At 45.7% G+C, this 57671-nt stretch carries 46 protein-coding genes, 8 tRNA genes and 1 pseudogene; 37 read left to right on the top strand and 18 right to left on the bottom strand.

The genetic code is table 11. The features are described from left to right. Window positions 1-174 (bottom strand): transposase (locus tag L5M10_RS09475; RefSeq protein WP_263148818.1); only part of this gene is annotated, 174 nt, incomplete at its 3' end. Between the two features lie 260 nt (window positions 175-434). Between L5M10_RS09475 and L5M10_RS09480 the strand changes: the two genes are divergently transcribed. From L5M10_RS09480 to L5M10_RS09500, 5 genes and pseudogenes are all read left to right on the top strand, one after another. Continuing rightward, window positions 435-854, top strand: coding sequence for a tetratricopeptide repeat protein (locus L5M10_RS09480; protein WP_011919768.1), 420 nt, complete (start codon window positions 435-437; stop codon window positions 852-854). A gap of 134 nt (window positions 855-988) precedes the next feature. Further along, a pseudogene (locus L5M10_RS09485) lies at window positions 989-1201 on the top strand (IS6 family transposase); the annotation flags it as partial. A gap of 53 nt (window positions 1202-1254) precedes the next feature. Further along, entirely contained in the window at window positions 1255-1947 is a 693-nt protein-coding gene (locus L5M10_RS09490) for an IS6 family transposase (RefSeq protein ID WP_263148844.1), read from the top strand. 442 nt (window positions 1948-2389) lie between these two features. Beyond that, window positions 2390-3364 carry a DUF1852 domain-containing protein gene (locus L5M10_RS09495; protein WP_263148846.1) on the top strand — a complete coding sequence of 325 codons (975 nt, stop codon included), beginning with the start codon at window positions 2390-2392 and terminating at the stop codon, window positions 3362-3364. Between the two features lie 55 nt (window positions 3365-3419). After that, window positions 3420-4484, top strand: coding sequence for a methionine synthase (locus L5M10_RS09500; protein ID WP_263148847.1), 1065 nt, complete (start codon window positions 3420-3422; stop codon window positions 4482-4484). A gap of 169 nt (window positions 4485-4653) precedes the next feature. Here L5M10_RS09500 and L5M10_RS09505 read toward each other — a convergent pair whose 3' ends face one another. Further along, window positions 4654-6360 carry an amidase gene (locus L5M10_RS09505; RefSeq protein WP_263148849.1) on the bottom strand — a complete coding sequence of 569 codons (1707 nt, stop codon included), beginning with the start codon at window positions 6358-6360 and terminating at the stop codon, window positions 4654-4656. Between the two features lie 73 nt (window positions 6361-6433). After that, window positions 6434-7546, bottom strand: a complete 1113-nt coding sequence (gene aguA, locus L5M10_RS09510) for an agmatine deiminase (protein WP_263148850.1) — start codon at window positions 7544-7546, stop codon at window positions 6434-6436. 542 nt (window positions 7547-8088) lie between these two features. Here aguA and mazG point away from each other — a divergent pair. The 11 genes from mazG (at window position 8089) to rpoS (ending at window position 18563) form a co-directional block, all read left to right on the top strand. Then, window positions 8089-8985, top strand: coding sequence for a nucleoside triphosphate pyrophosphohydrolase (gene mazG / locus L5M10_RS09515; RefSeq protein ID WP_263148851.1), 897 nt, complete (start codon window positions 8089-8091; stop codon window positions 8983-8985). 116 nt (window positions 8986-9101) lie between these two features. Next, window positions 9102-10739 carry a CTP synthase gene (locus L5M10_RS09520; protein ID WP_012587102.1) on the top strand — a complete coding sequence of 546 codons (1638 nt, stop codon included), beginning with the start codon at window positions 9102-9104 and terminating at the stop codon, window positions 10737-10739. Between the two features lie 229 nt (window positions 10740-10968). Next, window positions 10969-12264, top strand: a complete 1296-nt coding sequence (gene eno, locus L5M10_RS09525) for a phosphopyruvate hydratase (RefSeq protein WP_105251763.1) — start codon at window positions 10969-10971, stop codon at window positions 12262-12264. 99 nt (window positions 12265-12363) lie between these two features. Next, on the top strand, window positions 12364-12663 hold the full coding sequence (ftsB, locus tag L5M10_RS09530; RefSeq protein ID WP_105253074.1) for a cell division protein FtsB: 300 nt from the start codon (window positions 12364-12366) through the stop codon (window positions 12661-12663). A 12-nt stretch (window positions 12664-12675) separates the two neighbouring features. Further along, window positions 12676-13467 (top strand): 2-C-methyl-D-erythritol 4-phosphate cytidylyltransferase, encoded by a 792-nt coding sequence (gene ispD / locus L5M10_RS09535; RefSeq protein WP_212601489.1) that lies wholly within the window; start codon window positions 12676-12678, stop codon window positions 13465-13467. Between the two features lie 37 nt (window positions 13468-13504). Then, a complete protein-coding gene (gene ispF, locus L5M10_RS09540; protein ID WP_263148852.1) occupies window positions 13505-13990 on the top strand; it encodes a 2-C-methyl-D-erythritol 2,4-cyclodiphosphate synthase in 486 nt (161 codons plus the stop codon). 20 nt (window positions 13991-14010) lie between these two features. Continuing rightward, window positions 14011-15126, top strand: coding sequence for a tRNA pseudouridine(13) synthase TruD (gene truD / locus L5M10_RS09545; protein WP_263148853.1), 1116 nt, complete (start codon window positions 14011-14013; stop codon window positions 15124-15126). Then, the gene (gene surE, locus L5M10_RS09550; RefSeq protein ID WP_105251808.1) at window positions 15123-15872 is read left to right on the top strand and encodes a 5'/3'-nucleotidase SurE; all 750 of its coding nucleotides are present in this window, start codon (window positions 15123-15125) and stop codon (window positions 15870-15872) included. The genes truD and surE overlap by 4 nt, the downstream gene beginning before the upstream one ends. Further along, complete coding sequence (locus L5M10_RS09555; RefSeq protein WP_028761363.1) at window positions 15869-16504, top strand: protein-L-isoaspartate(D-aspartate) O-methyltransferase; 636 nt, start codon at window positions 15869-15871, stop codon at window positions 16502-16504. Before surE ends, L5M10_RS09555 begins: the two co-directional genes overlap by 4 nt. Window positions 16505-16604: 100 nt before the next feature. Continuing rightward, window positions 16605-17501 carry a peptidoglycan DD-metalloendopeptidase family protein gene (locus L5M10_RS09560; protein ID WP_263148854.1) on the top strand — a complete coding sequence of 299 codons (897 nt, stop codon included), beginning with the start codon at window positions 16605-16607 and terminating at the stop codon, window positions 17499-17501. Window positions 17502-17582: 81 nt separating this feature from the next. After that, complete coding sequence (gene rpoS / locus L5M10_RS09565; RefSeq protein WP_028761361.1) at window positions 17583-18563, top strand: RNA polymerase sigma factor RpoS; 981 nt, start codon at window positions 17583-17585, stop codon at window positions 18561-18563. 132 nt (window positions 18564-18695) lie between these two features. On the opposite strand, the gene mutS is transcribed toward rpoS, so the two are convergent. Next, window positions 18696-21266 carry a DNA mismatch repair protein MutS gene (mutS, locus tag L5M10_RS09570; RefSeq protein WP_263148855.1) on the bottom strand — a complete coding sequence of 857 codons (2571 nt, stop codon included), beginning with the start codon at window positions 21264-21266 and terminating at the stop codon, window positions 18696-18698. 402 nt (window positions 21267-21668) lie between these two features. Here mutS and recA point away from each other — a divergent pair, with 402 nt between their 5' ends. The 13 genes from recA (at window position 21669) to L5M10_RS09635 (ending at window position 28999) form a co-directional block, all read left to right on the top strand. Further along, a complete protein-coding gene (gene recA, locus L5M10_RS09575) occupies window positions 21669-22736 on the top strand; it encodes a recombinase RecA (RefSeq protein WP_105251812.1) in 1068 nt (355 codons plus the stop codon). Window positions 22737-22753: 17 nt separating this feature from the next. Beyond that, window positions 22754-23224 carry a regulatory protein RecX gene (locus tag L5M10_RS09580; RefSeq protein WP_375539965.1) on the top strand — a complete coding sequence of 157 codons (471 nt, stop codon included), beginning with the start codon at window positions 22754-22756 and terminating at the stop codon, window positions 23222-23224. 319 nt (window positions 23225-23543) lie between these two features. After that, a complete protein-coding gene (gene alaS / locus L5M10_RS09585; protein WP_263148857.1) occupies window positions 23544-26168 on the top strand; it encodes an alanine--tRNA ligase in 2625 nt (874 codons plus the stop codon). A 9-nt stretch (window positions 26169-26177) separates the two neighbouring features. Then, on the top strand, window positions 26178-27434 hold the full coding sequence (locus L5M10_RS09590) for an aspartate kinase (protein ID WP_168822957.1): 1257 nt from the start codon (window positions 26178-26180) through the stop codon (window positions 27432-27434). Between the two features lie 118 nt (window positions 27435-27552). Then, on the top strand, window positions 27553-27750 hold the full coding sequence (csrA, locus tag L5M10_RS09595) for a carbon storage regulator CsrA (protein ID WP_006082602.1): 198 nt from the start codon (window positions 27553-27555) through the stop codon (window positions 27748-27750). Between the two features lie 205 nt (window positions 27751-27955). Continuing rightward, window positions 27956-28047, top strand: a tRNA-Ser gene (locus tag L5M10_RS09600). Window positions 28048-28069: 22 nt separating this feature from the next. Then, window positions 28070-28146, top strand: a tRNA-Arg gene (locus tag L5M10_RS09605). A 44-nt stretch (window positions 28147-28190) separates the two neighbouring features. Beyond that, window positions 28191-28267, top strand: a tRNA-Arg gene (locus L5M10_RS09610). A gap of 86 nt (window positions 28268-28353) precedes the next feature. Next, window positions 28354-28430 (top strand) — tRNA-Arg (locus L5M10_RS09615). A gap of 49 nt (window positions 28431-28479) precedes the next feature. After that, window positions 28480-28556: transfer RNA gene (locus tag L5M10_RS09620), tRNA-Arg, on the top strand. A 49-nt stretch (window positions 28557-28605) separates the two neighbouring features. Then, window positions 28606-28682: transfer RNA gene (locus L5M10_RS09625), tRNA-Arg, on the top strand. A gap of 45 nt (window positions 28683-28727) precedes the next feature. Next, window positions 28728-28819: transfer RNA gene (locus L5M10_RS09630), tRNA-Ser, on the top strand. Window positions 28820-28922: 103 nt separating this feature from the next. Further along, window positions 28923-28999: transfer RNA gene (locus tag L5M10_RS09635), tRNA-Arg, on the top strand. 590 nt (window positions 29000-29589) lie between these two features. Here L5M10_RS09635 and L5M10_RS09640 read toward each other — a convergent pair. From L5M10_RS09640 to pepA, 3 genes are all read right to left on the bottom strand, one after another. Continuing rightward, on the bottom strand, window positions 29590-32466 hold the full coding sequence (locus tag L5M10_RS09640; protein ID WP_263255207.1) for a valine--tRNA ligase: 2877 nt from the start codon (window positions 32464-32466) through the stop codon (window positions 29590-29592). A gap of 20 nt (window positions 32467-32486) precedes the next feature. Then, a complete protein-coding gene (locus L5M10_RS09645) occupies window positions 32487-32990 on the bottom strand; it encodes a DNA polymerase III subunit chi (protein ID WP_263140268.1) in 504 nt (167 codons plus the stop codon). Between the two features lie 343 nt (window positions 32991-33333). Further along, window positions 33334-34842, bottom strand: a complete 1509-nt coding sequence (gene pepA / locus L5M10_RS09650; protein WP_006082597.1) for a leucyl aminopeptidase — start codon at window positions 34840-34842, stop codon at window positions 33334-33336. 243 nt (window positions 34843-35085) lie between these two features. On the opposite strand from pepA, the gene lptF reads away from it, so the two are divergent. Both lptF and lptG read left to right on the top strand, forming a co-directional pair. After that, window positions 35086-36198 (top strand): LPS export ABC transporter permease LptF, encoded by a 1113-nt coding sequence (lptF, locus tag L5M10_RS09655; RefSeq protein ID WP_113939369.1) that lies wholly within the window; start codon window positions 35086-35088, stop codon window positions 36196-36198. Then, window positions 36195-37253, top strand: a complete 1059-nt coding sequence (gene lptG, locus L5M10_RS09660) for an LPS export ABC transporter permease LptG (protein ID WP_263255208.1) — start codon at window positions 36195-36197, stop codon at window positions 37251-37253. Before lptF ends, lptG begins: the two co-directional genes overlap by 4 nt. Window positions 37254-37360: 107 nt before the next feature. On the opposite strand, the gene L5M10_RS09665 is transcribed toward lptG, so the two are convergent. The 5 genes from L5M10_RS09665 to L5M10_RS09685 all read right to left on the bottom strand — a co-directional run bounded on the left by L5M10_RS09665 (window position 37361) and on the right by L5M10_RS09685 (window position 40746). Beyond that, complete coding sequence (locus L5M10_RS09665; RefSeq protein WP_028761351.1) at window positions 37361-37870, bottom strand: RDD family protein; 510 nt, start codon at window positions 37868-37870, stop codon at window positions 37361-37363. Between the two features lie 59 nt (window positions 37871-37929). Next, window positions 37930-38187, bottom strand: coding sequence for a DUF2960 domain-containing protein (locus tag L5M10_RS09670; protein ID WP_006082593.1), 258 nt, complete (start codon window positions 38185-38187; stop codon window positions 37930-37932). Window positions 38188-38215: 28 nt separating this feature from the next. After that, window positions 38216-38566: a DMT family protein gene (locus L5M10_RS09675; protein ID WP_006082592.1), complete on the bottom strand. Its 351-nt coding sequence runs from the start codon at window positions 38564-38566 to the stop codon at window positions 38216-38218. Further along, a complete protein-coding gene (locus L5M10_RS09680) occupies window positions 38563-39060 on the bottom strand; it encodes a GNAT family N-acetyltransferase (protein WP_113939489.1) in 498 nt (165 codons plus the stop codon). Before L5M10_RS09680 ends, L5M10_RS09675 begins: the two co-directional genes overlap by 4 nt. Before the next feature lie 180 nt (window positions 39061-39240). Beyond that, complete coding sequence (locus L5M10_RS09685; protein WP_263255209.1) at window positions 39241-40746, bottom strand: carboxypeptidase M32; 1506 nt, start codon at window positions 40744-40746, stop codon at window positions 39241-39243. Between the two features lie 437 nt (window positions 40747-41183). Between L5M10_RS09685 and L5M10_RS09690 the strand changes: the two genes are divergently transcribed. Beyond that, a complete protein-coding gene (locus tag L5M10_RS09690; RefSeq protein ID WP_028761348.1) occupies window positions 41184-41819 on the top strand; it encodes a YqiJ family protein in 636 nt (211 codons plus the stop codon). Between the two features lie 36 nt (window positions 41820-41855). Then, on the top strand, window positions 41856-43634 hold the full coding sequence (locus L5M10_RS09695) for a flotillin family protein (protein ID WP_263148861.1): 1779 nt from the start codon (window positions 41856-41858) through the stop codon (window positions 43632-43634). Window positions 43635-43789: 155 nt separating this feature from the next. Here L5M10_RS09695 and L5M10_RS09700 read toward each other — a convergent pair whose 3' ends face one another. Beyond that, complete coding sequence (locus L5M10_RS09700; RefSeq protein ID WP_263255211.1) at window positions 43790-46159, bottom strand: OmcA/MtrC family decaheme c-type cytochrome; 2370 nt, start codon at window positions 46157-46159, stop codon at window positions 43790-43792. 356 nt (window positions 46160-46515) lie between these two features. On the opposite strand from L5M10_RS09700, the gene L5M10_RS09705 reads away from it, so the two are divergent. From L5M10_RS09705 to L5M10_RS09715, 3 genes are read left to right on the top strand one after another with little or no spacing between them, the layout of a single operon-like run. Beyond that, on the top strand, window positions 46516-47160 hold the full coding sequence (locus tag L5M10_RS09705; RefSeq protein ID WP_263197105.1) for a 4Fe-4S dicluster domain-containing protein: 645 nt from the start codon (window positions 46516-46518) through the stop codon (window positions 47158-47160). A gap of 16 nt (window positions 47161-47176) precedes the next feature. Then, window positions 47177-49300: an aldehyde ferredoxin oxidoreductase gene (locus L5M10_RS09710; RefSeq protein WP_263178123.1), complete on the top strand. Its 2124-nt coding sequence runs from the start codon at window positions 47177-47179 to the stop codon at window positions 49298-49300. An 18-nt stretch (window positions 49301-49318) separates the two neighbouring features. Further along, the gene (locus tag L5M10_RS09715) at window positions 49319-49840 is read left to right on the top strand and encodes a hypothetical protein (protein ID WP_028761343.1); all 522 of its coding nucleotides are present in this window, start codon (window positions 49319-49321) and stop codon (window positions 49838-49840) included. Between the two features lie 79 nt (window positions 49841-49919). Here the strand turns inward: L5M10_RS09715 and L5M10_RS09720 are convergent, their stop codons facing one another. The 3 genes from L5M10_RS09720 to L5M10_RS09730 all read right to left on the bottom strand — a co-directional run bounded on the left by L5M10_RS09720 (window position 49920) and on the right by L5M10_RS09730 (window position 52511). Next, window positions 49920-50672 carry a substrate-binding periplasmic protein gene (locus tag L5M10_RS09720; RefSeq protein WP_263255212.1) on the bottom strand — a complete coding sequence of 251 codons (753 nt, stop codon included), beginning with the start codon at window positions 50670-50672 and terminating at the stop codon, window positions 49920-49922. A gap of 423 nt (window positions 50673-51095) precedes the next feature. Continuing rightward, the gene (locus tag L5M10_RS09725) at window positions 51096-51731 is read right to left on the bottom strand and encodes a DUF2913 family protein (protein ID WP_263148865.1); all 636 of its coding nucleotides are present in this window, start codon (window positions 51729-51731) and stop codon (window positions 51096-51098) included. Window positions 51732-51863: 132 nt separating this feature from the next. Continuing rightward, window positions 51864-52511: a peroxiredoxin-like family protein gene (locus L5M10_RS09730; RefSeq protein ID WP_219254075.1), complete on the bottom strand. Its 648-nt coding sequence runs from the start codon at window positions 52509-52511 to the stop codon at window positions 51864-51866. 361 nt (window positions 52512-52872) lie between these two features. Here L5M10_RS09730 and L5M10_RS09735 point away from each other — a divergent pair, with 361 nt between their 5' ends. Beyond that, window positions 52873-53763: a hypothetical protein gene (locus L5M10_RS09735; protein WP_263162065.1), complete on the top strand. Its 891-nt coding sequence runs from the start codon at window positions 52873-52875 to the stop codon at window positions 53761-53763. Window positions 53764-53964: 201 nt separating this feature from the next. Here the strand turns inward: L5M10_RS09735 and L5M10_RS09740 are convergent, their stop codons facing one another. Together L5M10_RS09740 and L5M10_RS09745 are read right to left on the bottom strand one after the other, a co-directional pair. Then, window positions 53965-55266 (bottom strand): DEAD/DEAH box helicase, encoded by a 1302-nt coding sequence (locus L5M10_RS09740; RefSeq protein ID WP_028761337.1) that lies wholly within the window; start codon window positions 55264-55266, stop codon window positions 53965-53967. 361 nt (window positions 55267-55627) lie between these two features. After that, the gene (locus L5M10_RS09745; RefSeq protein WP_113939382.1) at window positions 55628-57196 is read right to left on the bottom strand and encodes a methyl-accepting chemotaxis protein; all 1569 of its coding nucleotides are present in this window, start codon (window positions 57194-57196) and stop codon (window positions 55628-55630) included. Between the last annotated feature and the right edge of the window lie 475 nt (window positions 57197-57671).

The raw sequence follows: 57671 nt of genomic DNA on the forward strand, positions 1-57671 counted from the left end.
TGGTGTGCCACCCTGGCGTTCTAGTTTTAACTGTCTCACCCATTTATCCATAGTGGACTTACCAACGTTCATCGCCTTTGCAGCTTCGATGATGCTATGGTTTTTATCGAGGACTAATTGGGCTGCTTCAAGTTTGAATTCAGCACTAAATGTTTTTCTGGTTGTCGATCTCATGTGTTCACCTAAAGTCATCTACGAGGTAATAATATCACCTCTATTTAGGTGGCCAAAATTAGTGTGCCACTACACATAGAGTCGATGCAGTAAGTTGGTGGAACAGTACCGGAAGAGGATATGGAGCAAGACCTCCTGAGGTTAGAAACTGGATGCTGGACTCAAATAACTATTACCTTGATCATTACTCTATAAACAGATCGCAAGGTGCTATGTTAGGGCAAACATATTTAAAGCCATTGATTTAAAACGAGGTTCTTATGGGTGGCATTGAATCTGAAATTGTTAAAAAAATCGAGCTTGGGAATTCCTTTGAAGATAAGGGGGATTTTAACAAAGCATTGGAGGTTTATTTTTCGGCATTAACTGATATAGAAGATGCCATTGTTGATAAATATAAATCGGAAGAGGCTCGGTGGTTAATTTCATGCATATGTGGTGTGTATTTCTTAAAAAAAGAATATCTTGAGGCAAAGAAGTGGGCTCTTGAGATATTTAAATATAACATTCCTGAGTATGGAACGTCAGAGCTAATTGATTTAGGGGTAATATATTTCGAGCTGGAAGATAAGGATAATGCTTTTGAGTGTTTTTCAAAAGCATATGCAAGAGGGAAAGGCAGAGCCTTTCAAGGCTATAACAAAAAATATTTTGATTTTTTTAAATCGTATAAAAAATAGGGTAATGCCTCCAATCAGTTGAAATGGTGCCTTTCGATAAAGGCACCAATCACTTTCTCGGGTACTGTCGCAAAGTTGACGTTAAGAGTTTCATGGTGGATGATCTTCGAATATGAATTTGGAGCATCCACAGCATGACACTCAATTTTTCGGGACGGCATTATCCATCAGATATCATCATGCTGGCACTTCGCTATTACCTTGCTTATAAGCTTAGCTACCGTGATATTGAGGAAATCTTCGCTGAGCGTAATATCCACTTTGACCACTCAACCTTAAACCGTTGGGTTATTAAATACGTGCCACAACTTGAAGCTAAGTTCAGAGCAAAAAAGCGGGTTCTGTCGCAAACTGAGGAACGAGTTTATCATGAGCGATGCTCTCTTAACTAACATCATCAATGTCGCTAAACTTTTCTGGACGCCATTTCCCAACAGATATCATCATGCAAGCCCTACGATATCACCTGGCCTATAAACTGAGTTACCGTGAAATTGAGGAGATGTTCGCTGATCGTAATATCCATTTTGACCACTCAACACTGAACCGTTGGGTTATCAAATATGCGCCGCAACTCGAAGCCGTATTCAGGAAGAGAAAGCGTCGAGTATCAGGGGCGTGGCGAATGGACGAAACCTACATAAAGATTAAAGGTCGCTGGGTTTACTATTATCGCGCCGTGGATAAATACGGTGCTATTATTGATTTTTATTTGAGTGAGACCCGTGATGAACCTGCTGCTCGGGCGTTTTTCAATAAAGCTATCAACCAACATGGCTTACCTGAAAAGGTCGTCATTGATCAAAGTGGGGCGAATGCTGCGGCATTAGACACCATTAATATTCGTCTTTGGCTGTCTGGTTGCATGTTGTTTATGATTGAGGTTTTAGCCATAAAATATCTGAATAATATTGTTGAGCAAAGTCATCGAAAAGTGAAAGGTAAAATGCATCAATGTTTGGGTTGGAAGTCTTGGGAAGGTGCCGAATCAACGCTTGCTGGCGTTGAACTTTGGTTCATGATAAAGCAAGGGCAAATGAACACCACCGAAAAGATGAAACCATGGGAACAATTTTATTCTTTAGCCGCATAATTGTATCTGAGGGATCTTGCGCCCTCAAATCTTAGCTGCAAGCTCTCAGTTTGCGACAGAACCAAATATGTGTAATCGGCTATTACAAGCCGGCTCTAGGAGAACTAACTCGAAAACATATTGCTGCTCCTGCTTTTCCCTATCCCAAGTTCAGGTTAATCTACAAAGCCATGTTAATTGATCATGAATATGGCTCATGTTGTATGTGAAATAAAACCGTTTTTGTTCATGTGCCGAACCACGTATAAATGACTCCAAGCGAAATATTAGACAAGCTTGAAGTTGCACACTAGCTAAGCCATCAGGACTTAAGTCATCGGCACTTAAGTTAAATAGAACCTCAGACAGAACACGAATAATGTCTATCAGAGTCGGGTCGAGAAGCTAGAAGCGCAGGGCATAAACTCAGGTTTGAAATCAGACAATGGGATACTGGATCACTATGAATAAGCATTTTACATTTACGATTAACAGCATTTGTCTTGATGAAAATTATCATCCCTCAGACAAGACGCGTATCACGACCAACTTTGCTAATTTGGCCAGAGGAAGTCATCGCCAAGCGAACTTACGCAACGCGTTAAAGATGATTGATAACAGTTTTAATGCCTTAGCGCATTGGGATAACCCTAAAGGCGATCGTTATACTGTCGAACTTGAAATTATCTCCGTTAATTTGGATATTGACGGCAGCGGTCAAACCTTCCCATCGATTGAAGTTTTGAAAACCAATATTGTTGATCATAAAACCAATAAACGTATTGAAGGTATTGTCGGCAATAACTTTTCATCTTATGTACGCGATTATGACTTTAGCGTGTTACTGGCAGAACATAATAAGGGCCAAGCCAAATTTAGTATTCCAGATGATTTTGGTGGTCTACATGGCAAGCTATTTCAGTCTTTTGTTAATTCTGATGCTTATAAACAGAATTTTAATAAGCCACCGGTTATCTGTCTCAGTGTGTCGGATAATAAAACCTACCATAGAATTGAGAATCAGCATCCCGTATTAGGGGGTGAATATCAGCCAAATGAATCGTCTTTAACTGAGCAATATTTCAAAAAAATGGGCTTACAGGTGCGCTATTTTATGCCACCAAATAGTGTGGCGCCTTTAGCTTTTTATTTCTTTGGTGATTTACTCAATGATTACACCCATCTTGAGTTGATAAGCACCATCAGCACTATGGGAACTTTTCAAAAAATCTATCGCCCTGAGATTTATAATGCCAATGCTGTTGCAGGAAAATGCTATCAACCTAATTTGAAAAACTTGGATCATTCACTGACTCAAATTGTTTATGACCGAGCTGAACGTAGCCAATTGGCGAATGAGCAAGGCAAATTTGCAGCGGAGCACTTTATCAAACCATATCAAACGTTTTTTGAACAATGGTCTGCTAATTACGATTAGTTGCTCTGAGCCTAATCGTCACGCTCAATAATTAACCCAATACGGCATCATTATTATGACAACACGACTTAATAAAACATCGCTTAACCAGACACTGTTACCGACTTCAACTGCGGGCAGTTTGCCTAAACCTTTATGGCTTGCAGAGCCTGAAACACTTTGGTCTCCATGGAAATTGCAAGGAGAGGAATTAATTACCGGTAAACACGATGCACTGCGTTTGTCATTACAGGATCAACAGCTAGCGGGGATTGATATTGTCAGTGATGGCGAGCAAACGCGGCAACATTTTGTCACTACCTTTATTGAGCACTTCAACGGCGTTGATTTTTCAAAACGTAAAATCGTTAAAATTCGTGATCGCTATGATGCAAGCGTGCCCACGGTTGTCGGCCCAGTGAGCCGCCAAAAGTCGGTGTTTGTTGAAGATGCCAAATTTTTACGCAAGCAAACCACGCAACCGATTAAATGGGCGCTGCCTGGCCCAATGACCATGATAGATACGCTTTATGATGACCATTATAAAAGTCGCGAAAAGCTCGCTTGGGAATTTGCCAAAATTCTTAATGAGGAAGCCAAAGAATTAGAAGCGGCGGGTGTTGATATTATCCAATTTGATGAGCCTGCTTTTAATGTGTTTTTTGATGAGGTAAACGATTGGGGCATTGCGTGTTTAGAAAGAGCCATTGAAGGGCTTAAATGCGAAACTGCGGTACATATTTGTTATGGTTATGGCATCAAAGCCAATACAGATTGGAAAAAAACCTTGGGCTCAGAGTGGCGCCAATATGAAGAAGTGTTTCCTAAACTGCAAAAATCGAATATCGATATTATCTCGCTAGAATGTCACAACTCCCATGTGCCAATGGAGCTACTTGAACTCATTCGCGGTAAGAAAGTCATGGTCGGCGCGATTGATGTTGCCACCGACACGATTGAAACCGCAGAGGAAGTCGCTGACACCCTACGAAAAGCCCTTAAATTTGTCGATGCCGACAAGCTTTATCCTTGTACCAACTGTGGTATGACGCCTTTATCTCATCAAATCGCAAGAGGCAAACTCAACGCCTTAAGTGCAGGCGCAGAGATCGTCAGAAAAGAACTCTTGGCATTAAGATAAGACGTGTTAAGTGTTGCTGTTTTTTTTACAGCAGCATGTTTTATAGCAGCATGAATCCAGCTTTGTTGAAAGGGTATCGACGTCGGTATTAAAAAAAACGGGATTGGCAAATTGATGCCAATCCCGTTTTCATTTTTAAGCTCATGCATTTAGTGCTTGGGCTTAGCGCTTATTCGCCAAGCTTTGGTGTACGTGGCGGGATCATGCGCCTGTCACCTGTTGACTCAAATGCACCTGCAAATTTAAGCAGGTTATTATCGTCATAGGCGCGACCGGCGAAGGTCAAACCGACTGGCATGCCAATATCGGCCATCACGCCCATAGGCACAGTCACAGTCGGCACGCCTAAATGGCGAATCGCAAGGTTTCCGTTAGCGACCCAAACTCCGTTGCTCCAAGCTATATCGGCTGAAGCCGGATTCACATGGGCATCGGCAGGGCCCACATCTGCCACGGTTGGGAACAGCACGGCATCAAGCTTTAGCCCGTCCATCCAGTCTTCGAGATCTAGCTTACGCGTCTTCTCTAAGCCACGCAGACCATCGGGAATACTGTCGATCTGGTCATAGGATTTAAGACCACGCTTAGCCATGTTGACGTACTCTTCCATGCCTGCCGCTAAGTCACCTTCACGGTTAGGCAAGGTGCCCAAGTCGTGGGGGAAAATCAGATAGCCGTTAACATCTTCAAGCTTGTTGAGTTTAGGGTCATTGTTAGCACGCAGGAATTCATCGAATGCCCAACCTGAGAGTTCCCATAATTCATCATGGAGGAATTGAGGCGTGACGATACCGCGGTTAAACACTGTCGGCGCACCTGGGCGGTCGCCTTCACAATTTGATACCAGCGGGAAATCCACTTCAATCACTTCGGCGCCAGCGGCTTCTAAGGCTTTACGAGCCGCTTCCCATAGATCGATAACCGATTGGCGGGTATGAATACGTTGACCCGTTGGGCCGCCAATGCCCGGATTTTCGCTGGTGCCCGCCAATTCATCTTTATTGATGTACATGCGCGGCACACCAAAACGCTTACCCTTAAGTGTGTCTGCGCTAGCGGCCAGCGCCAGATAAGATTCTGGGCGAACTGTCGATGCTTTAGGGATTTGTACCCAAGGTTGCAGACGCCAGAGATCGCCACGGGTGATAGGATCGTCGGCCACAATCACATCCAGCACTTCAAGCATATCCGCCATAGTGCGAGTATAGGGCACGACGACATCCATGGTCGGCGTTAACGGCCAGTTACCGCGCACGGAAATCACGCCGCGAGACGGAGTGTAAGCACACAAACCGTTATTGGACGCAGGACCTCGACCGCTTGACCAAGTTTCTTCGGCAAGACCGAAAGCCGAATAACTTGCCGCCGTGCCTGTGCCCGCCCCATTGGAAGAGCCCGAAGCGAATGGTGCAGTAAGATACTCAGCATTGTATGGGCTTTCAGCGCGGCCATAGTGACCTCGCTGCATGCCGCCATTTGCCATGGGTGGCATATTGGTTTTGCCTAGGCAAATGGCACCCGCGGCGCGTAGGCGCTCAACGGCAAAGGCATCGTACTGGGCCACTAAATCTTTAAATGCTGGGCTGCCAGACGCCGCCGTCAGCCCCTTCACCAAATAGCTATCTTTGGCGGTATACGGAATACCCTCAAGTGGGCTTAAGGTTTCACCACGGGCGCGGCGCGCATCTGAGGCTTCGGCTTCTTTCAGCGCATCGGGATTGTGTACCACTAACGCATTGAGCTTAGTCTTTGTCGCAGGGCCGTCATACGCCTCAACCCGCGCGAGATACGACTTAACCAACTCCACTGCGGTGGTGTGGCCAGATTCGAGCGCAGCACGCAGCTCGGCAATGGAAACTTCAGTGACTTCAAACATCTTGCGCCCTCCCGCAGAAAGCCAATTGTGGTGTAATAACAGTGACATCAATCGTCATGCTGTTCTCCTTGGGTTACTTTCCAGCAGGGATTTGCTGAGTAATACAATGGATATTGCCGCCACCTAATAAAATCTCACGGGTTGGCACACCCACAATCTCATGCTCTGGGAAGATTTCCTGCAGTTTTTGGGCGGCGATATCATCGGTTGCAGGGTCAAGCAGTGGGAACACGATGCGATTATTGGTGATTAAAAAGTTCACATAAGAACCGGCTAAACGCTCACCCGCCGTGCGTGGCACGCCAGTGCCTTCGGTCACACCTTTTGATTCTTCTTCGGTGCAATACAGCGGCCCCGGTTGTGGCAATAGATGGATTTTTAACTTACGGCCTTTGGCATCCACGGTATTTTGCAAGACCTCTAGCGCCGCTTTTGAGCGTGGATATTGTGGATCAGTCTCATCATCGGTCCAGTGCAGAATGACTTCACCAGGACGGGCAAAACAGCACATATTGTCGATATGACCATCGGTCTCATCCATATACACGCCATCTTGCAACCAGATAAACTGCTTAACATTCAAATAGTCACGCAGTAAGTCTTCAATCTGTTCTTTTGTCAGTTCAGGGTTACGGTTGGCATTGAGTAAACATTCTGCACTCGTCATACAGGTGCCTTCACCATCGACATGGATGGAGCCACCTTCGAGGATCAGCGGCGCGCTGTAACGGGCAAAACCATGCTGCGCAAGCATTTGCTGCGCGACTTGCTCGTCCTTATCCCATGGGAAGTACAAACCACCGTTATGGCCGCCCCAAGCATTAAAACCCCAGTCAACACCACGGCATTCGCCATTATCATTCACAACTACGGTTGGCCCTGTATCGCGAGCCCAGCAATCGTTACTGTCCATTTCAACCAAGGTGACGTGCGATGGCATCACTTTTTGAGCTTCAGCTAAAAAGGCTTTAGGTACACCCATATACACGGGCGTTGCACCACCAATGGCATCGGCCACTTTAGCAAAGGTTGCTTGAGCATAAGCCCCAGCAGAGCGCCAATTATCGGGACGATATGGCCAAATCATCCATACGGCTTGCTGCGCCGCCCATTCGGCGGGCATATAAAAACCATCTTGTGATGGCTTAGTCGTTAACGGCGTGGCATCCACATTCGCGTTTGTCATGAATTTTGTCTCCAGTAATGCTCAAATCTATAAGGGAGTACGCCCCATTTTGGGCGACAGAATAGAAATACACCTAACATAATCAAATAAATCGAATGACCGTATTTATCACGCTGCGCTCATTACGAGCATTTATCACATGCATTCATCACATGTATAGTTAGGCCGAAATTGTTAGGTCTTCACTCAGTGAGTTTTAGCTTCATTGAAATATTGCTGCGTATCTTATCATTTAAGATGGCTTGCGCTAAATACTTGTATGCAGGACATAGATGAGAATTTATTGGGTCGTTAAATCGTCGATTTATTGCTCTTTGGGTGAATTTCACCACTACATGGCGCGAATGCACTTTTAGTTAAAATAAGACCTATTAAATAAGAACCCTAAGATCTGATCTCAGCATCAAAATAGCGCTTTTATTTTACCTCGCTTATCATCGCGTTATTATAGCCTTTTACTAACAAGCACTGCTGAGGCGTATTCTTTTTGTTCATCCTCAGTATTTAGCCTGTTTTAGCATTTATCTTTAAAGGAGGTAAGCATGACTTCCCACACTGCGCCATTAACTTCATTTTCAACCACGGAACCTTCTACAACGGGATTTTCTATAACAGATGTTGAGCCGCTGCTTAACATTATGGAAAAACTGCGTGATCCGCACACGGGTTGCCCGTGGGATAAAGCACAAACCTTTCAAACCATAGTGCCTTTTACTTTAGAGGAAGCCTATGAAGTTGCCGATACCATAGAGCGTTTAGCCTGGGATGAGTTGCCCGATGAACTTGGGGATTTATTATTTCAAATCGTATTTTATTGTCAGCTCGGTAAAGAGCAGGGGCTGTTTGATTTTGCCACAGTGATTGAGAAAATCAGCGACAAGTTGACCCGCCGTCATCCCCATGTGTTTGGCGAACAAAATCCGCAAATAGGCGATAGCGCCCAAGCAATGAAAGCCAATTGGGAGGCGATAAAAGCGACTGAGCGTGAACAAAAGGCCCAGCAAGTGGCGGGTAAAACCCAAACTGATACAGTGGTTTCTGCGTTAGACAATATTCCGCGTACCCAACCTGCGCTGTCGCGCTCAATCAAAATTCAGCAAAGGGTGGCGCGAGTCGGTTTCGATTGGGCCGAACTTGAACCTGTGGTCGCTAAAATCCATGAAGAAATCGATGAAGTCTTGCATGAAGTGAATCAAGACGAGCAAGACCAAGCTAAAGTGCAGTCCGAAATGGGCGACTTGCTGTTTGCCGTGGTGAATTTAGCTCGCCATCTTAAGGTCGATCCAGAACAAGCGTTGCGCCAAGCTAACCTTAAATTTGAACGCCGTTTTCGCGGTGTAGAACAGTTGGCGAGTGACAGCGGTAAAAGCATGGAAGAGCACACATTAATGGAGCTCGATGCCTATTGGGACCAAGTAAAAGCGATGGAGACGAGATAAACGGCAAATTATCCCGATTGGTGTTTGTCGAATCGCGCCGCCTTTGGTATACTACTGCCCCGTCCTAGTGCTTTCTTACAAGCACGTATTTTCAAACTCATTTTCTCAGGTTCAGCATGACTACAAGGTATATCTTCGTTACTGGTGGCGTTGTTTCATCACTAGGTAAAGGCATTGCAGCAGCATCATTAGCTGCAATTTTAGAGGCCCGCGGTCTCAATGTAACCATCATGAAACTGGACCCTTACATTAACGTTGATCCGGGTACCATGAGCCCAACCCAACATGGCGAAGTATTTGTTACTGAAGACGGTGCAGAAACAGATCTCGACTTGGGTCACTACGAGCGTTTCATTCGTACTAAGATGAATCGTCGTAACAACTTCACTACCGGTCGTATTTACGAAGAAGTATTACGTAAAGAACGTCGTGGCGATTATTTGGGCGCAACCATTCAGGTTATCCCACACATCACTAATGCGATTAAAGAAAAAGTATTAGCCGGTGGCGAAGGCCATGATGTCGCTATCGTCGAAATCGGCGGTACTGTGGGTGATATCGAATCCTTGCCGTTCCTAGAGTCTATCCGTCAGCTCGGTGTTGAGCTGGGTCGTGATCGTACTCTTTTCATGCATTTAACCTTAGTGCCTTTCTTAGGTGCTGCTGGCGAAGTGAAAACTAAGCCAACTCAACACTCAGTGAAAGAGCTGCGTTCTATCGGTATTGCACCAGATGTGTTGGTTTGCCGTGGTGACCGTGCGATTCCTGCTAATGAAAAAGCCAAAATCTCGCTGTTCTGTAACGTCGAAGAGCGTGCGGTTATTTCATTAAAAGATGTTGATAGTATTTATAAAATCCCAGCTTTGTTACGTTCACAAGGTTTGGATGACTTAGTGGTTAAGCGTTTCGGTTTAGAATGCCGTGAAGCGGATCTGTCTGAGTGGGAAAATGTTATTTATCAAGAAGCTAATCCAAACGGCGAAGTCGTTATTGGTATGGTGGGTAAATACATTGAACTGCCAGATGCCTATAAGTCAGTCAACGAAGCATTAAAACACGCAGGCCTTAAAAACCGCGTATCAGTGACCATCAAGTATATTGATTCACAAACCGTAGAAGCTAAAGGCGAAGAAGTCTTACAGGGCTTAGACGGTATCTTAGTACCAGGCGGTTTTGGCGAGCGTGGTGTTGAAGGTAAGATACTGGCGGCAAAATTTGCCCGTGAAAACAATTTACCGTATTTCGGTATTTGTTTAGGTATGCAAGTTGCCTTGATTGAATTTGCGCGTAATGTTGCAGGTATGGCTGATGCACATTCAACTGAATTCAATAAAGAAACACCGTTCCCAGTGGTGGGTTTGATCACTGAATGGATTGACGAAGAAGGTAATGTTGAGCAGCGCCATGAGGCGTCTGACTTAGGTGGCACTATGCGTTTAGGCGCTCAATTGTGTCATTTACTCGAGGGTTCAAAAGCGGCTCAAGCCTACAAAGGCAACAGCTGTGTAGAACGTCACCGTCACCGTTACGAAGTGAACAACAAATACAGAGAGCGTTTAGAGCAAGCTGGCATGATCTTCAGCGGTTTGTCTTCTGATCGTAAACTGGTGGAAATGATCGAATTAAAAGATCACCCATGGTTTGTTGCAGGTCAATTCCATCCTGAATTCACCTCAACTCCGCGCGATGGTCACCCATTGTTCGAAGGGTTTATTGCTGCGGCAAGTGCGCATCAAAAACGTGACCTGAAGTAAGAATATTTGAGGCCGGACCCGCGACAGTGGGGCCGGCCTTTTGTTACACTCATCAGACTTGAAACATAAGAACTTAATACCTCTGGGTATAAACAGCATGCGTACTAGTTGCATCTGTATGGACGCAAACCGTAAATGGAATTTTGTTATTTTCCGCGGTATGTGACTTCCATTTATTCCCATAGGTATTGGTTTTTTCTTTTATCTTTAAACTTAAATCGAGGGTGTTATGGCTAAGATTATTAACGTGATTGGTCGCGAGATTATGGATTCTCGTGGTAACCCAACTGTTGAAGCCGAAGTGCATTTAGAAGGTGGTTTTGTGGGTATGGCTGCGGCGCCTTCTGGCGCATCTACCGGTAGCCGCGAAGCGTTAGAATTACGTGATGGCGATAAGAGCCGTTATTTAGGCAAAGGCGTATTAACCGCTGTTGCTAACGTAAACGGTGTCATCCGCGCTGCATTATTAGGCAAAGATGCGACGGCACAAGCTGAGCTTGATCAAATCATGATCGACTTAGATGGCACAGAAAACAAAGACAAGTTAGGCGCAAACGCGATTCTGGCTGTGTCTTTAGCGGCTGCTAAAGCAGCTGCAGCATCTAAAGGTATTCCTTTATACGCGCATATCGCTGAATTAAACGGTACACCAGGCCAATATTCTATGCCTGTGCCTATGATGAACATCTTAAACGGTGGCGAGCACGCGGATAACAACGTTGATATCCAAGAATTCATGGTGCAACCTGTTGGCGCGAAAACTTTCCGTGAAGCACTGCGCATGGGCGCTGAAATTTTCCATACGCTGAAAAAAGTATTGCACGACAAAGGCCTAAGCACTTCTGTGGGTGACGAAGGTGGTTTTGCACCTAACTTAGCGTCAAACGCTGATGCGTTAGCCATTATCAAAGAAGCGGTTGAACTGGCTGGTTACAAGTTAGGTACTGATGTGACGTTAGCGCTGGATTGCGCTGCATCTGAATTCTACAAAGACGGCAAATACGATTTAGCGGGCGAAGGCAAAGTCTTCGACTCGAATGGTTTCTCTGATTTCTTAAAATCATTGGCTGACCAATACCCAATCGTGTCTATCGAAGATGGCTTAGACGAATCAGATTGGGATGGTTGGGCTTACCAAACTCAAATCATGGGCGACAAGATCCAATTAGTGGGCGACGATTTATTCGTTACTAACACTAAAATCTTAACCCGTGGTATTGAAAACGGTATTGCTAACTCAATCCTTATCAAGTTTAACCAAATTGGTTCATTGACTGAGACTTTAGCGGCTATTCGTATGGCGAAAGAAGCGGGTTATACCGCCGTGATTTCACACCGTAGTGGTGAGACTGAAGATTCAACCATTGCTGACTTAGCCGTGGGTACTGCTGCTGGTCAAATCAAAACCGGTTCACTGTGTCGTTCTGACCGTGTCGCTAAATACAACCAATTGCTGCGCATCGAAGAGCAATTAGGTGAAAAAGCCCCATACCGTGGTTTGAAAGAGATCAAAGGTCAGGCGTAATTTAATATTTGATGTAAAAAGGCCACCACTTGGTGGCCTTTTTTGTTGTACTATCTGCTGTATATTTTTTTAATCCAAGATACTGACGCTAATTCCTCCATGAAATTTTTTGTCATTGCACTCATAGTGCTACTCGGTGTACTGCAATTCCGTCTTTGGTCGGGAGGTAATAGTCTTCCTGAATATTTCGTTCTGCAAAAACAAATTGCCGCCCAGCAAGAAGGTAACGCCAAACTCAATGAGCGTAACCAAGTGCTGAAGGAAGAAATCATCGATCTGAAAAGTGGTACAGAAGCCATCGAAGAGCGCGCACGTAACGAACTTGGCATGGTTAAAGAAGGCGAGACCTTCTATCGCGTCGTGGGTGGTGAGCGCTCGGTATCGAGTCCATCTCAGTAATATGGAGTTAGGATGACAGAGCTAGGACATTTAGATCTTGGATTAAATGAACAATCCAATCCCGATAGCCAATCTGATCTGGTAACACAAATTGAATTGCAGCGCCAAGCTGAGCATGTCACTCAAGCTGTGGTTGCCATCGTTCCAGCTGCGGGCATAGGTAGCCGTATGGGCGCCGACAGACCTAAGCAATATCTTGAGGTGTGCGGCCAGAGTATTCTTGCTCATACCTTAGATAAGCTCTTGTCCCATCCGCACATTTCTCAAGTGATCGTCGCCTTACATTCGAACGATACTATCTTCGATACCTTGCCACAGGCCGTGCACCCCAAATTGATTACAGTATTAGGTGGCGGTGAGCGCGCTGATTCTGTGTTGGCGGCGCTGCAAATTGCGCCCGAGCACAGTTGGGCCTTAGTGCATGATGCGGCAAGACCTTGTTTAACCGCGACAGATATCGACAAGTTACTCGCATCCAGAGTGCAATTTCCCCAAGGTGCTATTTTGGCAATGCCTGTACGCGATACCATGAAGCGCGCGAATAAACAGGGTGAAATCAGTGCCACTGTGTGTCGCGATAATTTATGGCATGCATTGACGCCGCAGTTATTTCCAGCGCAGCAATTAAAAAATTACCTCAATGCGGCTCTGGCTGCAGGTGCGGTAGTCACAGATGAGGCTTCGGCGATGGAATGGGCGGGGATATCACCCGGACTCGTTTCTGGCCGTGCTGATAATATAAAAGTAACGCATCCCGACGATTTAGGGCTAGCCGAACTGTTTTTGATGCGTGCCGTTAAATAGTCATAATCAAAGTAAAATAATACGTTAGGAATATTAAATGAAAATCCGTATCGGCCATGGTTTCGATGTGCATAAATTTGGTGCGGCGCGGCCACTTATCCTTTGTGGCGTGGAAGTACCCTATGAAACAGGCCTAGTCGCACATTCAGATGGTGATGTGGTACTGCATGCGATTTCCGATGCCATCCTCGGTGCTTTAGCGCTCGGTGACATAGGCAAACATTTCCCCGATACCGATGCCGCCTATAAGGGGGCTGATAGCCGCGTATTGCTGCGTCATTGCTATGCTTTAGCGAGGGAGAAAGGCTTTGTGCTCGGCAATCTTGACGTCACTATCATAGCCCAAGCTCCTAAAATGGCACCGCACATAGAGGCAATGCGCCAGATATTAGCCGCCGATTTAACCGCGGAACTTGGCGATATTAATGTCAAAGCGACCACGACTGAACAGCTTGGATTTACCGGGCGTAAAGAAGGTATTGCGGTAGAAGCCGTGGTACTTATGGCCCGCAAACACGATTAACTTAAGAGTAAAAAAGTCCCATGAGCGAATTACATTATCTGTATGGTAAGCCTTTAGGTACAGCAGATCTAAGAACCCAAAATAGCGATTTTATCGTGAAAGAGATTTTGCCTTTTAGCCCGACGGGTGAAGGTGAACATCATATGCTGCATGTACGCAAAGAAGGGCTAAATACAGTACAAGTCGCTGAAATGATCGCTAAGTTTGCTAAGGTGCATCCAAAGGAAGTGACCTACGCTGGGCAAAAAGATAAAAATGCCATCACAGAACAATGGTTCGGTGTGCGTATTCCTGGTAAAGAAACGCCTGCTTGGAAGGATCTCAATAGCGAGCGTTTGACCATATTATCGAGCAGCCGCCACAGCAAGAAACTGCGAATTGGTGCCTTAGTCGGTAACCGCTTTATTCTTACCCTGAGAAATGTCACCCAAGTGGAAGACATTATCAGTCGTATCGAAAAGGTCGCTCAAGTGGGCGTGCCCAATTACTTTGGTGAGCAGCGCTTTGGTCACGATGGCAAAAACTTAGTGTTTGGTCGCCAAATGATGGCGGGTAAAAAAGTGAAAGACAGAAATAAGCGCAGCATGTATTTGTCTGCCGTGCGCTCAAATCTGTTTAACACTGTGGTGTCATATCGTTTAGCCAACCATGGCACTAAGCCTTTAGCGGGTGATTGTGTGATGTTAGCGGGCAGCAAAAGCTTCTTTGTTACGCCTGAATGGGATCTCATCGTATTGAAGCGTCTGATTGAAAAAGACATTCAACTTTCTGCACCATTGTGGGGGCGCGGCATGATGTTACCCCAAGGTGAAGCTGCTGCGGTGGAAACCTTAGCCATGAGTGAGTTAGCTGACGATTGCTATGGTTTAGAGCACGCCGGATTAGAGCAAGAACGCCGTCCGTTACTGCTTGAGCCCCAAGGCCTTAAATATGAACAAACCGCCGATGGCTTAGTGCTGGAGTTTGTGTTGCCTGCGGGCAGTTTTGCCACATCCTTGTTGAGAGAGTTGGTTAATTATCAAGATGTTAAAGAGCAGCAATGGCAAGCGACATTGGTGCAGGAGCCTGCGCCTGAGGTAATTAACGCTAACGTAGTGGCTAACATTGATACTGTTAAGACTGAAGCAGAGTCATGATCCGTATCCTTGTTAGCAATGACGATGGGATTAATGCTCCAGGTATCAAAGCCTTATCTGAGGCTTTGGCTGAAATTGCGACAGTGCTGACTGTGGGGCCGGATCGAAATTGCTCTGGTGCGAGCAACTCATTAACCTTGACTAATCCATTAAGAATTAATAGGTTAGATAATGGCTATATTTCCGTTCACGGTACACCGACAGATTGCGTTCATTTGGCTATCCGAGAATTATGTGATGGCGAACCTGATATGGTGGTGTCTGGCATCAATGCGGGGGCAAATATGGGTGATGACACCTTATATTCGGGGACAGTTGCCGCCGCGATGGAAGGACGCTTTTTAGGTTTTCCTGCAATAGCGATTTCGCTTAATGGCCGTAAATTCGAACATTATCAATCGGCTGCTGTTTATGCTCGGCGGATAGTTCAAGGTTTGTTGGCCCAGCCTTTGGCAAAAGATCAGATCTTAAATGTGAATGTGCCTGACTTGCCACTTGATCAAATTAAAGGGATCAAAGTGACTCGCCTCGGTGCTCGTCATAAGGCCGAAGGCATAGTGCGAACGCAAGATCCTGCCGGACGTGAAATCTTCTGGCTTGGTCCACCGGGACAAGAGCAGGATGCCACAGAGGGCACTGATTTTCATGCTATCGCCAATGGCTATGTTTCAATTACGCCCTTGACGGTTGATTTAACCGCCTACGGACAACTAACGGCATTGCAAAATTGGGTAGATAAAATATGACTCGAGTTGCCTTAACATCGGCGGTGAATTTAGCTAAAAAGCTTCAAGATGCGGGGATCCGTAATCAAGCCGTGTTAAAGGCGATATCGCATACGCCGCGAGAAATGTTTCTCGATAATGCGCTAGCCCATAAAGCCTATGAAAATACGGCTTTGCCAATTGGACAAGGGCAAACCATTTCGCAGCCTTATATCGTTGCCCGTATGAGCGAACTCTTACTGCACAAGATGCCACAGCGAGTGCTAGAAGTGGGGACGGGATCGGGCTATCAGGCAGCCATTTTGGCTCAATTGGTGCCTCAGCTTTGTACTATCGAACGGATCAAAGGTTTACAAATTCAAGCAAGACAGCGTTTAAAACGATTAGATTTGCATAATGTGTCGTTTAAATATGGTGATGGTTGGTTGGGATGGGCTAATCGTAGTCCGTTCGATGCCATTATGGTGACTGCGGCGGCGGCGACTATACCAGAAGCTTTGCTGTCTCAGTTGGCTGATGGAGGGGTGTTAGTCTTACCTGTGGGAGAGGATACTCAGCAATTGATGCGTATTACGCGCACTGCTGACCGCTTTAGTTCTGAAACCATTGAAACGGTTAAATTTGTACCTTTAATTAATGGAGAGTTAGCTTAACCTTGTGTTGTGCTACTGTGTTAAGCGAAGTGCTTGTTTTGCACAGAAGGCGTCATTTTTTCATCATAAACAGTAATACAACCTTACCAAGGAGTTTTTATTGTTGAATGCGGGTTTACTCTTAAACCTTTGCTTTATATTTCTGCTTGTAGGCTGTAGCTTTCAGGCCAGCAGACCCGCACCCGTCGAAAATATTTCCCATAGCTACTCTAAAAATAGCAAAGGCCACATTAAATCGAATTCATATAAAGTTAAAAAAGGCGACACTCTCTACTCTATTTCTTGGGCTGCAGGGAAAGACTTTTCTGAAATAGCTAAACTTAATCAATTAGATAACCCTTATACAATTTACCCTGGACAGATTTTATATTTAGCTAATGCTAAATCTAGTAACCAATCAAAATCTACGACTTTAGATGGAAATATAACGGGTAATTCAGATGCTAACTCAAGTAAAAGTGATAAAAAACAATTAGATGATAAGATTTATCAGTCTAATGCTAAGTCAAGTGACGATCTGAAAAAAACACTTGATCAGAAAGCTAAGCCCGCGTACCTTGTAACAAGTTCCCAACAAAATGTTAACCGGCTAATGGTTCCACCCACCTCAACACTGCCAGCCAGTGTGAGTCAGTGGCAGTGGCCAGTAAGAGGGAAGTTAATCGGAACTTATTCTGCCAATGAGCAGGGAAATAAAGGTATTAAGATCGCGGGAAATCGGGGAGATATCATCAAAGCTGCTGCAGATGGGCGGGTGGTATACGCAGGAAGTGCTCTTAGGGGTTACGGTAATTTAGTGATTATTAAACATAGTGACGATTACCTTAGTGCTTATGCTCATACGGACAAGATCTTAGTCAAAGAAAAGCAACATGTCCTCGCAGGGCAGACTGTTGCAAAAATGGGCAATACAGGTGCCAATCGGGTAATGTTACATTTTGAAATTCGTTACCATGGACAGTCTGTAAACCCACTTACTTATTTACCTAAACAATGATTGTTTGGGGGCCTTGTTGGCAAATGGAGGATAGGAAATTGCACTAATTCAGCAGTTTAATTAGGTTTGGGAGATTTGATCATGAGCCGCATAAATAGCACTGCCGCAGAAGCACTAGTAGATTTTTCCGTAGAAACCGTAGACTTTGATCTTGAAAAAGAAGAAGTTGCCACCGATCTAGTCCAAGAGCTAGGAATAGAACAACAGGTCCAAGATGACCTGCAAAAAAATCTTGATGCCACTCAACTTTATCTAGGTGAGATTGGTTTTTCCCCACTGCTTAGCGCAGAAGAAGAAGTTTACTTTTCCCGTAAGGCCTTAAAAGGTTGTGCAAAATCCCGTAATCGCATGATCGAAAGTAATTTACGTCTCGTCGTAAAAATTGCACGTCGTTACAATAACCGCGGCTTAGCACTGCTTGATCTTATCGAAGAGGGTAATTTAGGTTTAATTCGTGCCGTAGAAAAGTTTGATCCAGAAAGAGGTTTTCGTTTTTCAACCTATGCGACTTGGTGGATCAGACAGACGATTGAACGCGCTATCATGAACCAAACTCGTACTATTCGTTTGCCTATTCATGTTGTTAAAGAACTCAACGTATACTTGCGTACTGCCCGTGAGTTAGCACAAAAACTGGATCATGAACCTACAGCGGAAGAAATTGCTGAAAAACTGCAAGTTTCTAGCTCTGATGTGAGCCGCATGCTTAAGCTGAATGAAAAAATTACCTCTGTTGATACGCCTTTGGGGGGCGATAACGAGAAAGCATTATTAGATGTATTGGCCGATGATGATAGTGTTGGCCCTGACTATAAAGTGCAAGATGAAGACATCTCTAACTCTGTGGTGAAATGGCTTAACGAGTTGAACACAAAACAAAGAGAAGTATTAGCCCGTCGTTTTGGTTTGTTAGGTTATGAACCTTCTACGCTTGAAGATGTGGGGGCTGAAATTGGTTTAACCCGTGAACGTGTTCGTCAAATCCAAGTGGAAGCATTAAAACGCTTACGTGATTTATTGGGTTCTCAAGGTTTATCTGTTGAAGCTTTATTTAGAAACTAATATCTGTCTTCTGGTGCCTTTCAGAGAAGCTATCCAAAAAATGTACTTAGTGTGAGATCTCGTCATAAAGTAAAACGCCCACTATAGAGTGGGCGTTGTTATTTTTAGGCTTTTATTTAGATCACCTGATGTCTAGCTCAAGCGTTTCAGTTCATAGAGCAAATCAAGCGCCTGTTTTGGCGTTAAGTTATCGGGATTAATGCTACTTAATTTAGTCAAAGCTGGATTTTCAACCGGTTCAGGTAAAGCGAGTAAGCTTTGAATGGGCGTCCTCGTTCCTTCTGGTTGATGATCGCGACTCTCCAATTGCTGCAATTTATGTTTCGCTGCTTTAATCACTTTGTTTGGCACGCCGGCAAGCGCCGCAACTTGTAAGCCGTAGCTTTTACTGGCGGCGCCTTCTTGTACTGCATGCATAAAGGCGATGGTATCATCGTGCTCTATGGCATCAAGGTGCACATTGTAAACACCTGCCATTAAGTCAGGTAATTGAGTTAGCTCAAAATAATGGGTGGCGAATAGGGTCATAGCCCCTACTTGCTGGGCTAAATATTCCGCCGCCGACCAAGCTAGTGATAAACCATCATAGGTGGATGTTCCACGGCCGATTTCATCCATTAACACTAAACTACTGGCAGTGGCATTGTGCAGGATGTTGGCAGTTTCAGTCATTTCTACCATAAAGGTTGAGCGGCCAGAGGCCAGATCGTCTGATGCGCCAATACGGGTAAAGATGCGATCAATCGGGCCAATCAGGGCGCGATCTGCTGGAACAAAACAACCAATATGGGCCATCAGTGTAATCAAGGCGACTTGGCGCATATAGGTTGATTTACCGCCCATGTTAGGTCCAGTCACAATCAACATACGTCGTTGATTATGTAAGATTACTGGGTTAGCGATAAACGGCGTTTGGCTAACACGCTCCACCACTGGATGGCGACCTGCGTCTATTTGTACGCCGATATCTTGGCTCAGCTCTGGACAAGTGTAGCCCAAGGTTTCGGCACGCTCGGCAAAGTTACTCAGTACATCAAGCTCAGCCGCAGCTCTAGCAAAAGCCTGTAATTCATGTAATTTCGGCAGAATAAGATCGAATAACTGTTCCCATAACTGCTTTTCGAGTGCCAGGGCTTTACCTTGGCTCGAGAGGACTTTTTCTTCGTATTCTTTAAGTTCAGGCGTGATATAACGCTCCATATTCTTAAGTGTTTGGCGTCGTTGATAATTGAGCGGTACTTGTGAGGATTGCAGGCGGCTTACTTCGATGTAATAGCCGTGTACGCGGTTATAGCCGACTTTAAGTGTATTGATGCCAGTACGTTCTTTTTCTCTGGCTTCAAGTTGTACTAAGTAATCACTCGCTCCTTCGCTCAGACCGCGCCATTCATCTAGTTCGCTGTTGTAGCCTTCACGGATCACCCCGCCATCGCGGATAAGCATAGGTGGATTATCGACTATCGCGCGCTCAAGTAGGGCTTGCTCAGCGGGGAACTCGCCTAAGTGTTGACGCAATTGAGTCGTGTGCGGCGCGCTCAGTGTACTTAAACTCTGTTGTAATTCAGGCAATAAGCCCAGAGCTTGACGTAAACGTGCAAAGTCCCTTGGACGGGCAGTGCGCAGGGCTAACCTTGCCATGATACGTTCGATATCGCCAAGTGCCTTTAACTGCTCATGCAAACCTTCGTGGGCTGCGGTATCGAGGAGTTCAGTCACCGCCTGTTGGCGCGCCTTAATTTGCTTAGGATCTCGCAGAGGCTGATGGATCCAGCGTTGTAACATACGACTGCCCATAGGCGTTGCCGTGTTATCTAATACTGCGGCTAAGGTATTATCGCGGCCACCGGCAAGGTTTTGAGTGAGTTCTAGATTTCGGCGAGTTGCCGCATCGAGTACTATGCTATCGGTTTGATTGAAGCGGATAATGGCATTGATATGGGGCAGTGCCGTGCGCTGTGTGTCTTTGACATATTGCATCAAGCAACCCGCAGCTTGCAGTGATAAACGTGCATCTGCGATACCAAAACCATGTAAGTCTTTAGTGCCAAACTGAGCTAGCAGTAACTTGATACTCGTATCGTAATCAAATTCCCATTCAGGGCGACGACGTTTACCTTTAAAACCGTTAAGTAGACCTAGTTCGCCAAAGTCTTCACTGTAGAGAATTTCAACGGGATTAGTGCGTTGCAATTCTGCTTCTAATGACTCTCGCGTGTCGAGCTCTGCAATCACAAAACGTCCGGATGAAACATCTAATGTGGCATAACCAAAACCAACTTTACCTTGATAAACCGCGGCTAACAGATTGTCTTGGCGTTCTTGTAGCAACGCTTCGTCGGTTAAAGTGCCTGGCGTGACAATTCGCACCACTTTACGTTCTACTGGCCCTTTAGATGTCGCGGGATCGCCAATCTGTTCGCAAATCGCAACTGATTGACCAATTTGAACTAATTTTGCAAGATAGCCTTCCACAGCATGGTAAGGAAGCCCCGCCATCGGAATAGGATCGCCACCACTTTTACCGCGCGCAGTGAGTGAAATGCCTAACAGCTCAGAAGCGCGTTTAGCATCGTCATAAAACAACTCGTAGAAGTCACCCATGCGATAAAACAGCAACATATCGTGATGTTCTGCTTTCATCGTCAAGTACTGACGCATCATAGGAGTATGTTTTTCTAAATCATCGGTATCAATTACATTCATTAAATCGTTATCGTCCGTTGTGGCTGCCTAAAGGCGATACAGTTTGTGTGGTTAAGGGTGATTAAGCGCTATGGAAGCGGAAGACTGCTGTACAATTTTCAGCTAAAAAGACCACGCAAAATTTGTTGCGCCAATCTTAGCAATAATTTAGCGAAAATTGAGCCCTTAACGATGGATATTGATCAAAGGGAGCTATTATCTGATTTGATATTCGCTAAAACCTTGGCCATATTAAAAATCCTATCAGCTAAAAATAATTCAGTCACAGGTCTTGATACTGTATGATTGTACAGTATACTAGTCAGCAGAATTAAGACAAAAAGCGCGGCTTTTTGAATTACCCGTTTGTAAATTGAATATCACTTTTGACAGCTTAATGCTTGTCTTGATGAGGGAACAGGAATGAAGGTCGATCCAAATAAAGAGAAAGCACTTGCTGCGGTATTGATCCAAATTGAGAAACAATTTGGTAAAGGCTCCATCATGAAGCTGGGCGAAGATCGCTCTATGGATGTTGAGACCATTTCTACCGGTTCTCTGTCTCTGGACGTTGCTTTAGGTGCTGGCGGTTTGCCAATGGGTCGTATCGTTGAGATCTATGGTCCTGAATCATCAGGTAAAACAACACTGACTTTAGAAGTGATTGCGGCAGCGCAACGTGAAGGCAAAACCTGTGCCTTTATCGATGCAGAGCATGCACTAGACCCTATTTATGCTAAAAAATTGGGCGTAGATATTGATAACCTGCTGTGTTCGCAACCGGATACTGGCGAGCAAGCGCTTGAGATTTGTGATGCTTTAACTCGCTCAGGTGCTGTTGACGTTATCGTAGTCGACTCAGTGGCGGCATTAACGCCTAAAGCTGAAATCGAAGGCGAAATTGGTGATTCTCACATGGGCCTAGCGGCGCGTATGATGAGCCAAGCTATGCGTAAACTTGCGGGTAACTTAAAGCAATCTAACACCTTACTTATCTTCATCAACCAAATTCGGATGAAGATTGGTGTGATGTTCGGTAACCCAGAAACGACAACCGGTGGTAACGCGCTGAAGTTTTATGCTTCTGTTCGTCTAGACATTCGCCGCACTGGTGCGATTAAAGACGGCGATGAAGTGGTCGGTAACGAAACTCGCGTTAAAGTGGTGAAAAACAAGGTTGCAGCGCCGTTTAAGCAGGCTGAGTTCCAAATCCTTTATGGCCAAGGTATTAACCGTACTGGTGAGTTAGTAGACTTAGGCGTAGCCCATAAGTTGATTGAAAAAGCGGGCGCTTGGTACAGTTATAAAGGCGATAAAATCGGCCAAGGTCGTGCTAATGCTGGCAAATATCTGACTGAAAACCCTGCTATTGCTGCTGAAATTGACAAGACGCTACGTGAGTTGCTTTTGAGTAATCCGAGTGCCTTGGCTGCCAAAGCTGATGATAGTACTGAGGACAATATTGATTTAGAGACAGGCGAAGTATTCTGAGTCAGTCAGCCCATCAAATTGCGGTCGCGCTGTTAGCGCGCCGCGATTATTCCCGTTTACAAATCCGCGATAAATTGCTCGAAAAAGGTTTCGAACTTAACGATATCGAACCTGTACTCGATGCTTGCGAATCCTCCGGTTTTATTAATGATGCTCGTTATGCCGAACTGTTGGTGCGTAGCCACATCAGTCGAGGCCACGGTGCAATACGCATCCGCCAAGCAATCGCACAGAAAGGCTTATCTAAAGACTGCATTGAAGCCGCTTTGGTTAATTGTGATTGTGATTGGTTTGAGCTAGCAAAAGATAAAGCCACCAAAAAATACGGCATTCCCCGTGTGACAGAAGTGAAGGGCTCTAAAGCTCGGGATCTGATCGCAAAGGAAAAGGCCAAACGAGTGCGTTTTTTAATGGGCCAAGGCTTTAGCTACGATCAAATCACTTACGCACTAGATTCAGATCCCAATGATCTCGATGAAGATTATTAAATTTGGAGCTAAGACTGTAAAAGCTCATCTAAATATCATCAATGGGTATTGTCAATTTCATACTTCACATTAGACTCACTTGCTTAAATATTGTCCGTGCCGCGATAAACTTACACCGTCTTTATTTGTGCTTTATCCTGTCGTTTTGCTTCTAGTGACTCTGGTGTGGGCGATTCACGCTAAAATATTAAATTCCTGATGTGTATATCACCAATCAAGACTGGTCGTCCTTCCTTAGTCTGCTTATAATGCTGGGCAAATAGAAATACGGCTAGCCTAAGGCGTAGCTGGTAATGCTTACCCAATTCAGGATGATTTCATGTATCAAACTACAGCAGAGCTCAGAAGCGCTTTCCTCGAATTTTTCCGCAGCAATGGTCATCAAGTTGTGGACAGTAGTTCATTAGTGCCAGGCAACGATCCCACACTTTTATTTACCAATGCAGGCATGAACCAGTTCAAGGACGTGTTTCTTGGCATGGACAAACGCAATTATACGCGTGCGACCACTGCTCAACGTTGTGTACGCGCCGGTGGTAAACATAACGATTTGGATAACGTTGGCTACACAGCACGTCATCACACCTTTTTCGAAATGCTAGGTAACTTCAGTTTTGGAGATTATTTCAAAGAAGAAGCGATTCGTTTGGGCTGGACTTTTTTAACTGAAACGTTAAAGCTGCCGAAGGAACGTCTGTGCGTCACTATTTATCAGACAGATGATGAAGCCTATGAAATCTGGAATAAAAAAATTGGTGTCGCTGCCGAGAACATCATACGCATCGGTGACAATAAAGGTGCTGCATTTGCGTCAGATAACTTCTGGCAAATGGGTGATACCGGTCCTTGTGGTCCATGTACTGAGATTTTTTATGATCATGGTGATCATATTTGGGGCGGACGTCCTGGCAGTCCTGAAGAAGATGGTGATCGTTTCATCGAAATCTGGAACATCGTTTTCATGCAGTACAACCGTCAAGCATCGGGTGAAATGTTACCTTTGCCTAAGCCCTCGGTTGATACAGGCATGGGGATTGAGCGTATTGCTGCGATTATGCAGGGCGTACATTCTAACTACGAAATCGATATTTTCCGTACTTTGATTGCTAAAGCCGCAGAGGTCATTGGTGTTAGTGACTTATCTGAAAAGTCGCTGCGAGTCATTGCCGATCATATCCGTTCATGTGCATTTTTAATTGCCGATGGCGTTATGCCGTCGAACGAAGGCCGTGGTTATGTGTTGCGCCGTATTATTCGCCGCGCTGTTCGCCATGGTAACAAGTTAGGTGCGACCGAAGCTTTCTTCTACAAGCTGGTTCCGTCTTTGATTGCGGTGATGGGCGATGCAGCAAAAGGGTTAGCTGAGACTCAAGCGATTGTTGAAAAGGCACTGAAAGCGGAAGAAGAGCAATTTGCCCGTACGCTTGAACGTGGCTTAGGCATTTTAGATACTGCCTTAAACGAGTTGAAAGGTGACACCTTAGACGGTGAAACCGTATTTAAGCTGTATGACACCTATGGCTTCCCAATGGATTTGACCGCTGATGTCTGCCGTGAGCGCAACATCATTGTCGATGAAGCAGGTTTTGAAGTCGCCATGGCTGAGCAACGTAGCCGCGCACAAGCTGCCGGTAACTTTGGTGCAGATTATAACGCTGCGCTGAAAATTGATGCTGAAACTGCATTTAGTGGTTACACCGAATTAGCGGGTCAAGCTAAGGTCACCGCGATTTATCAAAGTGGTGAGTCAGTGACGGCGATCAAAGCGGGTGATGAAGCCGTTGTCGTGCTCGATGTAACCCCTTTCTACGCGGAATCTGGCGGTCAAGTAGGCGATAAAGGCCAATTGGTTGCGAACGGTATTGAGTTTACGGTAAACGATACGCAAAAGTATGGTCAAGCAACGGGCCATCAAGGTGTTTTGGCTACAGGTAGCTTGAGCGTTGGCCAAGTTATTGAAGCGAAAGTGGACAAAAAACTGCGTCACCGTACTCAGTTAAACCATTCTGTTACGCATTTACTGCATGCCGCGCTGCGTCAGGTGCTCGGTACTCATGTTTCGCAAAAAGGTTCTTTGGTTGATCCTGAGCGTTTACGTTTTGACTTCTCCCATTTCGAAGGCGTAAAAGCTGCTGAATTAAAAGAAGTTGAAGAATTAGTTAACACTCAAATTCGTCGTAACCATGAGCTGAAAACCGCTGAAATGGGCATAGATGAAGCTAAAGAGAAAGGCGCGATGGCACTCTTTGGTGAGAAATATGATTCACAAGTGCGTGTTGTGACTATGGGCGATTTCTCTATCGAATTGTGTGGCGGTACACATGTCGGTCGCACTGGCGATATCGGCTTATTTAAAATCACCTCTGAAGCGGGTATTGCTGCGGGTGTACGTCGCATCGAAGCCGTGACTGGCGCTGCTGCTATGGCTTATGTGGCGCAGCAACAAGCTGAACTGGAAGAAGCAGCTGCCTTATTGAAAGGCGATGCCAACTCAGTGGTGGCTAAGTTAAAAGTGCAGCTCGATAAGATGAAGCAACTCGAAAAAGAAATGGCGCAGCTGAAAGATAAGCTCGCGGCCGCAGCGAGTGCAGACTTAGTGGGTGATGCCGTTGTAGTTAATGGCGTTAACGTACTGATCAAAAAATTAGACGGCGTTGAGGCAAGTTCATTACGCGGCTTGCAAGATGAATTAAAACAGAAATTGAAATCGGCCATTATCGTGCTTGGTACAGCGCAGGAAGGGAAAGTTAACCTGATCGCGGGTGTGAGTAACGATCTGATCGGTAAAGTCAAAGCGGGTGAGCTCGTCGCTATGGTCGCTGCAGAAGTGGGCGGTAAAGGCGGTGGTCGTCCTGATATGGCTCAAGCGGGCGGTAGCCAGCCAGAAAATCTGGATGCGGCATTGGCTCAAGTATTACCTTGGATTACTGAGCGTCTAGCTTAAGAGGTTGCTGTGCCCCAAAAACGAAAGCTTAGTGGTAGCAAGCTTTTTGTGAAAAAGTTCGGCGGCACTTCGGTGGGTTCTATTGAACGTATCGAAGCGGTCGCTGAGCAGATTACAAAGTCAGCTCACAATGGTGAGCAGCAAGTCTTAGTTTTATCAGCTATGGCGGGTGAGACGAATCGCCTGTTTGCACTTGCAGCACAAATTAATCCGCGCGCCTCGGCGCGCGAGTTAGACATGCTAGTCTCGACGGGTGAGCAAGTGAGCATTGCTTTGATGTCGATGGCGCTACAACGTCGCGGCATAAAAGCGAAATCCCTTACGGGCGATCAAGTGCAAATTCATACAAATAGTCAATTCGGCCGCGCCAGCATCGAGCGAGTTGATACTGAATATTTGCAGTCTTTGCTTGCCGATGGTGTTGTGCCGATCGTTGCTGGGTTTCAGGGCATCGATTCTCAAGGCGAAGTGACCACCTTAGGACGCGGTGGTTCAGATACCACAGCAGTAGCCTTAGCGGCAGCGTTAGAAGCCGATGAATGCCAGATTTTTACCGATGTGGCAGGGGTATTTACCACAGATCCGAATATTGATAGCAGTGCACGTCGCCTCGATGTGATTGGGTTTGATGTGATGCTCGAAATGGCAAAGCTTGGCGCTAAAGTATTGCATCCTGATTCTGTTGAATACGCCGAGCGTTTTCGCGTACCGCTGCGAGTATTGTCGAGCTTTGAAGTTGGGCAGGGGACGTTAATCCAATTTGGCGACGAGTCGGAATTAACGATTGCCTCGTTAGTCCAAGGTATTGCGATTAATAAGGCGCTGGCAACGCTGACGATCGAAGGGCTGTTTACCACCAGTGAACGCTATCAAGCGCTGTTAGGCTGTTTAACTCGATTGGAAATCGATGTGGAATTTATTTCCCCATTGAGGATCCACGAGGATGATCCTTCGGGTCGAGTCAGTTTTATGCTCGCTGAGGCTAAGGTCGATACTCTACTTAATGAGCTCGAAGGCTTAAGTGAAAGCCTCGCACTCGGGCCATTGATTATCGAACGTCAACGTGCAAAAGTATCTTTAGTTGGCAAAGGTTTACAGGCAAAAATGGGATTATTGACTAAGATGTTAGAAGTCTTGGGTAATGAAACTATTCATGCTAAGTTACTCACGACGTCAGAGAGTAAATTATCAACCGTTATCGATGAAAGGGACTTACACAAGGCGGTTCGGGCGTTACATCACGCTTTCGAGCTAAATAAGGTGTAATTAAATAACCGTTTGAGTATTGAATACTATTAATTTGTACTAAGCTGACCTTATAATAAGCCCATCTACCGGATGAGTGCCGTGTGTAAGCTGAATTAAGAAATAAAGGAGCTATCGAATGCTGATTTTGACTCGTCGTGTTGGCGAAACACTGATGATTGGTGATGAAGTCACAGTTACAGTGCTAGGGGTAAAAGGCAATCAAGTGCGTATTGGTGTGAATGCACCAAAAGAGGTTTCTGTTCATCGCGAAGAAATCTACCAACGCATTCAATCTGAAAAATCAGGTACACCATCGGAAGGTGGTAACTTTTAGTACCTTGTTTTGGCAAGCGTACTACGGCAACAGAAGAGTCAGTTTTTTAACTGGCTTTTTTATTTTTTAGACCGAAAGATTGGCGTAAATCAATACATTGGCTTGATATAACAGCAATGTGATTAAAAACAGTTCAAATGGAATCTGTTTCGGAAAAAGGGTTTGACTTATTTTCGTCAAACAGTAATATGTGCGCCAAGAAAACGGAGAGGTGGCCGAGTGGCCGAAGGCGCTCCCCTGCTAAGGGAGTATGGGCTTTAACTCCCATCGAGGGTTCGAATCCCTCCTTCTCCGCCATTTCTTAAAGATAGAAAACAGTGCGCGTGTAGCTCAGCTGGATAGAGTACCTGGCTACGAACCAGGCGGTCGGAGGTTCGACTCCTTCCACGCGCACCATTTTTTATTAGTGTTTGATGTAAAAGTAAATTTAGATACAAGTCGCGCGTGTAGCTCAGCTGGATAGAGTACCTGGCTACGAACCAGGCGGTCGGAGGTTCGACTCCTTCCACGCGCACCATATCTGCATTAGTTAATCTTTAACTCATCAGTTTTGAATTTCATAAGAAATTTTGTAGATAATTGCTTATAGCAAAGAGTTAAAATGCGCGTGTAGCTCAGCTGGATAGAGTACCTGGCTACGAACCAGGCGGTCGGAGGTTCGACTCCTTCCACGCGCACCAATTTAGATTAATATGATTTAAATCGTATTAATGTTTTACCGTTTAACATGCGCGTGTAGCTCAGCTGGATAGAGTACCTGGCTACGAACCAGGCGGTCGGAGGTTCGACTCCTTCCACGCGCACCAATTTAAATTAATATGATTTAGGTCGTATTAGTGTTTTACCGTTTAACATGCGCGTGTAGCTCAGCTGGATAGAGTACCTGGCTACGAACCAGGCGGTCGGAGGTTCGACTCCTTCCACGCGCACCAATATAGTTAACAAGATACGTCTTGTTGATTTAAAGCGTTAAACGCGGAGAGGTGGCCGAGTGGCCGAAGGCGCTCCCCTGCTAAGGGAGTATGGGCTTTAACTCCCATCGAGGGTTCGAATCCCTCCTTCTCCGCCATTCTATTCTCTTAGTCGAGGGGAATAGAATAAATTTGCGAGATAAAAGTGCTTATCCTAGACTCAATCATGATTGGATCTATTAGAAGTACAAAAACGAGTTTGCGCGTGTAGCTCAGCTGGATAGAGTACCTGGCTACGAACCAGGCGGTCGGAGGTTCGACTCCTTCCACGCGCACCATATAGATAAGCCCTGCAAGCAATTGCAGGGCTTTTTTGTTTTTTAATCTGTATGGTTTAACTCATTATATTTTTACCCGCTTAGGTTTAACCTTAACTTTGCATCATCATCTTTTGCCTTACCTTAGTATCTTCGGTGTCGCTATCTTTAGCCATTTCGCTTTAAACACTTCTCTTTCTTAGGTTCAACTCACTGAAGAATCTGCTTTTGCCTGTGTTAATAGTCGATGACGACATTGGATACCCATGTCAGTCTCTCAGTGCTGTCTCTGGAGGTATTAGTTGTTCTTTAGTCTACATGTGTGCGGTTTACTCATGTAGGCAGTGATGGGCTACGTGTGAGCTCATGAGCGATAGACCACGGGGAGTGATGAGGATGAATTGTGAGGTGGTTTCAATACAGTGCCGTAGGTTAAATGGCAGTGTTTAGAATTGACTCGGGTTCAATGCGGCATCTGGCTCAAGAGCGTAGATTAAGGCTCATAATTGCTCATAGATTGCAGTGATATAGATACAAGAAGGGCAGCCTAGTGGCTGCCCTTTATTCAGTTAGAACTAATCATAACAAGTGAATCAGAGTAAATGAGAGGCTTAAGCTTCTAACTTAGCAAACTCAGATTTTTGTTCATTGAGTTTGTCCATATCTCGCTTGAGATCGGCCATCTTGGCGCGCTCTTTGTCGATAACCTCGGCTGGAGCTTTTGCCACGAAGCCTTGGTTCGACAATTTGCCTTCGATACGAGCGATCTCTTGGCCGAGTTTTTCAAGCTGTTTGTCGATACGGGCCATTTCGGCGGCGACATCAATTAAGCCTGCCATAGGGATCAGTAGCTCCATTTCGCCAATTAAACCTGTGGTCGACATAGGCGCAGTTTCGCCATCGGCTAAAATGGTCATGCTTTCTAAGCGGGCAAGCGTAGTGAAGAAGGTTTGGTTTGCTTCTACACGGGCTTTATCCTGCGCGCTAACACCACGAAGTAGGGCTTTTAGCGGTTTAGATGGGGCAATGTTCAGTTCGGCGCGAATGTTACGCACCGCGACGATTACTTGCTTAACCCATTCTAAATCAGCCATTGCTGCGCTATCGACTTTAGCGGCATCAAATGTTGGGAACGGTGCCAGCATAATGGTATCACCTGCGACACCGGCTAACGGTTTAACGCGCTGCCAAATGGTTTCAGTGATATACGGCATCATAGGGTGCATCAGGCGTTGCATCGCTTCGAGCACTGTCACTAAGGTGTGACGGGTGCCGCGCATTTGCGTTTCGCTGCCGTTTTGCAATACCGGTTTGGTTAACTCTAAGTACCAGTCACAGAACTGGTTCCAAGTGAACTCATACAGGGTATTGGCCGCTAAGTCGAAACGGTATGCTGTCATGTGATCGTCAAAGGTCTTAACGGTTTGATTGAACAAGCCAATAATCCAGCGATCGGCTAACGACAGCTCCATCTCGCCGCCTTTGTGCTCTGGTGAGCCTGGGCCGCAATCTTGATCTTCTGTGTTCATCAGCACGTAGCGTGAGGCGTTCCACAACTTGTTACAGAAGCTACGGTAACCGTCTAAGCGCTTCATATCCCAGTTGATGTCACGACCCGTTGATGCCATTGCCGCAAGCGTAAAGCGCAGTGCATCTGTGCCGTGGGCTTCGATACCGTCGGCAAACTCTTTGCGAGTGCTCTTTTCAATCTTGGCGGCCAGTTGTGGCTGCATCATATTACCGGTACGTTTTTCAACTAAATCTTCAAGGCCGATACCGTCGATCATGTCTAATGGATCGAGTACGTTGCCCTTAGATTTTGACATCTTGTTACCCGCTTCATCGCGGATAAGACCGGTTACGTAGACGGTTTTGAACGGGACTTGTGGTTTACCGTCTTCATCTTTGATGAAGTGCATGGTCATCATGATCATACGGGCAACCCAGAAGAAGATGATGTCAAAACCTGTCACCAACACGTCGGTTGGGTGGAAGGTTTTTAAATCTTCTAAATTGTCAGGCCAACCTAAGGTCGAGAAAGTCCACAGGGCTGAGCTGAACCAAGTGTCCAGTACGTCTTCGTCTTGGCGTAATGTCATCGAGTCGGCGATATTGTGCTTAGCACGGACGTCGGCTTCGTTGCGGCCGACATAGACTTTGCCATTTTCGTCGTACCATGCTGGGATGCGGTGACCCCACCACAATTGACGTGAAATACACCAGTCTTGAATGTCACGCATCCACGAGAAGTACATGTTCTCGTATTGCTGTGGTACAAATTTAATGCTGCCATTTTCAACGGCTTCGATAGCCGTTTTCGCCATTGGCGCAACAGCCACATACCATTGGTCGGTCAGCATCGGCTCGATAACCACACCTGAGCGATCGCCGTAAGGCACTTTCAAGGCATGAGGTGCGATTTTTTCGAGCAGACCTAAGGTGTCAAATTCGGCGACGATAGCATCGCGGGCTTTAAAACGATCAAGTCCGGCAAAGCGTTCAGGTAAGCTGCCATCGAGCGTTTTGTTAAAGGTACCGTCAGAGTTCACCACTTCGGCGCTCACGCGAATGGCGGCATCTAAGGTCAGCACGTTGAACATTGGCAGGTTGTGACGTTTACCGACTTCATAGTCGTTAAAGTCATGGGCAGGGGTGATCTTCACACACCCTGTACCAAAGGCCATGTCGACGTAATCGTCGGCCACGATAGGAATGCGGCGGTTAACAATCGGCAACAGAATAAACTTACCGACTAGCGCTTGATAGCGTTCATCATCGGGATGCACTGCAACCGCACTGTCGCCGAGCATGGTTTCTGGACGCGTGGTAGCGACTTCTAAATAGTCTTTACCATCGGCAGTCAGTTCACCGTCGGCCAGTGGATAACGCAGATGCCACATGTGGCCCTGTTTTTCTTTGCTTTCCACTTCTAAATCAGAGATAGCCGTGTGCAGCTTTGGATCCCAGTTGACCAAACGCTTACCGCGATAAATCAACTCGTCTTCGTACAGACGTACAAACACTTCTTGTACGGCCTTAGATAAGCCTTCGTCCATAGTGAAACGCTCGCGGTCCCAATCAACAGAAGCGCCCATACGACGTAGCTGCTTAGTGATAGTGCCGCCCGATTGCGCTTTCCATTCCCACACTTTATCCATAAAGGCATCGCGACCTAGGTCATGGCGATTTTTGCCTTCTTCGGCTTCAAGCTTACGCTCAACCAACATTTGGGTGGCGATACCCGCATGGTCAGTACCGACTTGCCATAGGGTATTTTTGCCTTTCATCCGTTGGTAACGGGTCAAAGTATCCATAATGGTGTCTTGGAAGGCGTGGCCCATGTGCAAGCTGCCCGTCACGTTTGGTGGCGGGATCATGATGCAATAATTGCCTTGGGATTCATCACCGTGTGGCTTGAAGTAACCTTGCTCTTCCCAGTTTTGGTAAAGCGTTTGCTCGATGGACTGCGGATCGTATGTTTTTTCCATGGGAACGTGTCTGTCTCAAACTAATTAAGTGGATGTGTTGCTAAGTCTTGGGTCTGTAAATTGACCCCTAAGCCGCGATACTGTCGATAACGTTCGCGAGCGACCGCTTTATGCTGATCGTCATTGGCAACAAAATCGATAATGTGGCCAAAGTTTACCGCAAATGGGGGCGCTTGGTCTGCAAGATTAATCAGAACTTGGCGACTTTTGTTGGCGCCGAGGCGATCAAAACCGATTTCAACCGGCGATCCCGTCATCGGGCCTTCACCTTTGAGGTTATGGGGTACAAAGGCACTTGGCTCAAACTGCCATAAAAGTTCATCAATTGCATGGGCTTGCTGTTTATCTTGGCAATGGATATAGACCCATTGTTGCTTCACAAAAGCCTGCTGCGCCAGTTGGCATGCCAGAAGATGCATCTCGCAAAGTGCAGGGTTCGCATTCGCGGTTGCAACAGGTGAATCAGCCTTGGTTTTGGCAGGCGATGCCACTGGCGGCATAAGATAAAACAGCACTTGAGTCATGATTTCAATGCCTTGCTTCACTTGTTTTAGTGGCGAACGAGAGCAGCAGTTTACACTAAAAGTCAGTATGGGTTAATGCTTAGGGCAAACCTTACGGTGAGGTTTTATCTATCACTGTCTGGCGGGACTTAATGGGATGCTTTCAAACCGTTGGAGATGAAGAGGGTAGAACTATAACTCTTTGAAAAATGATTCTAAAACCATTAGTTGTTCAGTTTTTTTATTTTCTTAATTTATTCAGGAAATCGATTTTCTGATTAAATTAAGAAAATAAAAAAGGCGAAGATTTTCATCTTCGCCTTTCATTTATCGAGCCTTTAACACACTAAGGCCGGATAGTTGGTTATTCGCCGAGTTCGACGCCAGCACGATTGATCAGGAACTGAGTCAATAGTGGCACTGGACGGCCCGTAGAACCTTTGTTAGCACCGCTATTCCAAGCTGTGCCTGCAACGTCTAAGTGAGCCCAGTTGTACTTTTTAGCAAAGCGCGAAAGGAAACATGCTGCAGTGATAGCTCCAGCAGGACGGCCACCTAAGTTGGTCATGTCAGCAAATGGGCTGTCGAGCATATCTTGATACTCATCCCACAATGGCATGCGCCATGCGCGGTCACCACTTTGCTCACCGGCACTTAATAGCTCGTGTGCCAGAGGGTTATGCGATGAGAACAGACCCGATGCGTGTTTACCAAGGGCAATCACACACGCGCCAGTCAGGGTTGCAGTATCGATAACTAATTCAGGATCGAAACGCTCAACATAGGTTAATACGTCACATAGGACTAGACGGCCTTCCGCATCGGTATTTAACACTTCAACGGTTTGACCTGACATAGTGGTCAGAATGTCACCTGGACGGTAAGCATTACCCGATGGCATGTTTTCACAGCCAGCCAGAATACCCACAACGTTGATAGGTAACTTCATATCACAGATGGCTTTCATGGTGCCGATAACACCTGCTGCGCCGCCCATGTCGTACTTCATTTCGTCCATGGCTTCGCCAGGCTTCAATGAAATACCACCCGAGTCGAAGGTTAACCCTTTACCGACTAATACGATGGGTTTTTCTGTGCTATCGACAGCGCCCTTGTATTCCATCACAGTCATGATGGATTCATTGGCACTGGCGCGACCGACTGCAAGGTATGAGTTCATGCCCAGTTTGGCCATTTGCTCTTCACCGATAGTGGTGACATGCAGAGTGTCGTGTATTTCAGCCATTTGGCGAGCTTGAGAAGCTAAATAGGCTGGATTACAGATGTTCGGTGGCATGTTTGCTACATCGCGACATAAATGCATGCCAGCAGATACTGCCATACCATGCTCGATGGCGCGCTCACCTAAGGTTAATTCACGGCGAGTCGGGACATTGAATACTAATTTACGCAGTGGACGGCGAGTTTCACCTTTGCGGGTCTTCAGGGCATCAAAGCTATAAAGACTGCTATTAGTGGTTTCAACCGCTTGACGTACTTTCCAATACGTATCGCGTCCTTTCACGTGCAGTTCAGTTAAGAAGCAAACGGCTTCCATTGAACCCGTTTCGTTAAGGGTGTTGATTGTCTTAGTGATGATTTGTTTGTATTGGCGTTCGTCTAATTCTCGTTCTTTGCCACAACCTACTAATAATACACGTTCACTCAATACGTTAGGAACATGGTGCAGCAATAACATCTGGCCAGGTTTACCTTCCAGATCGCCGCGACGCAGTAGGTTACTGATATAACCTTCGCTAATTTTATCTAATTGCTCCGCGATACCCGACAGACGACGGGGTTCATAAACACCGACCACGATACAGGCTGAGCGTTGTTTTTCGGGGCTACCGCTCTTTACGCTAAACTCCATGAGCACTCCTAGATTCTTAAAGACAAATTTTTATATTTATTGGATAATGTCTGCTTGTCCCGAAAAGGGCCTAAGTTATTACTCCAAAGGTGATTTATTCTCGGCGCTTGAGTCACGCATTTCGTGACGTTAAGTTTACCAAGAACCCCTGAAGCTGGTCAGAAAACTATCAAAAGTAAACAGTTTACATGAAAGTTAGTCTGTTACCAGCAAAAAGATAAGTTTAGAGACCGGATCCTGCCTGTGATTGTATTTAAATACCTTATTCGAGAAGTTTTAAAGGCACAAATTGCGGTACTTTTAGTGCTGTTAACTATTTTTATTAGCCAGCATTTCGTGCGTATACTGGCCGATGCCTCCGACGGCGATTTTCCCGCCTCTTTAATCATGACTCTGATTGGGCTTAACTTGCCTTATCTGGTGATCTTAGTGCTGCCGCTAAGTTTGTTCTTGGGTATTTTACTGGCCCACGGCCGTATGTATTCCGAAAATGAAATGGTCATTCTCCACGGTGTTGGGGTTAGTGAGTGGTATGTCACCCGCGTGACGCTGATCCTCGCCGTGATCAATATGCTGTTTACTGGCTATTTATCGCTTTATGTTGCCCCCTGGGCAGAAGAACAGCAAAACCAAGTGCTCGAAAAAGCCCAGTCCGAAGCGGGTCTTGCTGCCTTAATCCAAGGGCGTTTTCAGGCGAGTCCCAATGGTCGCGCGGTATTATTTGTTGAGCGTATTGGTAAAGATAACGAGTTAGATAAAGTGTTTGTAGCCCAGTTGCCAGATCCTGATGATGAAACTGGCGTGACCAATGTCGTGGTGGCTAAAGGTGGACGAGTACAGGAAGATAGTTCAGGTGCTCAACAATTGAACTTGAATGACGGCGTGCGTTATCAAGGCAGCCCGAAGGCAAAGGACTACCAAATGATCGAATTTGGTGGTTATAAAATGCAAATTAAAGAGCAGCAAGTTGATGAGCGTCGCCGTAAGTTATCTGCACTGCCCGTTGATGAACTCGTGAAAATTGAAGGTGCTGAAGCCGCGGCTGAATTCCATTGGCGTCTTGCTATCCCACTCGCGATTCCAATTATGACACTGATTGCTGTGCCGTTAGCGCGGGTGAATGTGCGCCAAGGTAAGTTTGCTAAGATGTTCCCGGCAGTTCTTTTGTACCTTGGCTATTTTGGACTAATGGTCGCGGGACGTAAGGCATTGCAAGATGGGATTATTCCACTGTATTTAGGTATGTGGTGGATCCATGTTTCTGCGCTCTTGATGGGGTTATTCTTGCTCGGCAAAGATAGGCCTATTTTCAGTCGTATATCGTCCTTGTTTGCCAATAAGAAGGTGGCAGCATGAAGATATTAGACCTTTATATCGCCAGAATATTGTTAAGCACTTCAGCGCTTTGTTTGCTGGTGTTGACTGGTTTATCAGGGATTATCAAATGGGTTGATCAGCTGCGTTTAGTTGGCCGTGGCACCTACAGCATGATGGATGCTGGCATCTATGTTTTATTTTTAGTGCCACGGGATATTGAAATGTTTTTCCCTATGGCCGTCTTGCTAGGCGCTTTGATTGGTATGGGAATGTTGGCATCGAATTCCGAACTTGTGGTGATGCAAGCTTCTGGCATGTCACGTTTGCAGATCACTATGTCGGCGATGAAAACTGCTGTGCCTTTGATGTTATTGGTGATGGTTTTAGGGGAGTGGGGCGCACCGATTGCTGAGCAAAAAGCGAATGAGTTACAAGCTGTTAAACTCTCTGGCGGGAGTTTAATTAAGTCCCATCGTGGAATTTGGGCAAAGGATGGTGATTTGTTCGTTAATATTGGTGAAGTTGAAAACATCAATAAACTCAGCAATATCACGCTTTATAAATTCAATAGTGAACTTAAGCTCACCAACGTGGTTCACGCAGACCGAGCGGTATTTTCCCAAGATCGCTGGCGTTTATTTGACGTTAAACGTACTGATTTAAGCTATGAAAAAGTCGTGCTTGAGTATCTTGAAGAAGACCAATGGCAGTCGAGTTTAACGCCAGATAAGCTCAGTGTGGTTTCGATTAAACCCGAGGCGTTATCTATACGTGGTCTGGTCGGTTATCTTGATTACCTTAAAACTAACAGTCAAGATCCCAGCCGTTATGAGCTTGCTTTATGGCGCAAGGTGATGCAACCCGTGACGGTCGCAGTGATGATGTTAGTGGCACTGTCGTTTGTATTTGGTCCGCTGCGGACTGTGACTATGGGCGCGCGCGTATTACTTGGGGTCGTAGCAGGTTTTAGCTTTTATATCAGTAATGAGATTTTTGGCCCCATGAGTATAGTGTATGAGCTACCCACTTATGTGGGGGCTGTTGCGCCAAGCTTGTTGTTTACTGGCGTTGCCTTCTACTTTATCCGGCGATGATACGCAGCTTATTACTCCTTACTCCGGATTCCGTCAATTAAAAATAGCCCATAAAAAACGACGCTGTTGCGTCGTTTTTTGTATTTCGGATTTACTTAAGAATAAACTTATGCCCCATGCCAGTTACGCATTTGGTTGGCTTCTTTAGACAGCACGACCACTTCTGAGCGAGTCATCATATCCTGCAGTGCGCGTTTATCATCATTGATTAAAATCCATAAATTGCCAATGCCGAGCAGTGACCAAATGATGCGAGCATAGGCAGTGATCAGGCTTAAGTTTTGGCCATTAGGATGTTGAATTTTAAGCCGCCAAGCGCGCATCCCTAAGGTTTGACCGCCCTTACTCCAGAATAATGCGTAGAAAGTGCCGACACACAAGGCAAGCCAGAGTTGATAAATTCCCTGATAAACCGGCGTGCCATTGAGTGCATCTGAGACATGCTCAAAGCCATTCATGCCAGCCAGTCCTGAAGCTGTGAGGCCGTAGAAAATCCCAAAGCCCATTGCGCCAGCAACCATATAGACGGCCACTGCTAACATCGAATCGTAAACTGCAGCGCCTAGGCGGCGGAAGAATCCTGCGCGGGGGAAGTTAGCATGTTCGGTATTGAGCATTACAGTGTCCTGTTATTGAAGTGCTTACAGCTAATACAAAAAACAATTAATACATTAGCCTAGGCTTCAGGTTCTTCATCTCTGACAAAGTGGATATTGCTAAAACCAAAGCGGGCAAACTCTACTTTCCTGAATTCTTTTTCAGCCTTAGCACCTTTACGAGATGTCATGGCGACTTGTTGTTCCATTGCCAAAAATTTGGTCAGATCTATGCCTTCGGCTTCGGCCACAGCTTCATATAAATCATGGTGTTTGTCGTAGCTAAAGGCGATAGTTTTAGTCTTACCTTTGAAGGTATAAGTGACTTGACGGGCCATGGGGAGCTCTCCTGAAATAAGTCTGAAATTAATTAAATTCACTTCTAAAAATAAAATACACAGCACCTAAGATGCACAGTCCTGCCCACAGATAATCGAGCTTCAATGGTTCTTTCATATAGAAATAGGCAAAGGGGACAAACAAACTTAAGGTGATGACTTCTTGTAAAATTTTTAACTGGCCGACATTCATTACTGTGTAGCCGATACGGTTAGCAGGCACTTGCAGCAAGTATTCAAATAGGGCGATACCCCAGCTCACTAAGGCCGCAATAATCCAAGGTTTTGAGCCTAGCGTTTTCAAATGCCCGTACCAAGCAAAGGTCATAAAAATATTACTTAAGCAAAGTAAACCGATAGTGGTTAGGGTTGGATTCATTTTTCATCTCTATGATTAAATTTATAAATCATATACATAGCATCGTCAGTATAGCTGCCAAGACATTTATCGATTGCCTTAGGTTTAAAACCCATTTTAAGCCAATAGCTGTCGGCACCTTGTACGGCTACGAGGGATAAGGAATTGAGATTATAGCGATCCGCCAATAGTGTTAGGCGGGTCAGCGCCTTAGCGCCAGCGCCTAAACCTTGGGCTTTAGCCGAAATCGCAATATCGTGTAGGTATAAGGTATCAGCCTTGGGTAAATGGGTGATGGGCTGATATAGCGCGGGCGGCATATTGGCGGTCCATGGGTGAGCCAAGCAATAACCGACAACCGACTTATCCACTTCGAACACAAAACAGGACTGAGGTGATACCTGCCATTTACTTTGCAGTACGTGCAGTGGCTCAGGATCCAGTTGTGAGTAACACTCGTCTTGGATCGCTAAAATGGCATCCCAATCCTCTGGGGTGATTGCACGCAGTAACATGGCCGACATTTATCCTGTTTCAAGAGTCCTGTTGAAGGAACTCCGTGGAAAGAGTCCTGATTCAAATAAGCTCGGCATTATAACCTCAAGCGGCTTCAAAATGCAGGCTCCAGCGGCAATATAAAGCGCTTTAAAACCCGTATAAACTGAGCTTTCAGCGTTTTTAAGCGTTCGCAGCGGTTAAATACCTAGATATCGTTGGCGCAGGTGACGCTCAAGATATTGACCATTTAGGGTTTCGCCCGTTGCTTGGCGGATCAGTTCATCGGTGGTGAGCAAGGATCCCTTAGACCAAATGTGCTCGCGCAGCCATTGGAATACCGAGTCCAACTTGCCTGCATCGATTAGGGCTTCAATCGGTCCTAAGGCTTTTTCCATCGCAAAACGACATTGAGCGGCATACATGGCACCTAAGGTGTAACTTGGGAAATACCCTAGTTCACCAACGGCCCAATGAATATCCTGCATGCAACCGTCTCGGTAGTTGCCATCGGTATTAATCCCCAGTAGTTGTTGCATCTGCGTCGACCAAAAATCAGGCAAATCCTCTACGGTTAAGCTGCCGTCGATAAAGGCTTTTTCTGCCTCAAAGCGCAGTAAAATATGGCAAGGATAGGTGACTTCATCGGCATCGACGCGGATAAGTCCGGGCGCTACGCGGGTGTAATGCTGTGCTAATTCTTGGGCGCTAAAATGACAATTAAGATGTTGCGCAATTTTAGGCTGCAATTGGCGTAAAAATGCCGGATTTGCCCCGAGTTGCATTTCGCAGAATAGACTCTGGCTCTCGTGGATACCCATAGAACGCGCCAGTCCCGCAGGTTGTCCACGCCACGCTTTAGGTAAACCTTGCTCATATCTGGCATGGCCTGTTTCATGAACTATGCCCATGATTGCACTACTGAAATCAGCCTCATTGTAGCGAGTCGTTATCCGCACATCGCTTGGCACGCCGCCACAGAATGGATGGCTGCTGATATCCAGCCTACCGTGGTTAAAGTCAAACCCCAGAAAATCCATTACGTCTCGGCCAAGGGCTTGCTGCGCGCTAACATCGAAGGGACCATTTAGCGTTAACTTAGGCTCGTTTGCCTGTTTAGCCAGCACTTCTTGGATAAGTGTCGGTAGCCAATCTTTCAGTCCGCCAAAGGTTTGCTCTAGCTTTGCCGAGGTCATTCCCGGCTCAAATTTATTGAGCAGGGCATCATAGGGGGAAATATTCTGGGCTTCGCCGCGGATCTGCGCTTCTTCCTTGGCAAGTGCAATTACGGCTTTGAGGTTTGGTTTAAAGCCTTGCCAGTCATTATTTTTACGTTGTTCACGCCACGCATTCTCACATTGATAGGCCATTTTAGTTTTGGCTTGCACGAGATCGCCGGGCACTAAATTTGCCTGCTGATATTGGTACTGCATTTCCCGCAGGTTAGCTTGTTGTTCCGTTGTGAGAGATTCGTCCGTCGCGCCGTGTAAGTGTTCGGCTAAGACAGTTGAGGTTTTGAGTGTGTGGATATGTCGCGCCAGTTCAGCCATTGCATCGCCGCGATCGCTATTACCGCCCATAGGCATCATGGCTGCTTGATCCCAGTCACCTAGAGCGCTGAAATGTTCAAAGTGAGAAATTTTTTGAAAATGTGCTGTCAGTTTATCGTAACTTGGTGTTGGTACTTTGCTCTTGGGTGAGTCCATGGAATTTCCCTTCTGGCGCATCAAATCCTGCGCGAATAAATAACAATAACAGGATGATCATACAATGACGTCAACAGTATACTCAAACAACCTAAAGATGCAGGACTCAGTGGGCTGATATTAACGCTATAGTAACGCACTTGAGGCAAGGCCATTTATTGCTCCTGAATAAATGGCATCCACGCCATATATGGCGATTGCGGCTATTTGCAGCGCTAGCGCTAAGTTAAAAAGGGAGTTGTAGTGTTAAAGTGGTTTTCGATAGGGTACTAATAGCGAAGATGGTCACGCGATTTTGGCGCAGCAGAGCGATAGTCAAAATCTGTTTTAGGGACAATTTTTAGTTTGGAAATTGTGCTTGCCTTGCTATTCTGTGATGGTTAAGTCGATAATTACAGTGAAATAAATGGAATGCTGTATTGTTCAAGGAGATGATTATGTGGGCGTTTTTAGTTGAACAGCCTAATTTACCTTACACCATAGCTTTTGCTTGCGTACTGGCCCTTGGTGTGTTTGAAGTCTTCGCATTATTCATAGGTTTAAGCATGTTAAGTGCGTTAGACCAATGGGTGCCTGCTGATGTGGAATATGATGCTGATGTGGGCGCGGGTGGACTCACGGGCATTGCCGGTTGGCTGTGTCTAAATAGACTCCCATTACTTATTTGGTTTGTGCTTGCGCTGACCAGTTTTGCGATTGCGGGTTATATCGTCAATTTTATTAGTGTTAGTCTTGCCGGTTTTTTACTGCCGCAACTGTTCACTTTACCCATTGCTATTGTCGCTAGTGCATTTTCTTGCCGTTATTTTGGTCGAGTGCTTGCAGATCATTTGCCTAAAAATGAATCGAGTGCGATCTCGCTAGATGATCTTAGCGGCTATGTCGGCACTATCACCTTAGGTTGCGCAATTAAAGGCATGCCCTCTGAAGCCGTCGTTCGCGATAAACATCAACAAAAACATTATGTTTTAGTCGAGCCCGAAACTTCGGATATCGAGTTTGCCTCAGGCACTCAAGTCGTGCTGCTTAAGCGAGAAGGCCGAGTCTGGTCTGCTACGCGTTTTGATAATTAATCTTCCCAAGCCATAAATCAATTGAAAGGAAATCAAATGGATGTGTTAACAAACGTAGGTTCATCCGGTAGTTTTATTTTGCTCGTTGCGGGTATGGTGCTACTCGGCCTCATTGTGATCGGGTTAATTTTCGCCAAGCTATATAAACGTGCAACCAAAGAAATGGCCTTTGTGCGTACCGGCTTTGGTGGTGAGAAAATCATTAAAGATGGCGGCGCTATTGTGTTGCCTGTATTACATGAAACCATCTCGGTAAACATGAACACTCTGCGTATCGAAGTGGAGAAAACCCAGAAAGATGCGCTAATCACTAAGGACAGAATGCGTGTCGATGTGAAGGCCGATTTCTACTTGCGTGTCGCCCCACATTCCGATGGTATTTCAATGGCAGCGCAAACCTTAGGCACGCGTACAAACCGCGTTGAAGAGCTTAAAAAGCTGATGGAGTCTAAGTTTGTTGACGTGCTGCGTGCCGTAGCCGCCGAAATGACCATGACAGAAATGCATGAGCAGCGTGCCGATTTTGTGCAACGGGTGCAAAATAACGTCGCCAACGATCTGGAGAAAAACGGTCTCGAACTCGAATCGGTTTCATTAACGGGTTTCGATCAAACTGATTTGCAGTTTTTTAATGAAAACAACGCATTTGACGCCGAAGGTCGTGCGCGTCTGGCGAAGATTATCGAAGAGAAACGCAAAGAAACCAACGATATTCAGCAGGAAAACCGCATTAAGATCGAGCAGCGTAACCTTGAAGCTGAAAAGGAATCCTTAGAGATTGAAAAGTCGGAAGAAGAAGCGCGCCTGATCCAGCAACAGTCGTTAGAATTTAAACGCGCCGATCAAAAAGCGGAGATTATTAAGCAGAAAGAAAACAAGGCCCGTGAAGAACGCGAAGCCGAGATTGCCAAAGAGCGCGCCATTGAAACCGCTGAAATCGAAAAGACCAAAGATATCGAAACCCGTGAGATTGAAAAGTATAAGTCGATTGAGCAATCGCGCATTCAACAGCAAAGGGATATTGAAGTTTCTGAGCAGGAAAAACGCATTGCGGTTGCGGCCAAATCTGAAGAAGAATCAGCTGCCCGTGCTCGTGCAGCTGAAGCCGAAAAACTGAAAGTTGAAAAAGAAGAAGCGGTAATCACAGCGCGCCAAGTGGCAGAAGCTAATCGTCGCAAAGAGATTGAAGTGATTGATGCTCGTAAGGAAGCTGAGCGTGATGCTGTCGGCGTAACAGTGCAGGCCGAAGCTGAGAAACGTGCCGCTGAAGACAGATCGAGTGCTATTCTGATTGAAGCGCGCGCCAGTGCCGATGCGAAAAAACTGCAGGCTGAAGCGGATGAAAAAGTTTATGCCGTTGAAGCCGCAGGTAAACAAGCACTTTATGAAGCTGAAAACGTCTTAAGTGATGAGCAGATCGCCCTGCAAAAATCCCTCGCCATTTTGAAGGCCTTGCCTGAAATTGTGGCACAAGCCGTTAAGCCGTTAGAAAACATCGAAGGTATTAAGATTCTTCAAGGTTATGGTGCAGGTCATCAATTTGCTGCGGGTGGCGAAGGTGCTCACCATCAAGGTGGTATCGCAGAGCAAGTGACCAGTGCAGCGTTAAACTATCGCGCCAATGCGCCTGTTATCGATGCCATGCTCAGGGAGTTAGGATTAGTGAATGGTGACTCTGGAACCTTGAATGATTTATTGAACGGTAATAACACATTAACCGCCGAAGCCTTAAGTGGTGTTACCTTGTCGAACTCTAGACCTAAGGACTATAGCCAAACGCAGGCAGTAGAGAGCCAAAGTGTGCTCAAGCCTTAATCTCAACGACATTAAACTAAGTCAAATCAAGTAAAGCGCTCGCCGTTGCTCTTTTGAGCCTTGTGCGGATAAAGTATTGATAAATAATACGAATGAAATAAAAGCGCTCACCATTATGGTGAGCGTTTTTTTTGCATTAAATCAAATCTAACGGCTTATTTGTGTACCTTGTCGACCCCTGATGAGCGACCTTCGGCATGACAGGTTGCGCATGACTCCTGTCCTGATTGGTAAATTCGACCACCGCTGGCATCACTTTGGTAAACTCCGCCAAAGCTGCGTGCATGGACGATTAAACTATCGATAAGCGTGTGACAAGCCGTGCAGGTTGCTAAGGTTGGTGAGTACTCGGCAATTTGCCCTATGTTGGCTGCATCGGGTGTCGCAACTAACAGGGATTGTTGTGCACTTAGCCCCTCGAGACTGAGCTGTCCTGCGCTATGGCAAACACTACAGTTATTTTTTGCATTAGGGTAAGTGAGTTCGGGACGTGGGTTATCAAAACCCACTACAGTGCGGGTTCCCGCATGCAGTGAATGCACCATTTCCCTGTAGCTCAAAGTATTGTTGATGGTGCGATAGGGCTTGATTTGGCTGGCCCCAGGAGTATGCATCACATTGGCATTGAGATACATAATCGCATCATTACTGTGGCAACTTTGACATTGCCCATCGGTCAGTGCGGTTGCTGTTTGCGGTGCATGACAGGTGCCACAGCTGCTATTGGGTTCAAAAATTCCTTTCATTTGATGCGCCGACAGAACTCTATCTTCTAATCCTTGATCATGACATTGGCGACAGGCCTGTTCATCGACCTTAGCTTTTGCTGTAACAGCTTGACCTTGCAGGCTTAGCGAATTAATGGCACTGAGACTCACCTCTTGATTTGCGATATTACAGTTAACGGCAAAGCCGGTATTTTTATCGGCACAGAGCACTAGTTTACTGTAGAGTTTTGACTGACTCAGATCGCCAAAATCGGCAGCCGACAGGTTAGATATAGTGACTGTTAGCTGATTGGGTGCGGTAATTTTTAAGGCGACGTCGCTCGTGTTTGCTAATAAATCCCACACTTTACGCTGGCCGTTATTGATTGGCATGTTCGCGCTATTTGTTTCACCTGTGGCAATCAACCAGAAGGATTTTATCATAGGCTGACTGGCGGGCAGTTGCTCCATTTGCTGCACTTGCAATGTCACCGCAAGGGTCTTAGCTTCAACGCTTAGCTGCGAACTCAGTAACTTAACTTGGAAATCGCTCACCAGCTTAGTGGCTGTTTTCACGGCGGCATTGTGGAAAAGCCCAACACCTTCAGGATTAGTGCTATCAGGGTGGCAGCCGCTACAGCCCAGTGTCCATGGGTTGGCAAAAATTTCCCTATTGTGGAATAACCCCGCTACAGTGCCATTCCAATCTGCGGGAATTTGCGCTTTGTGACAGTCAAGACACGCGGTTTTACTGGGGATATTACTATTGCCACTTTGCGCCGTTGCGCCGGGAATATGGCATTGCTGACATTGGGTCATATCACCGGGAAAGGTCACATTGGCGTAGTCATATAGCTGCCCCTTGTAACCTACAATTTGATATTTGGCTTGGTGGATCTGGTGTGTCAATGTCGCCATATCAAGGCTATTACCCGTTTCAGGATCGCCAGAGTAAGTCGTGTGACAGACAACGCAGCCCTCAAAGGCAAAACGTTTATTGCCGTGCATCAAAAGGCGAGTATCGGTATTGGCTAAGTCTGGGTTATGGCATCGAAAACAGGCTTGTTCCGGCGCGATCACTTTACGGCCCATATCCGCCGCGACAGTCTGTCCTGTGGCGGGCACAAAATCGTACACGCTGTTGATCAACTGAGTGTCGATTGTGCTGTTTGCTAACGGTTTTAACTCTAGGTAAATCCTGTGGGTGAGCTCAGGCGAGTACTGGGTATCTATCCCCGTAAATTGGGAGTAACCCGTGAGTGGTTTACTCAAAGTGTAACGGTATTGGCCCGCGCCTAATGAGGTTAGACACGCCGTTTTACAGCTGCTTTCAATGCCAGCTTGCCACTGAGTCTGTGCATTCGCTTGGGCATTTGTGGCAGGTTCTACTTGATTATTGATGTAACTGGTCCATTGCAACGCAGCATCTGTCGCGCTTGCTGCAGAGTTAATGACTTCTGTGCCAGTTGTTGCCATAGCATTAGCCGCGGCTTGGGTGATTTGATAGTGCTTCTGCGGCGGTGCTAATTTGGCAATACCGACACCTAAGGTATCTAGCTCCTTCAGGTTTTCTAGTCCTGTGACCGCAATACCATTGGCATTGCTGAGGAAGAAATCGACCTGCACATGAGTTTGTGCATCGATAACCACATTTTCTATTGTCGCTTTGAGTGTATCCGCTTGTTCAATGCTGATACTCACAATCCCTGGTGGTCCTTCTTTCCCATCGTCACCATCGGAACAGGCTGTCATCAGACAGACTGCGACTGCCATTGGCGTAAAGATTTTCCATTGAGAACGGGTATTCGTTTTCATCATTTTCCATTCCTTTTTAATTAGATTCTGTCGGGACTCTAATCGGAATGTATGCGGTATAGATATTAGCTTAGTTATGAGTCGAGTTGCACTTAATTAACCAAATTTAAAAGTTATTTGTTAATTATATTAAGGTAATTTGAAGTGAGGCATTATTTAAATTTGCTAGATGTTGAATTGTTAATTCTTGAAAACGTTACTCTGATGCATGTCGTGTAACTTGATCTAATAATGCCCCAATATGGGTAATTGTGACGCAGGTCAAAAAGTCAAGGACATAATTACTTTAACATAAATTGTCGGGAATCAAAGTGTATGCATATTTTAATTATATTGCTTTGACTAATAAAGGATCAAATATGATTACCAGAAGAGGAATGCTTAAAGGCGGTATGGGCGTTGCTGTCGGTACAGTTTATAGCGGAACATTAATAAGTTTTCTGACCGGTTGTGGCAGTGACAGTAATAGCCAAGAGATAGTAGAAGTCATGCCTGGTGGACTCATGGTGGTGAACCCTACGGTTTGTGTTAGTTGCAGACGCTGTGAAATTGCCTGTGGTTGGAACCATGAAGGGGATAGCAGTCCGACACTTGCCCGCGTCAAAGTAGAAAGAAATATGAACTATGGCCCACATGGTGTGCAATTTGACTATGAAATACAACGAGGAGTGTGCGGCGATAAAACCGTTGTTCCTTCCACTTGTCGCCACTGCGAAGTTTGCACTGAAGTTTGTCCACAGCAAGCTATTTCAACGAACGAACAAACTGGCGCCAAAGTGATTGATGAAGAACGTTGTGTCGGATGTGGTTATTGTGCAGATAAGTGTCCTCAGCAAGTCATTAAAGTTGTTCGCAGTAAAATGAAAGCCGTCAAATGTGATTTATGTAACGGTAAACCTGCCTGCGCGCAAGTTTGTCCTACAGGTGCAATTAAATTTTATAACTGGGAAGAGGCTGAAGCTGCATTAGAACAATACGAAAAATATACCGGCTTAGTTTCTTAAATTCAGGAGAAATAATATGAGTGATAAAATAGGTGGTTGGGCGGGTAAAGTCCTCAGAGTTAATTTAACAACTAATCATATATGGTATGAGCCAATCAATAAATATTATGACTATATCGGTGGTATGGGTATTGGTTATAAAATATTGTGGGATGATCATAAGGATAATATTACAGCAATCGACCCAGATAATATTATTGTCTTTTCTGCCGGGCCATTAACGGGTTCAGGCGTTATTTGTACTGGACGAACAACCATTACTTCCCGTAGTCCTGTAATTGAAAAACATCTGATTGCCGATGGTCACTTTGGTGGGCATTTTTCACCCGCAATGAAATTTGCGGGTTTCGATGCGATAGCAATAGAGGGGAAAGCGAGCAGTCCTGTGTGGCTTAAAATTGTGGATGATAAGGTCACGATTGAACCTGCCGATGCCCTATGGGGTAAAGGTATATTTGATACCCACGCTATGATCGCGCAAATGATGGGACCCAATGCACAAGTCGCTGCGATTGGCCAAGCGGGTGAAAACCAAGTGCCTCTTTCTGTCATTATGACTCAGGGCGGGCATTCAGCAGGTGGTCATGGCTCGGTAATGGGGTCCAAAAATTGTAAAGGGATCGGCATTATCGGCACTGGTGCCGTTAAAATCGCCGCCAATAATGAAAAGATGCGTGCCTTAGATGACCATATTTTAGGTATTATCGGTGCCAACAATAATGGTGTCGTTCCTTCAACGCCGCAATCTTGGGCTGAGTACTCAGCACCCATCAGCCGCTGGAAATCTCGGCCCGGTTTGAAGTGGGGCGCTGCCGATCAAGAAATCGATTTAGGCGAAGTGCCATGGAATGAACGCAATCGTATTGGGTTTCGAACTTCGATGGCAGAAAGCTACATAGGTGTGGAATATGCCAATAAGTGGATGAAGCGTACGGGAGGCTGTCATTCATGCCCAATACGTTGCTTCTGCGAGCTAAAAGTCCCTGAATTGAAAAGCAAATACGGTCGTAAAACCGAACATATATCTAACGTCTGTATGGGATTCCTCGTACCACAGTATTTAATGGGCACCAAAAATGGTACAGAAGCACATGCGATGGCGGGCGCTTTAGGGGCTCATATTCTCGATGACTATGGTATTTGGTGTAACTATGGCTCCATTTCTCATCTATTTAAATTCCTAAAAACAAAGGATATGTTTAAGCATTTATTACCTGAAGATGAATTTAATAGTATTCCTTGGGCGCTCTGGGATAACCAAGATCCCGCTTTCTTACTTGATTTTTATCGCCGAGTGGCGTTTAAAGAAGGTGAAATTTCCCATATGGCCGACGGCTTATATGATTTGATCAAGCGCTGGGGTTTAGATGGAACCAATCCCAAGTTAGGTAATTGGGATATTCACAAAGAAAGTGCCACTAAGGTATTCAACAAGAAAACTAATGCTGCCGTGCACCATGCTAGTGAAACCGCGGGTCAGGTGGGTACGTTAATCAACGTCGTCTTTAACCGTGATGCTCAGTGCCATTCCCACATCAACATAGTTAACAGTGGTTTGCCACACGATATGACAGTGGCGATTGCCGAGAAAAAATGGGGTGAAGGTGCATTCGATAAGGTGAATTGGTATACCCCAATCAATGTGGCTAAGATCCGTTTTGCAAAATGGTCGCTGGTGAAAAACGTATTACATGACTCTCTGACACTGTGTAATTGGATGTTCCCACTGCTGGCATCACCGGATAAAAATCGCAACTATGAAGGCGATAGCACCATTGAATCGCAGATGTTCAGTTTAGTGACTGGGATTGAAACCACAGAAACGGAATTGGACTTTAAGGCGGAAAGAGTGCTGCATTTACACCGTGCCTTAACCGTATTGCAAATGAATGAAAGCAATATGCGCGAAGAGCATGATGTGCTCAGTGACTGGGTTTATGATTTGAATCCAGATAAAAACTTCGGTCAAGAGGGCACCATCAAGATGGACCGCGCTGACATGCAAACGGCGCTGGACATGTTCTATGAAGCCTTTGGTTGGGATATTCAAACCGGTGCGCCAACTCGGGCCACGCTCGACAAGTTTAGCCTAGGTTTTGTTGCCGATAGATTGGCGGCGCGAGGCCTGTTACCCAGTTGAACACTATAGTTGGACACTATGATTGAACTTGTCGGTTATATCAGGGTATTTAGCCAACACGGACGCTTAGTCACGGCGGAGCAAATCGCCGCCGTGGCAGGGCTCGAGTGGGATAGTGAGCAAACGGTTAACAGTTATATTCGCCTGATCCTCAATGAGGCTTACAAGGATGTGCAGATGCGTTTGTCGGATAAGCGGTATTTCTTCTATTCCGATAGAAGCATAGTTGAACGTTACGCTGAGCAATGGTTAGCGTTGGAGCGGGGTGAAGCGTTTGAGGCGATTATTGCCCAGATCCGTCGCAATAGTTGCCGCCATACTGAGGTCTATCTGGAGAGTGTACTGACGTTTGCCCCCTATCTTTATGATGAGCCTACATTAGCCAATGTGCGTGAGCAATTACCACAACAGCTAGGGGCCGAGGATATCCATTATGCAGTGGACAATCAGGGGAAAGGTTATTACTACTCTACTCTGGGGTTGAGTCACAGCTATGCGGCCGTCCTCGCTAATTATGATCCTTGTGAATGGTCAAACTGAGATTCTGCTACCTTATTGATATTGATTAAGCGCCTTCGGGCGCTTTTTTATCGCAATATCTCATATAGCTAGCGTGAGATTAGCTTGCCAGCGTTTGAGTGTACTTTTTGATGATTTCGTCAATTTTACCATTGGCCTTCAGTGTCGCTATGGCTTGATTGATGGCAGGAAGCAAATCGGCATGTTCTTTTCGTAACCTAAACACTAAGTCACCATCAGAATGCACTGCCGCCAGTGCGACAGGGATCCGCAACTGAGTCGACCAATACAAGGCTGGGTAATTACCAGCAATAACGGCATTGACTCTGTGTTTATCTAAGGCTTTGATCAGCTCCTGCTCTGAGGTAAAGTCTGCGCGGATAAAATCTTTATCGTCGTGATATAAATAACCGCGCACTGTACCTATTTCTTGGCCTTTTATCTGGCTGATATCTTTATATTTACTGACATTCTCTGGCAATGTGACCACATATTCAGTGATTTGCATTATGGGGGTCGATTTGACAAACAGCGGCCCTAAATCCTGCTTTTCAAACCAACTAGGGCTGACGATATCAAAGTCGAGTTGACCGGTTTCTAGCGCATTATTGGTGCGCTTGGGCGGCAGGGCGAGGATTTCACCTTTGATTTCAGCCATAGATAAAATCATCGGAATAAGCTTAGTGATCATCCCCGGCGCCTCGGCTTGATCACCGATAAAATACGGATACCAAGAATAGGAGCCAGTGATATTGTATTTGAGCTGTTCCGCAAAGGCATGCTGTTGAGTCAAGCAAAGGGTGAACAAGGCAAATCGAACTAAGTGTTTATACTGCAAACATCGCTTAACCATATTGCTTTTATCCTTGTTATCTCTGCTTTAGCCAAGACCTATCCGATGGTCATTCTATCTAAACTGTGTGAATGAATTGTTTATTGGATCACAATCAGTCACATCCGCCATATTCAAGCTATTTTCTGCTTTTCGCTGTTATACCAATCACATTAAATATCTAATCAGTTCAGAGCCTCACAGGCATCTCAATCCAAGGCGCATTGACGCAGAAATGGTTATTCCCTTTTAAGTCAATGCAACACCGGAGTGGGATGCCTGTGTGGCTCCCGAAGGGCGGCTGATGTTCACTACATGGCAACGCGCTTTATACTGCGTTTAAGGCTTTCGGCAGAGCACCACTATGCCTTCAAGCCTTCGCCTTATCTAAAGCGCGTTGAACTCCCGCTGAATGAACAGATATTTAATACGATTGGTATTACCTTAAGCCAATAGCTGACACAAAGCTGGTTGCTGATTATTAGGGAAAATTTGATAGGTTTTATGGTGCTTAATCAAACTGGTTTTCTTGTTGCCTTGGCTGAGTAATAACCCATGGGACAGGGCGATACGCGTTAGTGTCTGTTCATCGGCGCGGACATATAAGTTGATTGGCTTGATCAGCTGATTGTCTTTAATATGTTGATTAAATTCTTTGGCATCAATCACTAAGCTAGATTGACCATCACCATCGAGTTTCAGCTTGGCACTGATTTCAGTGTCAGTAAAGACTAACCAATCGGCTTGTTTTAAGGTTTCTATCATGGCATTTAATGCCGTGCCTAAAGCGGGCTCAGATGTCTCAATTGATTGATATTGATACACTATCCTTTCTAGTAAACGCTTGAGTTCGGCGCCCGCACCTTGGCTGCGAGCCAAACGTATCCAAGCCGTGAGATCGTCGGCTACCAGTTTAGAAAAGCGTTTTTCCTTTAAGGACTCGACCATCCAATTACACAAAAAATGACTTTCCTGCGCAGAGGTGCGCTGGGCTTTCTTGGTCTGTGCTGAAGCGGTTAAATCGGCAAGACCCGCAAGGGCGAGTTCGAGCACAGCTTGGTTATAGGTTTGAGAATTCATTATGACTCCGCCGCGGGCTGAAGTGATGTTATCTATTTGAACTTGGACGATATTGATTGCGGCGGAGCTAGTTTAGCAAAGCGGCCGCTAAATCGATAACGATTCTTAACGGCTGCTTTGATGAGGGATGGATTATTCTGGTGCACCGACGAGGCTGGCAGCCGTCAGAATCAATTTAGGTGCGGGTCTCACCTTATAGTTGGGATTCACATATTGGAAGTGGATTAATCCTTGAGTATCAGCAATATAAATTGCCGGCACTGGCAGAACTAAGCGTTTATCGCCTTCGGGCGTTGTCCACAGTGGGTTATCCAGTTTTAAGCGACTCAGATAAGTATCAGTGACTTGTTTGCTAGTGTAAAAGGCAAGACCAAAGGCTTGCGATGCCTGCATTTTTTCATCGGAAAGTAGCTGATATTTGAGTTCGTTTTTAGCGGCCGATGCCTTTAGCTGTGCGGGTGTATCAGTGGAAATCCCCACCAGTTGAAAGCCCATGTCGATAAGTTTAGGTTCGATGGCTTTTAGTTGCCCCATTTGGTTGTTGCAAAAGGGGCACCAGCCGCCACGGTAAAAAAAGAAAATGGTTGGTTTTTGTGCGGTTAATTTTGCTAAATCAACGCTTTGGCCATTCATATCTTGTAAGGTAATTGCGGGAATTTGTTCGCCATTGAGCAGTGGGCTAACCGAATATTCATCCTTAGCGATAGGTTGAGCTAGCGTGGTAAAACTGCCAAGCAGTAGGCTGGTGGTCAATAAAAAGCGCTGTAGTAGGGACGGCATAAGTAATCTCTCTTAGTTATGGGTTATTCTATCAATTCAAGCGATTGGCTCTGGTTTGTACGCTTGTTGGGTCGTGAATGGGGATGACAGCTATAAGAACGGCGAATGCTGCAATTTATTGCAGTGTGTATCCAGATATCGTGGTGTTTTTAAAGCAATGATTGCTCAATCACCCAAAAGCTCGTTTTAGTCTCATATGAGTCAATGGTGTGAGCCGATAACATGGGCTAATTGAGTAAGCTAATCGAGTCTGCTAATTAACTGAGATAAGGTGGGGCGCTGAACGCGAAAGTGATAGTATTGCCACAGCCTTGAAAGGTTGAAGTGATGTTTGGTAATTTTTTCAATAGGAAAGTGGTAAATGGATAAGGGATTATTTAAGGCGTTAAAGAAAGTCTATTATAAAAAGTCGTACCGCAAAGACGAGCATGGTTATCAACAAAGAATCGATAATGGCGATGTGTTTGATGTCGATACGGGAACTTATATCTACTCCTATCAAGGCCTATCTGATGCTGAAATCGCATTGATTGAACAGAGTGGCTATCCGGTCAACGACCGAGTTAAGCTGAGTCATGATGATGTGGTGCTCGGCTATAAAGCGATACTAAAGCAGCCGAATCTTGCGCTGGAGAATTTACTGGCGGCCTATTTATGTGGTTTTTCAAGCTTCCCTCGCGGTCGTCAACCCATTCTCAGTTATTTGTTTGCTAAGGCGCTACCAGAACATTCGATGGCAACCGATAGTGACATTTGTCCTGTGTGTTCCATCAAGCGCGTTAACTGGATTGAGCAGGGACAAGAAATCTTTTCCTGTTACGCTGGCAGTGTGTGGAACGAGCGCTGGGCGCACAATCTCATAGAATTACAAGAGTTTTGTACGCTATCGCCTTGTAAACCCAGTATAGAGGATGTGGCCATCTTCAGTGCATTAATTGAAGCTATCCGTCAGGCTCCTTTAGATGAAACACCCGGAAAACTCGAGCAAAGGGTGAAGAAAGCCAAGATTATTCCTCAATTTAAAAAGTACAGTTTCCGTGGCCAACTGACGGTGTTAGCTGAGCTTGGCATCATGCCAAATTCCTATGTTACGCCGCTTTATGAAGCATTTACGCCATTTGAAGCGATCTGCAATATCAAATACTCGGGCAGTATCCGCTCTGACATCATCTTACCGCTAGCGGGTTGGCGCGGCGAAAATCCCATTGATGAGCAAAGGCTTAAACAGTTATTTGGTGGTTTTTTCGAATAAGTGATCGGCCTCAGTTATGTAGGCTAAGTATTGACTTCGTCACAGAGTTCGGACTGAGATAAGCCATCTTTGAGAGCGAGTCACTCTTATAGCCTATGGTTTATAGCTCATTAATTCGGCTCAATAAAAAAGCGTCCCTTGGGACGCTTTTTGCTTTAATAACGAGACTGATAGGCGAGGTGCATTGCCTATGTTAGTTGTTTATTTCAGCTTTTTCGCTTTGCTCGGTGCTTGACCCACCTTCATTTTTACGCGGCGGCCCTGCATGTTTTTCTCAGCAGCAACTTGAGCGCCGACGTTGTCGGTTCTTTGTTGCTTTTTGGCAAAACTGCGGCGGGTTTGCAATTGCTTTAATAGCAATTCGCGGCTGCCAACTTCATAACCTGGCACAGTGACGCGGCGAATCTGTTGACCAATCAATTTTTCGATATCGGCTAAGGTGCGCTCTTCTTCGCGGCTCACAAATGAAATGGCTACGCCAGTTTTACCTGCACGGCCTGTACGACCGATACGGTGTACATAATCTTCGGCGAGGAAAGGTAAGTCATAGTTGACTACGTATTCAAGGCTTGGAATATCCAGACCACGGGCGGCGACTTCGGTGGCAACCAGCACCCGAACATCACCCGCCACAAACTCACGCAGTGCGCGGCGACGACTGCCTTGGCCTTTTTCACCGTGGACCACTTCAGATGGGATACCATCTAAGTTTAATTCTTTGACTAGCGTATCGGCGGCTTCACGGGTCGCAGTAAATACCAATACCTGTTGCCAGTTTTTCTTGCCGATAAGCTCAGAAAGCAGTTCGCGTTTACGGCGTTGTTCAACCGGATAAACTACTTGGCTAACGGTGTCGGCTGTAGTGTTTTGTTTATCAACGCTGATTACTTGCGGTTTAACCATCATGTCGTTGGCGAGTTTTTTCACCGCACTTGAGAAAGTGGCCGAGAATAACAAGTTTTGACGTTTCTTATTTACCGCTTGAAGGATTTTTTGGATATCGGCGCTAAAGCCCATGTCGAGCATGCGATCGGCTTCGTCTAGCACTAAAAAGTCGACGTTCGACAGGCTTAAGTTACAGGCGGTAAGGTGCTCAAGTAAACGACCAGGGGTGGCAACAATCACATCGGCGCCGCGTTTCAGCTTTTGCGCTTGAGTCTCAATCTTTACGCCACCGTAAATGGTTAATACGCTAAAGTTTAAGTATTTGCAGTAAGCCGTAACGTTGTCAGCCACTTGAGCTGCAAGCTCACGGGTCGGCGTAAGGATCAATACGCGGGCATTCGACTTTAGCGTTTCGCTTGGCTTTTCAACCATCTTTTGCAGGATCGGCAGCGCGAAAGCGGCGGTTTTACCCGTACCGGTTTGGGCACTGGCTAAGACATCTTGGCCGCGGCGGATAGCAGGTATCGCTTGCTGCTGAATAGGCGTCATTTGTTGATAACCGCAATCTGAGATAGCGCGCAAAATCTCGGGGGAAAAACTAAAAGATTCAAATCTCATTTTGGATTCCTATCGTTCACTTATTCAAACATTCAAGCGCCACTAGCCTCTTTATCACTCGTCTAAAGGAGAGAGGTGTACCGGCTGGCTCATTCTTCCACACAGATTTTATAAGAAAAATGGCGGGCGCGGAGTATAGCAAAAATTTCGGTTAAAACCTGTACTTTTTAGTGTTTTGGCATTTTATCTGCATCATTTCATCAGGAGGGGATAAAAGGCTTGGTACTGGTTCAGGTGGGCTAGGTCTTATTGATCTATACAAGGGTTGAGTAAAATATGGACTCAACAATACGGATTAAAGCTCGCTATATTAGAAAATACCGCAACCTAGGCTGCGGTATTTTGGATCTTGCATTTATGTTTAACCGAAGGTGCGCCTCAGGCCAAGGGCTTTTTCGGCATTGTGTTTAAGAAGATGGGCGGCATCACCAATCAGATGGGTTGCAGCTAAGTTCTCGGCGCTGGCATGGGTGATGGAGTGAATATTACTGGCGATCTCATTGACCACTTGACGCTGTTGATCGGCTGCCACTGCATTTTGTTGGGCAAAGGTGTGGATGTCACTCACTTCTTGGTAAATGGTGTTTACATTGTCGGCGGACAGCTGAATATCGCTGGCACAACGCTCCGCATGTTGACGGCTTTGTTCCATTTCTTTGGCCCATGCGTTGAGCATAGTGAACATCTTATCGACACTCTTAGAAATACTGTTCGTTGATAGCTGGGTTCTGCTCGATAGCGCGCGAACCTCATCGGCAACCACGGCAAATCCACGGCCTTGTTCACCCGCACGGGCAGCTTCAATCGCGGCATTGAGGGCGAGGAGATTCGTTTGCTCGGCAATAGAGTCAATTTCGCCCATCGCATTAGCGACTTGCTCGGCTTCTTTATTTAATTGATGGGCATTGTTGGTGGCATCGGCAACAGACTTTGCCAGTTGCTCCATTTTTTGAGTGTTGGCCTTCATGTTAGCACTGCTTTTAAGGCAGAGATCATAGGCGGTATTGATGCTGGTGGAGGTGAGATGGGTATTCTGCGCCACTTCTGTGATGGTTGAACTCATTTCTTCCATCGCGCCAGAGAGCTGTTCTAGCTGATTTTTCTCTTGATCTAGGCTGACATAGGTTTGCTCGGTCGCGACCACTAATTGATCGGCAATTGCATGTAATTGATTGGCTTGATCTTGGGTGCGCCCCAGTACGCCATTCATTTTGGCCTGTAGCATGATGAGCTGGAAATCGAGGATAGAAGAGGTATCTGCACCCGAGTAAATGTAACGACTGATAGAGTCATATTTGTTTTGCATTTCAATCAGTTTAGCGGGAATACGAAAAGCCTCATCGTAGAAAATGGCGAGGTTTAAACTCATCAGAATCGCCCCTGCGATAATTACGCCCCAGCCCCAAAAGTAGCCAGCGATCAGTAAACCTGTGGAGGCTACAACCGCAGATACGATACGTTTTTGCATTAAACTTAAGGGTTTAGGAATGGATTTGTCTAATTTGAGTCTTTGGTAAATCTCATTAGCTTTCGTGACGTAGGCGGCTTGAGGCTGAATGCGCACCGATTGGTAACCGATAATAGTGCCGTTTTCAAACAAGGGCGAAACAAAGGCATCAACCCAATAGAAGCCACCATTCTTACAGCGGTTCTTGACTATGCCGCGCCAAGATTGGCCTGACTTAAGTTTTTCCCACATTTCTTTAAAGGCGGCGCTCGGCATATCCGGATGGCGCACCATATTATGGGCACTGCCAATTAATTCTTGATCGCTATAGCCTGATACTTCGGCAAAGCGGGCATTGACGTAAGTGATGATACCGCGAGTATCAGTGGTGGAAATGAGTTCATCTTGTGGTGTTAAGCGGATTTCTTGATCTGATCTCTGTGTATTAACTATTTTATTCGCTGAGGCGTTACTCTGGCTCATTTAGTGTGTCCATTCAGGGCCGATGTGGTTCATTAGGGTTCAGGACGCGGTGTTAGGCGCGAATTTTCTTGTGCTGACTCTCATCGGAGTAAGCTTGTTATGTGATAAGAGTATCATTTTTGTGTGGGTATAGGAGAGCGGTTTCTCATGGCTGACAGGTGAAAATCAATCGTTCGTCGTATTTATAAGCTATTGCAATATATAAAGTTTTTAAGTAGCGAGAATGTGGAGTTAAACGAGCGTTTATCCTGTTAAATCGTTAATTCTAGTATTTTGTATAGGGTTATTCTTTTATGTCTTGAGTGGGTATTTGTCATTCATCTTAAATATAAATTATGTTCGATGATATTGGACTAATGTCGTTGATTCGGCTTGATATCGCAGTATTCATGGAGCGCTTTATTGGCCTTAGTCTATTCTTTAATGGGCAACAAAAGATGGTTTATTTTTCCTTGCTTCAGTGGTGTATCTTGAT

The organism is Shewanella sp. SM32, assembly GCF_025654235.1.
Taxonomy (GTDB): domain Bacteria; phylum Pseudomonadota; class Gammaproteobacteria; order Enterobacterales; family Shewanellaceae; genus Shewanella; species Shewanella oncorhynchi.

Bases quoted from the DNA above. Each gene is read 5' to 3' on its own strand.
- mazG (WP_263148851.1), top strand. From the start codon at position 8,089: ATGACTTCCCACACTGCGCCATTAACTTCATTTTCAACCACGGAACCT.
- L5M10_RS09670 (WP_006082593.1), bottom strand. From the start codon at position 38,187: ATGGCCCGTCAAGTCACTTATACCTTCAAAGGTAAGACTAAAACTATC.
- alaS (WP_263148857.1), top strand. From the start codon at position 23,544: ATGTATCAAACTACAGCAGAGCTCAGAAGCGCTTTCCTCGAATTTTTC.
- surE (WP_105251808.1), top strand. From the start codon at position 15,123: ATGATCCGTATCCTTGTTAGCAATGACGATGGGATTAATGCTCCAGGT.
- truD (WP_263148853.1), top strand. From the start codon at position 14,011: ATGAGCGAATTACATTATCTGTATGGTAAGCCTTTAGGTACAGCAGAT.
- L5M10_RS09700 (WP_263255211.1), bottom strand. From the start codon at position 46,159: ATGATGAAAACGAATACCCGTTCTCAATGGAAAATCTTTACGCCAATG.
- L5M10_RS09495 (WP_263148846.1), top strand. From the start codon at position 2,390: ATGAATAAGCATTTTACATTTACGATTAACAGCATTTGTCTTGATGAA.
- L5M10_RS09505 (WP_263148849.1), bottom strand. From the start codon at position 6,360: ATGTTTGAAGTCACTGAAGTTTCCATTGCCGAGCTGCGTGCTGCGCTC.
- L5M10_RS09730 (WP_219254075.1), bottom strand. From the start codon at position 52,511: ATGCCGTCCCTACTACAGCGCTTTTTATTGACCACCAGCCTACTGCTT.
- ftsB (WP_105253074.1), top strand. From the start codon at position 12,364: ATGAAATTTTTTGTCATTGCACTCATAGTGCTACTCGGTGTACTGCAA.
- rpoS (WP_028761361.1), top strand. From the start codon at position 17,583: ATGAGCCGCATAAATAGCACTGCCGCAGAAGCACTAGTAGATTTTTCC.
- lptG (WP_263255208.1), top strand. From the start codon at position 36,195: ATGAAGATATTAGACCTTTATATCGCCAGAATATTGTTAAGCACTTCA.
- ispD (WP_212601489.1), top strand. From the start codon at position 12,676: ATGACAGAGCTAGGACATTTAGATCTTGGATTAAATGAACAATCCAAT.
- pepA (WP_006082597.1), bottom strand. From the start codon at position 34,842: ATGGAGTTTAGCGTAAAGAGCGGTAGCCCCGAAAAACAACGCTCAGCC.
- L5M10_RS09645 (WP_263140268.1), bottom strand. From the start codon at position 32,990: ATGACTCAAGTGCTGTTTTATCTTATGCCGCCAGTGGCATCGCCTGCC.
- L5M10_RS09690 (WP_028761348.1), top strand. From the start codon at position 41,184: ATGTGGGCGTTTTTAGTTGAACAGCCTAATTTACCTTACACCATAGCT.
- L5M10_RS09710 (WP_263178123.1), top strand. From the start codon at position 47,177: ATGAGTGATAAAATAGGTGGTTGGGCGGGTAAAGTCCTCAGAGTTAAT.
- L5M10_RS09480 (WP_011919768.1), top strand. From the start codon at position 435: ATGGGTGGCATTGAATCTGAAATTGTTAAAAAAATCGAGCTTGGGAAT.
- ispF (WP_263148852.1), top strand. From the start codon at position 13,505: ATGAAAATCCGTATCGGCCATGGTTTCGATGTGCATAAATTTGGTGCG.
- L5M10_RS09705 (WP_263197105.1), top strand. From the start codon at position 46,516: ATGATTACCAGAAGAGGAATGCTTAAAGGCGGTATGGGCGTTGCTGTC.
- L5M10_RS09695 (WP_263148861.1), top strand. From the start codon at position 41,856: ATGGATGTGTTAACAAACGTAGGTTCATCCGGTAGTTTTATTTTGCTC.
- L5M10_RS09555 (WP_028761363.1), top strand. From the start codon at position 15,869: ATGACTCGAGTTGCCTTAACATCGGCGGTGAATTTAGCTAAAAAGCTT.
- L5M10_RS09640 (WP_263255207.1), bottom strand. From the start codon at position 32,466: ATGGAAAAAACATACGATCCGCAGTCCATCGAGCAAACGCTTTACCAA.
- csrA (WP_006082602.1), top strand. From the start codon at position 27,553: ATGCTGATTTTGACTCGTCGTGTTGGCGAAACACTGATGATTGGTGAT.
- L5M10_RS09665 (WP_028761351.1), bottom strand. From the start codon at position 37,870: ATGCTCAATACCGAACATGCTAACTTCCCCCGCGCAGGATTCTTCCGC.
- L5M10_RS09740 (WP_028761337.1), bottom strand. From the start codon at position 55,266: ATGAGATTTGAATCTTTTAGTTTTTCCCCCGAGATTTTGCGCGCTATC.
- L5M10_RS09735 (WP_263162065.1), top strand. From the start codon at position 52,873: ATGGATAAGGGATTATTTAAGGCGTTAAAGAAAGTCTATTATAAAAAG.
- L5M10_RS09720 (WP_263255212.1), bottom strand. From the start codon at position 50,672: ATGGTTAAGCGATGTTTGCAGTATAAACACTTAGTTCGATTTGCCTTG.
- eno (WP_105251763.1), top strand. From the start codon at position 10,969: ATGGCTAAGATTATTAACGTGATTGGTCGCGAGATTATGGATTCTCGT.
- L5M10_RS09520 (WP_012587102.1), top strand. From the start codon at position 9,102: ATGACTACAAGGTATATCTTCGTTACTGGTGGCGTTGTTTCATCACTA.
- L5M10_RS09685 (WP_263255209.1), bottom strand. From the start codon at position 40,746: ATGGACTCACCCAAGAGCAAAGTACCAACACCAAGTTACGATAAACTG.
- mutS (WP_263148855.1), bottom strand. From the start codon at position 21,266: ATGAATGTAATTGATACCGATGATTTAGAAAAACATACTCCTATGATG.
- recA (WP_105251812.1), top strand. From the start codon at position 21,669: ATGAAGGTCGATCCAAATAAAGAGAAAGCACTTGCTGCGGTATTGATC.
- L5M10_RS09715 (WP_028761343.1), top strand. From the start codon at position 49,319: ATGATTGAACTTGTCGGTTATATCAGGGTATTTAGCCAACACGGACGC.
- L5M10_RS09675 (WP_006082592.1), bottom strand. From the start codon at position 38,566: ATGAATCCAACCCTAACCACTATCGGTTTACTTTGCTTAAGTAATATT.
- L5M10_RS09490 (WP_263148844.1), top strand. From the start codon at position 1,255: ATGTCGCTAAACTTTTCTGGACGCCATTTCCCAACAGATATCATCATG.
- L5M10_RS09725 (WP_263148865.1), bottom strand. From the start codon at position 51,731: ATGAATTCTCAAACCTATAACCAAGCTGTGCTCGAACTCGCCCTTGCG.
- aguA (WP_263148850.1), bottom strand. From the start codon at position 7,546: ATGACAAACGCGAATGTGGATGCCACGCCGTTAACGACTAAGCCATCA.
- L5M10_RS09680 (WP_113939489.1), bottom strand. From the start codon at position 39,060: ATGTTACTGCGTGCAATCACCCCAGAGGATTGGGATGCCATTTTAGCG.
- L5M10_RS09745 (WP_113939382.1), bottom strand. From the start codon at position 57,196: ATGAGCCAGAGTAACGCCTCAGCGAATAAAATAGTTAATACACAGAGA.
- L5M10_RS09500 (WP_263148847.1), top strand. From the start codon at position 3,420: ATGACAACACGACTTAATAAAACATCGCTTAACCAGACACTGTTACCG.